55 protein-coding genes, 5 tRNA genes and 2 pseudogenes (1 of these 62 cut by a window edge) are annotated in these 52,268 nt (G+C 34.6%); 37 read left to right on the forward strand and 25 right to left on the reverse strand.

The window, feature by feature from the left end:
* Together lipB and LEM02_RS02260 are read left to right on the forward strand one after the other, a co-directional pair.
* Positions 1 to 305, forward strand: the end of a protein-coding gene (lipB, locus tag LEM02_RS02255) for a lipoyl(octanoyl) transferase LipB (protein ID WP_226079552.1). It extends 313 nt beyond the left edge of the window; the window shows 305 of its 618 coding nt (coding positions 314-618); the start codon falls outside the window, past its left edge; it ends in the stop codon at positions 303 to 305.
* Complete coding sequence (locus tag LEM02_RS02260) at positions 305 to 1,273, forward strand: LD-carboxypeptidase (RefSeq protein WP_226079553.1); 969 nt, start codon at positions 305 to 307, stop codon at positions 1,271 to 1,273. Before lipB ends, LEM02_RS02260 begins: the two co-directional genes overlap by 1 nt.
* Positions 1,274 to 1,336: 63 nt before the next feature.
* Here LEM02_RS02260 and LEM02_RS02265 read toward each other — a convergent pair whose 3' ends face one another.
* The 3 genes from LEM02_RS02265 to LEM02_RS02275 all read right to left on the reverse strand — a co-directional run bounded on the left by LEM02_RS02265 (position 1,337) and on the right by LEM02_RS02275 (position 2,499).
* Entirely contained in the window at positions 1,337 to 1,513 is a 177-nt protein-coding gene (locus LEM02_RS02265; RefSeq protein WP_226079554.1) for a hypothetical protein, read from the reverse strand.
* A 206-nt stretch (positions 1,514 to 1,719) separates the two neighbouring features.
* Positions 1,720 to 1,980, reverse strand: coding sequence for a hypothetical protein (locus tag LEM02_RS02270; protein WP_226079555.1), 261 nt, complete (start codon positions 1,978 to 1,980; stop codon positions 1,720 to 1,722).
* Between the two features lie 93 nt (positions 1,981 to 2,073).
* On the reverse strand, positions 2,074 to 2,499 hold the full coding sequence (locus LEM02_RS02275; RefSeq protein ID WP_226079556.1) for an ankyrin repeat domain-containing protein: 426 nt from the start codon (positions 2,497 to 2,499) through the stop codon (positions 2,074 to 2,076).
* Positions 2,500 to 2,699: 200 nt separating this feature from the next.
* Here LEM02_RS02275 and dnaE point away from each other — a divergent pair, with 200 nt between their 5' ends.
* The 6 genes from dnaE (at position 2,700) to LEM02_RS02305 (ending at position 9,276) form a co-directional block, all read left to right on the forward strand.
* Positions 2,700 to 6,020 (forward strand): DNA polymerase III subunit alpha, encoded by a 3,321-nt coding sequence (dnaE, locus tag LEM02_RS02280; protein WP_226079557.1) that lies wholly within the window; start codon positions 2,700 to 2,702, stop codon positions 6,018 to 6,020.
* Positions 6,021 to 6,068: 48 nt separating this feature from the next.
* Positions 6,069 to 6,842 carry a 30S ribosomal protein S6 gene (gene rpsF / locus LEM02_RS02285; protein ID WP_369409594.1) on the forward strand — a complete coding sequence of 258 codons (774 nt, stop codon included), beginning with the start codon at positions 6,069 to 6,071 and terminating at the stop codon, positions 6,840 to 6,842.
* Positions 6,842 to 7,120 carry a 30S ribosomal protein S18 gene (rpsR, locus tag LEM02_RS02290; protein WP_226079559.1) on the forward strand — a complete coding sequence of 93 codons (279 nt, stop codon included), beginning with the start codon at positions 6,842 to 6,844 and terminating at the stop codon, positions 7,118 to 7,120. Before rpsF ends, rpsR begins: the two co-directional genes overlap by 1 nt.
* A 3-nt stretch (positions 7,121 to 7,123) precedes the next feature.
* A complete protein-coding gene (rplI, locus tag LEM02_RS02295) occupies positions 7,124 to 7,678 on the forward strand; it encodes a 50S ribosomal protein L9 (RefSeq protein WP_226079560.1) in 555 nt (184 codons plus the stop codon).
* Positions 7,679 to 7,912: 234 nt separating this feature from the next.
* Positions 7,913 to 9,205 (forward strand): adenylosuccinate lyase, encoded by a 1,293-nt coding sequence (purB, locus tag LEM02_RS02300; protein ID WP_226079561.1) that lies wholly within the window; start codon positions 7,913 to 7,915, stop codon positions 9,203 to 9,205.
* Positions 9,205 to 9,276, forward strand: a tRNA-Met gene (locus tag LEM02_RS02305). The genes purB and LEM02_RS02305 overlap by 1 nt, the downstream gene beginning before the upstream one ends.
* Before the next feature lie 511 nt (positions 9,277 to 9,787).
* Here LEM02_RS02305 and LEM02_RS02310 read toward each other — a convergent pair.
* The gene (locus LEM02_RS02310; RefSeq protein ID WP_226079562.1) at positions 9,788 to 11,053 is read right to left on the reverse strand and encodes an iron-containing alcohol dehydrogenase; all 1,266 of its coding nucleotides are present in this window, start codon (positions 11,051 to 11,053) and stop codon (positions 9,788 to 9,790) included.
* 42 nt (positions 11,054 to 11,095) lie between these two features.
* On the opposite strand from LEM02_RS02310, the gene dapE reads away from it, so the two are divergent.
* Positions 11,096 to 12,292, forward strand: coding sequence for a succinyl-diaminopimelate desuccinylase (gene dapE / locus LEM02_RS02315; RefSeq protein ID WP_226079563.1), 1,197 nt, complete (start codon positions 11,096 to 11,098; stop codon positions 12,290 to 12,292).
* Between the two features lie 433 nt (positions 12,293 to 12,725).
* Positions 12,726 to 13,016, forward strand: a complete 291-nt coding sequence (locus tag LEM02_RS02320) for a hypothetical protein (protein WP_226079564.1) — start codon at positions 12,726 to 12,728, stop codon at positions 13,014 to 13,016.
* On the opposite strand, the gene LEM02_RS02325 is transcribed toward LEM02_RS02320, so the two are convergent.
* From LEM02_RS02325 to LEM02_RS02355, 7 genes and pseudogenes are all read right to left on the reverse strand, one after another.
* Positions 13,013 to 13,441: a hypothetical protein gene (locus LEM02_RS02325; protein ID WP_226079565.1), complete on the reverse strand. Its 429-nt coding sequence runs from the start codon at positions 13,439 to 13,441 to the stop codon at positions 13,013 to 13,015. The genes LEM02_RS02320 and LEM02_RS02325 overlap by 4 nt on opposite strands.
* Before the next feature lie 138 nt (positions 13,442 to 13,579).
* Positions 13,580 to 13,651 (reverse strand) — tRNA-Gln (locus LEM02_RS02330).
* Entirely contained in the window at positions 13,642 to 13,977 is a 336-nt protein-coding gene (gene cutA / locus LEM02_RS02335; RefSeq protein ID WP_226079566.1) for a divalent-cation tolerance protein CutA, read from the reverse strand. The genes LEM02_RS02330 and cutA overlap by 10 nt, the downstream gene beginning before the upstream one ends.
* Before the next feature lie 323 nt (positions 13,978 to 14,300).
* Positions 14,301 to 14,780, reverse strand: a complete 480-nt coding sequence (locus LEM02_RS02340; protein WP_052264777.1) for a dihydrofolate reductase — start codon at positions 14,778 to 14,780, stop codon at positions 14,301 to 14,303.
* Positions 14,777 to 16,028 (reverse strand): annotated as a pseudogene (gene folP / locus LEM02_RS02345) (dihydropteroate synthase). The gene LEM02_RS02340 and the pseudogene folP overlap by 4 nt, the downstream one beginning before the upstream one ends.
* Positions 16,025 to 16,411, reverse strand: coding sequence for a dihydroneopterin aldolase (locus tag LEM02_RS02350; RefSeq protein ID WP_226079567.1), 387 nt, complete (start codon positions 16,409 to 16,411; stop codon positions 16,025 to 16,027). Before LEM02_RS02350 ends, folP begins: the two are co-directional and overlap by 4 nt.
* Positions 16,412 to 16,433: 22 nt before the next feature.
* Entirely contained in the window at positions 16,434 to 17,093 is a 660-nt protein-coding gene (locus tag LEM02_RS02355) for a CADD family putative folate metabolism protein (protein WP_226079568.1), read from the reverse strand.
* 98 nt (positions 17,094 to 17,191) lie between these two features.
* Between LEM02_RS02355 and LEM02_RS02360 the strand changes: the two genes are divergently transcribed.
* Complete coding sequence (locus tag LEM02_RS02360) at positions 17,192 to 17,413, forward strand: hypothetical protein (protein ID WP_226079569.1); 222 nt, start codon at positions 17,192 to 17,194, stop codon at positions 17,411 to 17,413.
* A 507-nt stretch (positions 17,414 to 17,920) separates the two neighbouring features.
* On the opposite strand, the gene LEM02_RS02365 is transcribed toward LEM02_RS02360, so the two are convergent.
* The 4 genes from LEM02_RS02365 to LEM02_RS02380 form a co-directional block, all read right to left on the reverse strand.
* Positions 17,921 to 18,175 carry a hypothetical protein gene (locus tag LEM02_RS02365; protein WP_226079570.1) on the reverse strand — a complete coding sequence of 85 codons (255 nt, stop codon included), beginning with the start codon at positions 18,173 to 18,175 and terminating at the stop codon, positions 17,921 to 17,923.
* Between the two features lie 516 nt (positions 18,176 to 18,691).
* Positions 18,692 to 18,768, reverse strand: a tRNA-Ile gene (locus tag LEM02_RS02370).
* A 39-nt stretch (positions 18,769 to 18,807) separates the two neighbouring features.
* Positions 18,808 to 19,134, reverse strand: a complete 327-nt coding sequence (trxA, locus tag LEM02_RS02375; protein ID WP_226079571.1) for a thioredoxin — start codon at positions 19,132 to 19,134, stop codon at positions 18,808 to 18,810.
* Between the two features lie 79 nt (positions 19,135 to 19,213).
* A complete protein-coding gene (locus tag LEM02_RS02380; protein WP_226079572.1) occupies positions 19,214 to 19,834 on the reverse strand; it encodes a ribonuclease D in 621 nt (206 codons plus the stop codon).
* 151 nt (positions 19,835 to 19,985) lie between these two features.
* Here LEM02_RS02380 and LEM02_RS02385 point away from each other — a divergent pair.
* From LEM02_RS02385 to LEM02_RS02405, 5 genes are all read left to right on the forward strand, one after another.
* Positions 19,986 to 20,058, forward strand: a tRNA-Gly gene (locus LEM02_RS02385).
* 99 nt (positions 20,059 to 20,157) lie between these two features.
* Positions 20,158 to 20,502 carry a hypothetical protein gene (locus tag LEM02_RS02390; RefSeq protein WP_226079573.1) on the forward strand — a complete coding sequence of 115 codons (345 nt, stop codon included), beginning with the start codon at positions 20,158 to 20,160 and terminating at the stop codon, positions 20,500 to 20,502.
* A 217-nt stretch (positions 20,503 to 20,719) separates the two neighbouring features.
* Positions 20,720 to 21,181 (forward strand): hypothetical protein, encoded by a 462-nt coding sequence (locus LEM02_RS02395; protein ID WP_226079574.1) that lies wholly within the window; start codon positions 20,720 to 20,722, stop codon positions 21,179 to 21,181.
* Positions 21,182 to 21,222: 41 nt separating this feature from the next.
* Positions 21,223 to 22,107, forward strand: coding sequence for a GTPase Era (era, locus tag LEM02_RS02400; RefSeq protein WP_226079575.1), 885 nt, complete (start codon positions 21,223 to 21,225; stop codon positions 22,105 to 22,107).
* A complete protein-coding gene (locus LEM02_RS02405) occupies positions 22,100 to 22,927 on the forward strand; it encodes a 3'-5' exonuclease (RefSeq protein WP_226079576.1) in 828 nt (275 codons plus the stop codon). The genes era and LEM02_RS02405 overlap by 8 nt, the downstream gene beginning before the upstream one ends.
* A 29-nt stretch (positions 22,928 to 22,956) precedes the next feature.
* Here the strand turns inward: LEM02_RS02405 and LEM02_RS02410 are convergent, their stop codons facing one another.
* On the reverse strand, positions 22,957 to 24,270 hold the full coding sequence (locus tag LEM02_RS02410) for a lipase family protein (protein WP_226079577.1): 1,314 nt from the start codon (positions 24,268 to 24,270) through the stop codon (positions 22,957 to 22,959).
* Between the two features lie 331 nt (positions 24,271 to 24,601).
* On the opposite strand from LEM02_RS02410, the gene LEM02_RS02415 reads away from it, so the two are divergent.
* The 5 genes and pseudogenes from LEM02_RS02415 (at position 24,602) to LEM02_RS02435 (ending at position 28,213) form a co-directional block, all read left to right on the forward strand.
* Entirely contained in the window at positions 24,602 to 26,641 is a 2,040-nt protein-coding gene (locus LEM02_RS02415) for a WD0745 family porin (protein ID WP_226079578.1), read from the forward strand.
* Between the two features lie 119 nt (positions 26,642 to 26,760).
* The gene (locus tag LEM02_RS02420) at positions 26,761 to 26,985 is read left to right on the forward strand and encodes a ParD-like family protein (protein WP_226079579.1); all 225 of its coding nucleotides are present in this window, start codon (positions 26,761 to 26,763) and stop codon (positions 26,983 to 26,985) included.
* Positions 26,982 to 27,260 (forward strand): annotated as a pseudogene (locus LEM02_RS02425) (type II toxin-antitoxin system RelE/ParE family toxin). Before LEM02_RS02420 ends, LEM02_RS02425 begins: the two are co-directional and overlap by 4 nt.
* 37 nt (positions 27,261 to 27,297) lie before the next feature.
* Positions 27,298 to 28,095, forward strand: a complete 798-nt coding sequence (locus LEM02_RS02430; protein WP_226079580.1) for a DUF2163 domain-containing protein — start codon at positions 27,298 to 27,300, stop codon at positions 28,093 to 28,095.
* A 31-nt stretch (positions 28,096 to 28,126) separates the two neighbouring features.
* Positions 28,127 to 28,213: transfer RNA gene (locus tag LEM02_RS02435), tRNA-Ser, on the forward strand.
* Positions 28,214 to 28,636: 423 nt separating this feature from the next.
* On the opposite strand, the gene LEM02_RS02440 is transcribed toward LEM02_RS02435, so the two are convergent.
* Positions 28,637 to 28,864 carry a hypothetical protein gene (locus LEM02_RS02440; protein ID WP_226079581.1) on the reverse strand — a complete coding sequence of 76 codons (228 nt, stop codon included), beginning with the start codon at positions 28,862 to 28,864 and terminating at the stop codon, positions 28,637 to 28,639.
* A 147-nt stretch (positions 28,865 to 29,011) separates the two neighbouring features.
* On the opposite strand from LEM02_RS02440, the gene LEM02_RS02445 reads away from it, so the two are divergent.
* Entirely contained in the window at positions 29,012 to 29,227 is a 216-nt protein-coding gene (locus tag LEM02_RS02445) for a hypothetical protein (protein ID WP_226079582.1), read from the forward strand.
* A complete protein-coding gene (locus LEM02_RS02450) occupies positions 29,218 to 29,493 on the forward strand; it encodes a type II toxin-antitoxin system RelE family toxin (RefSeq protein WP_064085396.1) in 276 nt (91 codons plus the stop codon). Before LEM02_RS02445 ends, LEM02_RS02450 begins: the two co-directional genes overlap by 10 nt.
* A 294-nt stretch (positions 29,494 to 29,787) precedes the next feature.
* On the opposite strand, the gene LEM02_RS02455 is transcribed toward LEM02_RS02450, so the two are convergent.
* Positions 29,788 to 29,946: a type II toxin-antitoxin system RelE family toxin gene (locus LEM02_RS02455; protein WP_019236727.1), complete on the reverse strand. Its 159-nt coding sequence runs from the start codon at positions 29,944 to 29,946 to the stop codon at positions 29,788 to 29,790.
* Positions 29,947 to 30,084: 138 nt separating this feature from the next.
* Between LEM02_RS02455 and LEM02_RS02460 the strand changes: the two genes are divergently transcribed.
* On the forward strand, positions 30,085 to 30,486 hold the full coding sequence (locus tag LEM02_RS02460; RefSeq protein ID WP_127463814.1) for a hypothetical protein: 402 nt from the start codon (positions 30,085 to 30,087) through the stop codon (positions 30,484 to 30,486).
* Here the strand turns inward: LEM02_RS02460 and trhO are convergent.
* Entirely contained in the window at positions 30,483 to 31,328 is an 846-nt protein-coding gene (gene trhO, locus LEM02_RS02465) for an oxygen-dependent tRNA uridine(34) hydroxylase TrhO (protein WP_226079583.1), read from the reverse strand. The two genes, LEM02_RS02460 and trhO, sit on opposite strands and share 4 nt — an antisense overlap.
* A gap of 130 nt (positions 31,329 to 31,458) precedes the next feature.
* Here trhO and LEM02_RS02470 point away from each other — a divergent pair, with 130 nt between their 5' ends.
* Positions 31,459 to 33,057, forward strand: coding sequence for an ABC transporter permease (locus LEM02_RS02470; protein WP_226079584.1), 1,599 nt, complete (start codon positions 31,459 to 31,461; stop codon positions 33,055 to 33,057).
* A gap of 200 nt (positions 33,058 to 33,257) precedes the next feature.
* On the opposite strand, the gene apaG is transcribed toward LEM02_RS02470, so the two are convergent.
* Positions 33,258 to 33,662 carry a Co2+/Mg2+ efflux protein ApaG gene (apaG, locus tag LEM02_RS02475; RefSeq protein WP_226079585.1) on the reverse strand — a complete coding sequence of 135 codons (405 nt, stop codon included), beginning with the start codon at positions 33,660 to 33,662 and terminating at the stop codon, positions 33,258 to 33,260.
* Positions 33,663 to 33,768: 106 nt separating this feature from the next.
* Between apaG and LEM02_RS02480 the strand changes: the two genes are divergently transcribed.
* Positions 33,769 to 34,845 carry a 5-(carboxyamino)imidazole ribonucleotide synthase gene (locus tag LEM02_RS02480; protein WP_226079603.1) on the forward strand — a complete coding sequence of 359 codons (1,077 nt, stop codon included), beginning with the start codon at positions 33,769 to 33,771 and terminating at the stop codon, positions 34,843 to 34,845.
* A 1-nt stretch (position 34,846) separates the two neighbouring features.
* Here the strand turns inward: LEM02_RS02480 and LEM02_RS02485 are convergent, their stop codons facing one another.
* Positions 34,847 to 35,869: an aspartate-semialdehyde dehydrogenase gene (locus LEM02_RS02485; RefSeq protein ID WP_226079586.1), complete on the reverse strand. Its 1,023-nt coding sequence runs from the start codon at positions 35,867 to 35,869 to the stop codon at positions 34,847 to 34,849.
* A gap of 138 nt (positions 35,870 to 36,007) precedes the next feature.
* Here LEM02_RS02485 and LEM02_RS02490 point away from each other — a divergent pair, with 138 nt between their 5' ends.
* Positions 36,008 to 36,433 carry a hypothetical protein gene (locus LEM02_RS02490; protein ID WP_226079587.1) on the forward strand — a complete coding sequence of 142 codons (426 nt, stop codon included), beginning with the start codon at positions 36,008 to 36,010 and terminating at the stop codon, positions 36,431 to 36,433.
* 28 nt (positions 36,434 to 36,461) lie between these two features.
* Here LEM02_RS02490 and LEM02_RS02495 read toward each other — a convergent pair whose 3' ends face one another.
* Together LEM02_RS02495 and LEM02_RS02500 are read right to left on the reverse strand one after the other, a co-directional pair.
* The gene (locus LEM02_RS02495; RefSeq protein ID WP_226079588.1) at positions 36,462 to 37,748 is read right to left on the reverse strand and encodes an APC family permease; all 1,287 of its coding nucleotides are present in this window, start codon (positions 37,746 to 37,748) and stop codon (positions 36,462 to 36,464) included.
* Positions 37,749 to 37,818: 70 nt separating this feature from the next.
* Positions 37,819 to 39,093: an APC family permease gene (locus LEM02_RS02500; protein WP_226079589.1), complete on the reverse strand. Its 1,275-nt coding sequence runs from the start codon at positions 39,091 to 39,093 to the stop codon at positions 37,819 to 37,821.
* Between the two features lie 136 nt (positions 39,094 to 39,229).
* Here LEM02_RS02500 and LEM02_RS02505 point away from each other — a divergent pair, with 136 nt between their 5' ends.
* The 3 genes from LEM02_RS02505 (at position 39,230) to surE (ending at position 41,641) form a co-directional block, all read left to right on the forward strand.
* Positions 39,230 to 40,039 carry a hypothetical protein gene (locus LEM02_RS02505; protein ID WP_226079590.1) on the forward strand — a complete coding sequence of 270 codons (810 nt, stop codon included), beginning with the start codon at positions 39,230 to 39,232 and terminating at the stop codon, positions 40,037 to 40,039.
* Positions 40,033 to 40,668: a hypothetical protein gene (locus LEM02_RS02510; RefSeq protein ID WP_226079591.1), complete on the forward strand. Its 636-nt coding sequence runs from the start codon at positions 40,033 to 40,035 to the stop codon at positions 40,666 to 40,668. The genes LEM02_RS02505 and LEM02_RS02510 overlap by 7 nt, the downstream gene beginning before the upstream one ends.
* A 202-nt stretch (positions 40,669 to 40,870) precedes the next feature.
* Positions 40,871 to 41,641: a 5'/3'-nucleotidase SurE gene (surE, locus tag LEM02_RS02515; protein ID WP_226079592.1), complete on the forward strand. Its 771-nt coding sequence runs from the start codon at positions 40,871 to 40,873 to the stop codon at positions 41,639 to 41,641.
* Here surE and hisS read toward each other — a convergent pair.
* Positions 41,638 to 42,861, reverse strand: coding sequence for a histidine--tRNA ligase (hisS, locus tag LEM02_RS02520; RefSeq protein WP_226079593.1), 1,224 nt, complete (start codon positions 42,859 to 42,861; stop codon positions 41,638 to 41,640). The two genes, surE and hisS, sit on opposite strands and share 4 nt — an antisense overlap.
* Positions 42,858 to 43,430, reverse strand: coding sequence for a NifU family protein (locus LEM02_RS02525; RefSeq protein WP_226079594.1), 573 nt, complete (start codon positions 43,428 to 43,430; stop codon positions 42,858 to 42,860). The genes hisS and LEM02_RS02525 overlap by 4 nt, the downstream gene beginning before the upstream one ends.
* A gap of 169 nt (positions 43,431 to 43,599) precedes the next feature.
* Here LEM02_RS02525 and LEM02_RS02530 point away from each other — a divergent pair, with 169 nt between their 5' ends.
* The 7 genes from LEM02_RS02530 to uvrB form a co-directional block, all read left to right on the forward strand.
* Entirely contained in the window at positions 43,600 to 43,851 is a 252-nt protein-coding gene (locus LEM02_RS02530) for a DnaJ domain-containing protein (protein WP_226079595.1), read from the forward strand.
* Between the two features lie 96 nt (positions 43,852 to 43,947).
* Positions 43,948 to 45,036, forward strand: a complete 1,089-nt coding sequence (locus LEM02_RS02535) for an ankyrin repeat domain-containing protein (protein WP_226079596.1) — start codon at positions 43,948 to 43,950, stop codon at positions 45,034 to 45,036.
* A gap of 258 nt (positions 45,037 to 45,294) precedes the next feature.
* Positions 45,295 to 46,389 carry an ankyrin repeat domain-containing protein gene (locus tag LEM02_RS02540; RefSeq protein WP_226079597.1) on the forward strand — a complete coding sequence of 365 codons (1,095 nt, stop codon included), beginning with the start codon at positions 45,295 to 45,297 and terminating at the stop codon, positions 46,387 to 46,389.
* A 310-nt stretch (positions 46,390 to 46,699) separates the two neighbouring features.
* A complete protein-coding gene (locus LEM02_RS02545; protein ID WP_226079598.1) occupies positions 46,700 to 47,881 on the forward strand; it encodes an ankyrin repeat domain-containing protein in 1,182 nt (393 codons plus the stop codon).
* Between the two features lie 128 nt (positions 47,882 to 48,009).
* Positions 48,010 to 49,236, forward strand: coding sequence for a cytochrome b (locus tag LEM02_RS02550; RefSeq protein WP_226079599.1), 1,227 nt, complete (start codon positions 48,010 to 48,012; stop codon positions 49,234 to 49,236).
* Positions 49,237 to 49,514: 278 nt separating this feature from the next.
* Positions 49,515 to 50,276: a cytochrome c1 gene (locus LEM02_RS02555; RefSeq protein ID WP_226079604.1), complete on the forward strand. Its 762-nt coding sequence runs from the start codon at positions 49,515 to 49,517 to the stop codon at positions 50,274 to 50,276.
* A gap of 86 nt (positions 50,277 to 50,362) precedes the next feature.
* Positions 50,363 to 52,268 (forward strand): excinuclease ABC subunit UvrB (gene uvrB, locus LEM02_RS02560; protein WP_226079600.1); only part of this gene is annotated, 1,906 nt, incomplete at its 3' end.

Here is a 52,268-nt window from a genome sequence, read left to right on the forward strand (position 1 = left end):
ATTGGATCATAAATGTTTTAAAACACTTTAATATACTTGGGGAATTTAAGGAAGATAGAATAGGCATTTGGGTGAACAACAACGGAGTAGAAGAAAAAATAGCAGCTTTTGGCATTCGCTTGAGAAAATGGGTAACTTATCATGGCATAGCACTTAATGTCTCTCCAAACCTTTCCCACTATAAGGGTATTATTCCCTGTGGAATAAAAGATTATGGCGTTACATCAATGGAAAAACTAGGAGTAAGAGTTTCTCTTTGCGAATTAGATGATATATTAAAGCAAGAGTTTCATAAGATATTTTAATGTATTTCTTTATTCTTTATTTTCTATGCCTTTTACTCACTAATCCTGCACACACAATCAATCAAGTTGATATTATTGCTCCTTCTTCGAAAGGAAAAGAATCAGATCTGCCTACTATAAGAGAATACGTAAAAACTTTGGGTTTTAATCCCCATATTTCGGAGAAAATATACAGTAATGATAACCCATTTTATTCTAACTCTGATGAGTTTAGAGCGAATGATTTGGTTAATGCGCTCACTGATGATAGCAAAATAATTTGGTGTATCAGAGGGGGAGAAGGGGCTTCTCGGCTAATTCCTTACCTAGAAAAGCTGCCCAATGATAAAAAAGAAAGAATTGCTCAAAACAAAAAAATTCTTATAGGCTATAGTGATATCACTGCTTTACATATTTATCTGCAAGTTAAATATGACTGGCAAACTCTTCACGGTACCATGTTGGAAATGATAGTAAATAACTCTGTTGCTGAAAGCTCTGTTGAAAAATTAAAAGAATTAATTCTTAACCAATGCAACTCTATCAGATTTGACAACTTAAAGATGATAAATAATGGAGTTAGACTAAAAAATGGCAGATTAGAGTCTAAAATCATCGGTGGTAATATGACTTTGGTTGAAAATAGCATAGGAACTGCTTGGCAAATAAACGCAAAAAACAAAATTCTATTTTTAGAAGACATAAGAGTTTATCCATATTCAATTGAACGCAGTTTAGATCACCTAAAACAAGCTCATATTTTTGATGGAGTACATGCAGTAATCTTTGGAGACTTTATTAACTGTTATAATGATAATCTTGTTGAAATTGTAAAAGAAAGGTTTGCAAAAAGTGTTAACTTTCCAGTATTTACAATAAAAGGAGTAGGACATGGACATACAAATGACCCTTTACCTCTTAACACTCACGCTACCATTAGCGTTCAAGACGAGAAGGAGTTTATGGATGTGCAACAGTTATACAAGTAGCTTTATCTCACACTCCTGTCATTCTAGCACCTTTTCTTGTCATACCGAGTAGTCTCTTTGGTGTCATTCCAGTGCTTGACACTGGGATCTAGACTTTCTTACCAATAAGAACTTAGCATAACTTTTGTGCTCAAAAAATTTCTGGATTCCAGCATCAAGTGCTGGAATGACACCGTTTACTATACTCCATATTGTAATGTTCGTACAATTGTGCGTCACGCACTGGAATATGAGTGTCATTCAAGTAGCTTTATCTCATACTCCTGTCATCCCAGCACCTCCGTTGTCATCCGAGTATCCCCCCTTCTTGTCATCCCAGTGCCTAGACACTGGGATCCAGAAAACTTCACTTTAAATGAGTAAACTAGATTGCCTTTATATAGATTCCAGTGTCAGCTACTTGCATGACATCTTCAACTCTGTACAGATGCGCGTAACGCGCTCTACTATATAGCAGCTTCTTGCTGTTCATTTGTTGTTAAGACGGCAGATGGTTTTTCTGCTCCATCAAATTTAGTACTAGGCTTTAACAATGCATATGTAGCACAACCAACTACCAGTGCTGCTGCTGCAATTGCAACCACTGATATAACTATAGGTACCAACTGAGCTGTAATTATTCCAGTTGTAAAAAGTGCCACTGCTATGGCAGTACCTAATAATGTAGTTACCCCACCTGCAATCATTGCTTTATTACGTGCTTTCAAAAAAGAGCCTCCTCCTGCCTCTAATATAGCTTTTATTACGTTTTTACTATTAGCATAACCTTCAGCATAAACTTCACCATACTCTTTAGCACACTACTTGGCATGCTTTTCAGCATAATCTAAAGGAGTCCATTCATCTCTATCTACTGCGTTAACATCTGCTCCTGCTGCAATTAAAGCATTTACTACACTTTCGTGACCACTAAAAACAGTTAAATGCAAAGGAGTCCTATCGAAGTAATCTTTCTCATTAACATTTGCTCCTTTTTTTAGTAAAACCTCTACTGTCTTTTCGTGACCATACTCAGCAGCTATCATTAATAACGTCAATTTTCCATAGGGGGGAATATTAAATCCATGATTTACATCAAATTCACCTTTCTCCCACTCTTGATATAGACCTTGATCCTGTTTCTTTAGTTCTTCTTGTATTTCCTCAATTATATTATCTTTATTTAAGCCTTCCTTAACCTCAATCGTACTCAGTACTTTTTTCAGTGATTCATATTCTCCTGTCATAATTCTACCTTCAATATCAAACAATATGTTTAATTATTACATGATTATGATAAAAAGTCAATTAAAACAAGCTAATAACCGGGATTGTGAATAGTAAATTAGATTCAAATAGCCTCTTTGGTGTTATTTCAGTGTTAGACCTTTTCATATCCCTACGAGCAAATTAATGTTATCCTTTTATTGCTAATCTAAAGTTTTTTATGTTCATACACTTGCGTGTTCATAGCGTTTATTCTCTGCTTGAGAGTTCGGTTAAAATTGAGGAGCTGATTGGTCTTTGTTTGCAGAACAAAATGCCGGCAGTTGCAGTTACTGACTCAGGTAACTTATTTGGCTCACTTGAATTTGCAGAATATGCAGCTAATAGGGGAATACAGCTAATAATAGGATGCAATATTATTGTTCGACACTTAGAACAAAATTTATCAATACTGCTACTTGCAAAAAATGAACAAGGGTACACTAATTTAGTCACCTTGGTGAGTGAGTCTTTTAAAAAGCGCAAGAATAACAGCGATATTCCTTACGTTGATTTTGATGAGCTATTAAATTTAAGTTCAGGCCTAATCGCCTTAACTGGTGGATATGACGGCATATTGGCTCAACTGTTATTGAAGCAAGATAAAGAAACGATAAAAAGACTGCTCTCAGCATTCGATGGTCATTTATATATTGAATTGCAGCGTCATGGGCTGAATAAAGAGCTAGAGCTTGAAGAAGCTTTAATAGATTTTGCTTATCAGCGCAATATACCACTAGTTGCAACGAATGATGTGTTTTTTTCAAATAGATCTGATTATGAAGCTTATGATATATTAACGTGCATATCGGAGGGCAGTTATGCTCTCGAGAATAACAGAAAGAAGCTAACTACCGAGCATTACTTCAAATCTGTGGCAGAAATGGAGGAACTGTTCAGCGACATTCCCGAAGCAATTCATAACACTTTAGTGATAGCTAAGCGGTGCTCTTACATGCCAAGAAGCAGGCAGCCTATCTTGCCTAAATTTCCTTGTCGAGAAAATAAAACTGAGAATGAAGAACTGAGGGAGCAGGCAGTTTCAGGGTTGAAGCTGCGTATTGCAAATGAAACGGACATAAATCTTAAGCAATACCACGATCGGCTGAATTACGAGCTAGGCGTAATAACTTCGATGAACTACGCTGGCTACTTTTTGATAGTTTCTGATTTCATTCGTTGGAGCAAAGCAAATGGCATTCCAGTTGGACCGGGAAGAGGTTCTGGTGCTGGGTCGATTGTTGCTTGGAGCTTACAAATTACAGATCTTGATCCAATAAAATTTGGTCTGATCTTTGAAAGATTTTTAAATCCTGATCGTATATCGATGCCCGATTTTGACATTGATTTCTGCCAGGAAAAGAGGGATTTAGTTATTGACTATGTTCAAAAGAAATACGGTTATGTTGCTCAAATAATCACTTTCGGAAAATTACAGGCAAGGGCTGTGCTGCGTGACGTTGGTAGAGTATTGCAGATGCCCTACGCTCAGGTGGATAAAATATCCAAAATGGTTCCATTTAATCCAGTAAATCCTGTAACTTTATCGCAAGCGATAGAGCTTGATCAAAACCTGCAGAAAGAACGAGATAGTGATGAGGTAATTGCAAAGCTTCTTGATATATCATTAAAGCTCGAAGGAATATATCGTCACGTTTCAACTCATGCTGCTGGAATTGTAATATGCGATCAAAAATTAGAAAATTTTGTTCCCGTCTATTATGATCCAAATTCGGCTCTGCCAATCACTCAATACAGCATGAAATATGTAGAGAAAGCTGGGTTAATAAAATTTGATTTTCTTGGACTTGGTACGCTAACACTAATAGATCATGTATGTCGTTTAATTAATCGTGATGAAAAAAAATTTGATATTTCCTCTGTTCCTTTGAATGATCAAAGAACCTATGAAATGCTCTCAAGAGGTGATTCAATCGGAGTGTTTCAGCTTGAAAGTTCGGGAATGAGAGAAGCTTTAATCAAACTAAAGCCAGACTGCATTGAAGATATCATCGCTTTAATTTCTCTTTATCGCCCAGGGCCTATGGATAACATTCCAACTTATGTTGCAAGAAAGCATGGACTTGAAAAGCCAGATTACATTCATCCATTGCTTGAGGAGGTGTTAAAAGAAACATTCGGAGTAATAATCTACCAAGAACAGGTAATGGAAATAGCACGTATTCTCTCTGGATATAGCTTAGCAGAGGCGGATTTACTCAGACGTGCCATGGGTAAGAAAATTAAGGAAGAGATGGATAAACAACGTGAACTTTTTGTTCAAGGAGCAACAAAAAACGGTGTTGATTACGACAGGGCAAGTTATATTTTTGATCTTGTTGCAAAATTTGCTGGTTATGGATTTAATAAATCCCACGCTGCAGCATATGCGATTATATCTTACCAAACAGCTTACCTTAAGGCTAACTACCCGCTAGAATTTTTTACGGCCTTGATGAATCTCAACATTGATGATAGAGACAAACTGAATTTGTTTTATCATGCTGCAAAATTCAGTGGAGTTGCTGTTCTTTCGCCTGATATCAGCAAATCTAAGGCTGAATTTTCAATAGAGAGTGAGCACATACGCTACGGAATTGCTGCTTTGCGTAATGTTGGTTTTGCTATAGCAGAAGGAATAGTAAATGCACCTTATAAGGACATATGGGAATTCGTTCAAAATTCAGGTCATATAATAAATAAAAGGGCACTAGAAAGCTTAATTAAATCTGGAGCATTCGATAGTGTACATCAAAATAGAAAGCAACTATATGAATCAATAGATACGCTGATTTACTTTGCAAATAAAAATAGGCAGTCAAATCAAGCTGCTTTATTTGGTAATCTTGATATTCTGAAGCCAAAACTTGAGAACGTGGAAGATTTTAATGAAGAGGAAAAATTAGAGCATGAGTTATTTTCACTGGGATTTTACTTAACTAATCATCCGCTTGAAAAATTTAGAACTCTTTTGAAAAAATTAAATATTGGTTTTATCGGAGAGAGTAAGACAACAAAAACTGCTGGTGTAATATTAAATGTGCGTATGAGAACTTCAGAGCGTGGAAGATTTGTTATCCTCACGCTTTCTGATCCCCACAATGTTTCTGAAATAGCATTCTACAATAATGAAATAATAGAAGAAAAAAGGAATCTATTTTCGCCTGGGACATTTGTGGTAATTGATCTTGAAATTTCGGAGAGTACGACGAGGCTATCAGGAAAGAATATATCTGAATTTACAGAAAAGGTCACTTCTCTAATGAGAGGATTAGTTTTAACTGCTGTATGTGCAGACTCGAAGAAAGTTGCTGAGGAGTTGAATTTAGTGTTGAAAAATGTAGGCAAAACCAAGATAATGCTGGAGCTTCTTCTTGAAAAACATAAAGTAAGCATCTTGTTGCCAGGTGCATATTTAATCACCCCCCAAGTTATTTATGAAATATCTCACTTAAGTTGGATTAAAGGCGTAGAAATTAATACAAATAACTTGCTTATATAAAAAAGTTTTATATAATAAAGTGTTTAATTGATATTAAAGGAAGATATAGTGAATCTCTATGAATTTACTTTTATAGCACAACCGAACTTATTGCAGCAAGAAGTAGAAGAAATGGTCCAAGAATTGGCTATTTTGTTGAAAAATATTAAAGCAGATGTTATTTCTCAGGAAGTTAAAGGTCTCATAGAAAGAGAACATAGCACAGTTACAAAACAAGAGCTAGAGGCAAGTACTGAAAGCATTAAAAAAAGTCTGATTGTTTACTCTGGTTTTTTGGAAACTCTGACAAAAATTTTATGGGTTGAATTGGAAGAAGATTTTTCAAATTTAAAAGAAATAAAGTCAAGAATCGATAAAGAATTGAAAAATGAACTAAGTGATACGGGAATAAAACAAAATTTTATGGACCTTCCAGGAGCTAACACTAAAAGTGCATTTATCTATAATGTAGTAAATGCTTTTAAGGAAAATATTTCACAACATCTAATAAAGCCCCTTCAAGAGGTTTTAAAAAGTTTTAAAATAGTAGACTCAAGTCAATTGAGTAAAACGCTGGAAGTGCTTTTGAAAAATATTGAAGCTTCAGGATTGATAAAATATGAATATTGGGGTCTATTGGATTTTGCATACCCAATAAATAAGATGAAAAGTGGTCATTACTGTATGATGTGTATAAGTTCTACTTCAAGCATTATGGATGAATTTGAGCGTAGGGTAAAACTGAATGAAGGTATTATTCGCCACTTTCCTGTGCGGGTTAATAAGTTTTTTAAAGATAAATCTTACATGATGAATAAACAAATTGAGGAGCAAACTGCATAATGACAAAAAGAAGAAATAGTTTCAATAATTCTTACGTATCTGTAAATAATAGGACTGGCTTTAAGCGTTCTAAAGTCTGTCCTCTTGCTGCGTCTAAAGATGAAGACATAGATTATAAGAATATAGATTTACTATCCAAATTTACCTCTGACTATGGTAGAATATTACCTAGAAGATTAACAGGTGTGTGTGCAAAAAAACAAAGGAAGTTACGCTTAGCGATTATTAGAGCACGCTTTTTAGCTCTTGTTCCTTACTGTACTAAAAAGATTAGGTAGTTTATGTTAATAATTTTAAAGGAAAATATAAGAACTTTAGGTAAGCTTGGTGAAGTTGTCAAAGTTAAACCAGGTTATGCACGTAATTTTCTTTTTCCACAAAAAAAGGCGATGAAAGCTACTAAGGAAAATTTAATAAAGTTAGAGGGACAGCGTTTATTATTGGAAGAAGAAAATATCAAAAAATTAAATGCAGCAAAAGTGTTTGCATCGTCATTGCATGACAAATTTATAATATTAATAAAGCAGGCTTCAGAGGATGGAAAGATTTTTGGCTCTGTAACCACACGTGAAATTGCAAAAGTTTTATTACAAGAAGGATATGAGATAAGTCATCATAGTTTATCTTTTGGTGGAATAAGTATCAAAAATTTGGGCGAGTATCAAGTGAATATAGAATTACATAGTAAAGTGATAGTGCCAATTACTATATACGTTGTCAGATCTGAGAAAGATGCACATGAATTAAGGCAAGTAAAGTTGCAAAATCAGAAATCTGAGCAACAAGAGGCAGAGCAAGATACGAATAAAGAAGCTACTGATGGTGATGATAGCTGATCAAAGATGATCCCTTGTTATAGTCGTAAAGAAATGTCTTCCATGTCTAAGCTGGTGTCATCCCAGTGCTCTCCTCATGTCATCCCAGTGCGTGACACTGAGATCCAGTTTATTTCATCATGGACATTATTTTATGCTTCTAGAGTCCGTTGTCCATTGAATAATTTGCAAATACTTTTATCTGGATTCCAGTGTCACGCACTGGAATGACACCATTATTAGAATAAATCAAAAATGATTCCCCGCTATAGCCGCAAAGAAATGTCTTCCATTTGGGAAGAAAAAAATAAGTTAAATATATGGCTCAAAATAGAAAAATTAGCATGTGAAGCTCAAGCAAAATTAAAAGTCATTCCAAATGATGTTGCTGAAAAGCTCTCTGGTTCTATTGAATTTGATATTGAGCGTATTAACGAAATTGAATCCATTGTAAAACATGATGTTATAGCTTTTTTGACATATATTGCTGAAAAAGCGGGAGTTGATGTTCGTTATCTTCATTATGGAATGACAAGTTCTGATGTTTTGGATACATGCTTTGCGGTGCAGTTGAAAGAGTCATGTGATATTTTACTCGAGAATCTAAAAAATTTACTTATAGTATTGAAAAAAAAAGCTGAGGACTATAAAGATATTGTTTGTGTTGGGCGCAGTCATGGAATGCATGCAGAACCAATAACTCTTGGATTAAAATTTGCTAGATTTTATGCTGAATTTAAACGCAATTATCAGAGATTAATTAGCGCGCAAAAAGAGATCTCAATTTGTAAAATATCAGGTGCAGTAGGTAATTTTGCAAATATTAATCCATTTGTTGAAGAGTATGTAGCGAAAGAAATGGGACTCATACCTGAAACCATATCGTCTCAAGTCATCCCTCGTGATAGACATGCCATGTTCTTTTCAATTTTGGGAGTAATTGCAAGCTCAATAGAAAATATTGCAATTGAGATTCGTCATTTGCAAAGAACTGAAGTCGGCGAAATCTCTGAATATTTTTCCACTGGGCAGAAGGGAAGTTCTGCTATGCCGCATAAGTGTAATCCTATTTTAAGTGAGAATTTGACTGGGCTCTCACGCTTAATACGCAGCTATGTGTTTCCTGCGTTAGAAAATGTTGCATTATGGCACGAACGAGATATATCGCATTCATCTGTAGAAAGATGCATTGCTCCTGATGCTTGTATAACAATGGATTTTGCTTTAGTGCGATTAACAGATTTGATAGGTAAATTGGCGATCAATAAGGAAAACATTGAAAAGAACTTAAACTCTTCAAAGGGTTTAATTTTCTCACAACGTGTATTGCTTGAGTTGGTGAGTAGTGGCTTAACTAGGGAAGAGGCATATAAAATTGTTCAGAATAATGCAATGAAAGTAAAGCAAGGTAACAGTGATTTTCTGTTCGAATTGAAACAAGATAAATCCTTGCATGGAATTATTGACTCTGAAAAACTTGAGTCTTTGTTTGATTTGAAGTATTATATGAAACATATAGATTACATATATAGCAAGGTTTTTAATTAGGCTGAGTAGCTCAGTGGTAGAGCAGGAGGATCATAATCTCTTGGTCGGGGGTTCAAATCCCTCCTCAGCCACTCAAGCTAAACTATGGTTCGGCAAGAGCAGCGCACTTGGCAAAACAGTATGTCAGCTCATTCAAATTCAGTTGTGCTAGGTAATGATGAGTATGAAGTTATAAAAACTTGACCTTTGGTCTCTTTCAGATGACAGAATTTCACTACAAAACCTAACTTTTTGTATCTGTTCAGAAGTGCGGTTAATGTGCAAATATTGAAGTAAAAGTGGTATTATTCAAAGTTTTTTTCTTCTCCATCTAATGCTTAACCTTGGATATTTTTATATAATACAATGGTGTCATCCCAGTGCTTGACACTGGGATCCAGCTTTTACACGATCTCGTCAAAGATGTTTTTTTAGCATTACTTTTATGCTCATCAACTCAGCTGACAATTTTTATCTTCACCCCTACTATCCACTGAGTCTATGCTCTTTTTTTCCTGGATCTCAGTGTCAAGCACTGGGATGACACCATTTGTTACTGTGTTTTTGTCTATCTTATTTTGCTACTCTGCTGAACAGATACACTTAACTTTCTTCTATGCAATTAGCCAGGTCAAGAAAGGTAAACCTATCCCTTGTTGCAAACGCAAGATTGACTACCTTGCAGTATTGCTCTTTGTTCCAATTAAGATGCTCCGGTAAGTATGGAATTGATAGATCTTCAAATACTTTCTGCAGGTGTTTTGCAGATAGTAAATTTTGCTTAATTAAACTAGAAATATTACTCCATTCTTTGCGAATAATCTCTTGGATTTTTTGCTGCATCATTTGCTTCTGCTTTAGAATTTTTATAAATTCGGTATTACCAAAGCACTGAGTTATATGTTTTACATCTAAAGTGATCGGTTTGGTAATTGGGTTTTGTATTGACAATATCTCCTCTTGCAAGTTAGCCATGGTAATCGTTGTCACAGCAATTTTTTCCCCATGTAACGAGGAGGAATAGTCTTTTGTTACCATCTCCATTGCATGAGCTATCATATGTTCTCCTTGGCTTGCAGAGTAACTGCCTTTTGACATCACCATTCCAAGTCCTGAAATCAATAAGGCTTCCATAAGTAATAAAACTACTCTTTTATCTTTTTTAGCAAGTGCCAAGTGTTCTCTGAGCAAAATTTCCTCCAGATCGCGAACAAGTTTAAAGGGGAGTTCATTATATTCTGTGCCAAGTAATAGATGAGATAATAGCCAATCGGCTTGTACTGTTGAACGGCAGATGAAATCTGCAAATCCACTTAATGTGAGGCGTGGTGGTGCGTTGGCAATTATATCGGTATCAATGTATATTGCCTTTGGAAGATGTGCTCCGAACGATTTTTTATATCCATCAACTAATATTGAAGCGTTTGCAGAGCTATATCCATTCATGGAAGCAGCTGTTGGAAAGGATATGTAGTCTTTGCCTTCTAAATAGCTTGCATACTTACAGATATCATTAACAGTACCACTGCCAAATGCGACTATTAGATCGCTACCTTTTGCTTTACTTCTAACTAGGTTTACAGTTTTGAGAGAAGCAGCTCCGTCTGGTGTCATTCCAGTACTTGATACTGGAATCCAGGAAAAAGATGTATAGATCCCAGCATCACACTCTGGAATGACAGGTGTGGCTGGAATAATTAAATGAGAAACTTTATTAAGTATGTTTTTGTTTAAAAGTTTTGCTGTATTTTCATCTGCAATCAGAAAAATGTCATTTCCGTATTGTCTACATATTTCATAGATATTATCAGCAACTTCCCTAATAAGAACTTGTTCTGTGTGCTGTAATATTTGTTTTAAATATCGCATAGAATGTTTACAATACGGTAATGTTAGTATTTCAAGATTGATATGAAGATTGACCCTGTAGAACTAACTAAGAAATTAATTTCTTTTAAAAGTATAACACCAAAAGACGATGGGGCAATAGAGCATATAGCAGCCATTCTCAAGAAAAGTGGTTTTGAATGTGAGATTTTAGAGTTTGGTGATAAAGTTAAAAATCTTTATGCGAAATACATAAATGGAGTACCAAATTTGTGTTTTGCTGGACATGTTGATGTTGTACCACCAGGTGAGTTAAAAGATTGGATATCTGATCCATTTAAGCCAGAAGTGAGAGAGGGAATGTTATATGGAAGTGGTGCAGCTGATATGAAAGGCGGAGTAGCTGCATTTATTGCTGCTATCGTAGATTCAGTTGCAGGTAAGTTTCGATTCAGCGGTTCAATCAGTGCATTGATTACCAGCGCTGAAGAAAGCACGGAAGAACATGGAACAAAGGCCGTTTTGGAATGGATGAAAAGCAAGCAAAAAAAGATAGATTTTTGTATAGTTGGAGAACCAACGAGTAGTGAGAAATTAGGCGATACCATAAAAATAGGTAGAAGAGGTTCTGTAACATTTGAATTAATTTGCTATGGAAAACAAGGGCACGTTGCCTACCCAGATCTAGCAGATAATCCAATATATAAAATGATATCGATATTAAGTAGAATAAAAGATACCACTTTTGATACTGGTAATAAATACTTTCAGCCTTCACATTGCGAAATTACTACTATCGACGTTGGAAATAATACTAATAATCTAATACCTAGTTCAATAGCAGCAGGTTTTAATGTTCGATATAACAATACACAAACACCAGACGTTTTATATAAGATGATTGATGCAATATGCACCAATGTGACTAACGATTATAAACTTTCTATGCAAAGCAGCAGGAACGTTTTTCTCTCTACTCCTGATAGAAATACTGATATTATGCTTGATGCAATAAATAAAATGACCGGTATTGATGCTGTGCTGAGTACAAATGGTGGCACATCTGATGCTGCGTTTATTAAGGATATTTGTCCAGTAATTGAATTTGGTATGATCAACAAAACCGCACATCAGGTAAATGAATGCGTATCAATAGACGATATACATAAATTAACAGCTATATATAAGGAGTTTATAAAAAATTATTTTTACCCCACTAATAAAATATTAAACCAGATCAATGTAATTGGTAATACGCCTGATGGTCCATTATTGGCTTGAGGTCTATAGAAAAGAAAACCTACTTGACACATTTTGCCAGCCCTTTATGATGACATTAGGGGTATTTTTCACTCAAAACTTGTCTTTGATCTGTGCGAGCTCAATAACAAAAATTCAGTAGAAAGCTTATTGGCGAAAATTATCTGTTCAGCAGAGTGACAAAATAAGATAGATAAAAAGGATATAAGAACAAATAGTGTCATGCAACACTGGCTTTTGTACACAAAACGTTGTAAAGCGCTTTTGTCAACCTGGATCCCAGCTCGGATAACAAGAAAAGAAGCACTGGTTTCACATAGATCTGAACAGATATAATTTCTTAAACATTTATAGCTCACATAAAACCCGGTCTGACTGTCATAAAGGCTACTCATTGCAGCAGACAACGTTCGCACTACTTTAAATCCTAATTTTCAACTTAAAGAGGTACATCATGTCAAATAACTTCAATTTTAAAGAATTTTTTCACCATTACGAAAGAAATAGTACTTTAGATGATATACAACGGTACTGTATGCTGTGGCAATCAGTGATAGGACAAGCAATGATTGATGCAGCAAGTAACTGTAAAAAAACAGAAAGCTTGGTAGAGAAACGTAAAGCAATTTCCTGGCTATCAGACTTTAGTCAAGATTTTGTTGAAACATGTATACTGGCTGACTGTGATCCGTTATACATAAAAAATAAAATACAGCCAATTTTAAAAAAGATAAAGCCCTTTTAATGAGGTTTACCCCTCTCACCAAGAAAAATATCATTTAATCTTTTTTCTATAGCTTCATCTATATCTTGGATTAATAGCTGCTTTATCATATTCACTTTCCATTCTACATCTTGAAGATTACTGTTACCGTAATTGTTCTTATTACTATAACCATAACTACTGCCATTTGGTTTATTATTCATTTTTCTTCTTGTGCTGAGTATCTGAACTATCTTCTCCTTGAAAAAAGACTTCCAGCCTGTGCCAGAAAATAATTTGTAGAGAAAATGCGGAGTAAGAAACGCTACTAATATTCTAATAGAAACTCCATAACCCAAATCATCTCTATTTTCATAATACCATTTTAAATATTGATACAAATGGTAAAATGCGTTTTTGAAAGAGCTAAATTCTACAGTATACCAAAAGCCATTGGTGAGAAACATGAGCATAATGCTCGATGTATAAAGATACAGAGTGAAAAGAAATAGCTTGACAACTATATCTTTCAAGCTGCCCAGTATATAATTAAATAACCTTAATTTATAAAAAAGTGATATCATTTCACGCACACTTTAATAAAGCTGGGGTGGAAGGATTCGAACCTTCGCGTGGCGGTATCAAAAACCGCTGCCTTACCACTTGGCTACACCCCAATATTGTTTATATCAATAACATTATTAACCCAATTAGTAAAAGATTTATTCGCTTTTCCTATGGGTATTACCACAACAGCTGGTTGATCATAAGAATGCATTGCCTCGATTTTTTCTACAATCTTATCAGCCTGATCATTCCTACTCTTCATAATTGTCACCACTTCACAATTACTATTAATTTTACCTTCCCATAGATACAGAGAATTTACCTCAGGAAATATATTTACACACACAATTAACTTCTCGTTTAACAATTCTTCAGAAATAGCCTTAGCCTCTTTCAAGTTTGAAAAAGTTATATAGACTAAAACTAAATTGCTCATTAATCGCTACATAAATGCATTTTTACTATACTCTACTTAGATTTATTCATCAAGAGAAAATAGGAAAGACCTCTTCAGTGCTTGACACACAGAAATTGAAGATGTCATTTAGTAGCTCTCCCCTTATCATCCCAGTAGTTCTCCTCCTGTCATCCAAGTAGCTATCCAGCCTTTTTTACCAACAAAAACTTAGCATAAACTTTCGTGCTCAAAAAATTTCTGGATTCCAGCATCAAGTGCTGGAGTGGAATGTTATCCAAGTAGCTGACACTGGAATCCAGCTTTCATTAGAAACGTTGATTACTTTTATGCTAATAATTTTACTACTCTGCCGAACGGATACAATTGAATATAGTATAGTCTTCTGTTCTGACGAGAATAGTTTTATTCCATCCATCAAAAAATGCTAAATTGAGGTATGTATCACCCTTATAGGGCTTGTGAATTTCAGTTATAATAAATTCTGAGATTAGGTTATGCTCTAAAAAAAGGTGTGCTATTTGTGCCCCACCAATCACAAAGACTTGAGAACTACTTTGAATTGACAGAAATTCTTGCATGGAAGAGACAACAGTACATTTTGGGCCTCTATTAAAACACTTGTTACGGGAGAAAACAATAGGTGTACGATTCTTTAGTATGCTCTGAGGCACGGTTTCAAATGTCTTTCTTCCCATCACAATAACTTGCTTGTCGGTTACTTGACAAAAATGTTTGAATTCACTTGGATAACGCCAGGGCAAATCATTATTTATTCCAATTACCCCATTAGGGTCAACAGCCATAATTCCAATAATCTTCATCCCTCTAAGACAGCTTGGGCTACAAAAAATCGCATATGATCACGCACATTATGCACTCTAAGGAAATCAACCTTATTTTGTAGTATAGCTGAGATAGCAACCGTTTCTAAATCTCTATTAGAGGCAGGTTCTATGGAAAAAGAAGAAATAAATGATTTTCTGGAATGGCCAACTAAAACCTTGCAGCCAAAATTTTGTAAAGTTTCTATACTGCGTAAAATCTGAATATTCTGATACATAGATTTGCCAAAACCAATACCAGGATCAATAATTATTGTTTTCATCAAAACCAAGGTCAAGTAACCTATTAATGCTCTCCTCTGCCCAATTATTTATGATATCAATTGGGTCAATATCATGTGGAATAATATTGTCCTTATGTGGTGGTATCGAAAGTGAATGCATAATAACGACACTACACCCACTGCTAGCAACTTCTTTTAAGGTATTACTACTCAGATCTCCCTTCTGATCATTTACCCAGGCAATATTGTAGTGCTTCAAAACGTTTAAAATAACATTCGGCCAAAAACTATCAATGCTGACCTTAATATCACCAGTTTTCATATAGTCGCTAAGATTATCAAGTACTGGCTTTAGACGTTCATACTCTTCCTCTGGCGTCTTTATTGAAGCTCCAGGCCTTGTTGATTGAGCTCCAAGATCAACTATGCTTGCACCATCTGACACCAGCTGCAATGCCTGCTTGGTTGCTCGATTCGCATCATAATAAAGACCACCATCTGAAAATGAATCAGGGGTAATATTGACGATACCCATAAGCTTTGGTGAAAGCGTAAAACTCTTTGAAAAACAGTCTTGAACATTGAAAGCAAAGGTTTTGTTAACCATTGCCATCAAGTGGAGCAAAAATGGCCTATTTACCAATTCTGGGTGAGGAATTTTAAGGTCAGGTGTATCAAGCGTTAGATCATCCCATAACAAAATATCTAAATCAATAACACGAGGTGCCCATTTTTCATGAGCCTGTGAACGACCAATTTCACATTCGATTTGTTTTAAGCCTTTTAGTAGCTCCTTAGGAGAAGAAGAACAACTTCCATAGACAATCATGTTGAGAAATGGCTTGTTCCAATCAGGTGGAGCACCATTTGGTAAAATAGCCGTAGTTTCTAGAATGATTGAAGACTTTAAGTCTTTTAAATAGCGCTTCTTTAGTAACTCAGTAGCCTTTTGTAAATGGGAAAGGCGATTCCCTACATTTGAACCAATAGAAATATAGATCATTCTTGCAATTCATTACAGTAAGTAAAAAAAACGCCCCCATGCACACCAGGAACTGGTGGTGCAGTTTTGTGAGTAGTCACTTTGACAGAAGAAATAATATGCTTCTTTCGCAGCAAAATGTTATTAATGGCTCTGTATATCTCATGAGTTAAATGCTCGATTAAATTAAATTGCTTGCCCTGAACAAGAGATTGAATATTTTGCACTACTTCCAAATAGCAGATAGTATCTTTAAGTTGATCAGTTGTAAGCCCTGAAGGAGGAGATTTAAAAGTGAAATCAACATCAATACTCACCAATTGGGAAGAAAACTTCTCTTCTGCACTACATCCCAAATGAACCCAAAGCCGTAAATCAGATATAAGAAGATTACATGCTACCACTGAATTTAGTATCTACTTATAATTAATGACAAACATCAACATTCATCATGCCATCAAGAAAACCCCATAAGAGTTTTGCTCCTTTTTTAGCGCCTTGCATGACTTTCTCTTGCTCTTCTTCGCTTAAATCTGCAATAAGGTTTGCACATTCTTCAGAATGCCACTCATCAGCCTCCATATGAACGGTAAAAAATTTGAGAGGACGTTCGTCGTTTATTGAATAGTGTTTTTTCAGACCCTCAATTTTAGATTTAGAAACCTCTGGAGTTTGACGTTCATAAGCGTACAGAGCTCCAAGACCTGCTGCAAAATCTGATTTTACAATGTCAAAATAACCATCAACTAATTCTCGTGTCTCCTTAACCTGTGCATCCTCAAGAAGATCAGACCTTGCCACTCCCAGTCCTTCAGCAAAACGCTGCCATAATTCTGGGTGATTCCCATCACCTTGCTCTTCCTCTATTAAATTACCAAGTAAAACTTGCCGCATTTTCAAATTCGGACACAAGGAATGTATACCGCTGATATAACGGGGAAAAGCAGCAACATGGTGATAATATTCCTTAGCATAGGTTTGCAGAGCCTGCAGGCTTAAGCTACCTTCATTCCATGACTCGTAAAACGGGTGTTTTAATAAGTGCAAACTATCTAATTGATTATTAAGTGATTGAATAAATGTCATAAATAAACACTAAATTGTCTTAGGCTACGTTTAGGTTTATCAAATGTCAAGAGACATTTCTCATTACCTTTCTCCGATTACAGAGTTGTGCTCATCAAGTGAACATAATTCCTAAGCTAATTTCACTCTTTTTAGAATTCACAGATGATTATTTCAAAAAGAAGGGCTCGCTCAATCAAGAGATAAAAACAGAAGTGATATTTGAAAAGAATAGTGAAAAAGAAATAGAGGAAAAGAAACAGTATTTTACCAATTTAAAGAATTATTCAATAAGTCAAAGTATATCTAAAAAGCTAACATCTTTGCAAATATTGAAATAAGTGCTTCCTTCCTTTTCATCCCAGCTTTCGTAATGTCATTCGAGTAGCTAACACTGGTATCCAGTTTTTTATTGAAGCTCATAAAATTAGCTGCTCAGTTTGCTTATAAATTTTTCTGGATTCCAGTGTCAAGCACTGGAATGACATCACTCTCGTTCATCTAAGTAGCTCCTTCGGTGTCACCCTAGTAGCTGACACTGGGATCTAGATTTTTTAGACTTGATCCTATAGTCAAGTCCACAACTACAAACGTTGTAATATAAGAGTAATATTCACCAAAAAGAATGTCATCCCAGTGCTCAGACACTGGGATCCAGTTTTTCATTCAAGCTCATAAGATTAGCTGCTCAGTTTGCTTATAAACTTTTCTGGATTCCAGTGTTAGCTACTCGAATGACACTATCTGCTATTTTCCTTCCCTGAACAAATACAAAAACTTAATTTCAAGTATAGAAATAATCGCATAAAAAAAAGAAGATATTGGTTCACCAATATCTTCTATTGTGATTAAAAATACATTGGATCTTGATTGTGTATTCCATCTGCTATAATCAATAATTTTTCGCTTTCATCATAGAGATTGTTTTCACTAGCTAATAATTTCTCACTAATTTGTGGATAAAGTTTAGAAACGTACTTCTCAAGGCATTTGTTTAGGCAGTCAGGATCTGTCCATTTTTTTGTGTGGATATAGCATTTCTGCTTACATTGATTCTGTCTAAATTTAATCCCTATATCTTTGTTTGATGCTTGTTGTTCCATAATACTCTTCAATTTAAATGCTATTAATATTAGCATACAAATATGAACATTATGCTAATATAATTACTTTTTAGGTATACATGGCAAATTTATGCCTGGAAACAGTTTTTCCTACACTTTCTTTATAAAAATCACAGGCGCCTGTTATTAGCTAAAGTAAAGGTCAAGTATCTGGAATTCTGGACATAAAATCCTCCTGTATAAAAAGATTAGAAAAAAATGCAGCGCACATATGACAGACCGCTGAAAAAGATACGCTACGTTTTTTATTGAAAAGTTAATTGAAAGTCTGCAGACAAAGATAAATTTTTGAGCTCTTAAAATATCTCTAATCGCAATTATAATTAGATTGAAAATACGCGGAAGTAATTTTTTTTGACAATAGATTTCTTTCATAATCAGACAGCTGGGATCCAATAAGAAAATCTGATCACACGCTGGAATGACACCCATTTAGTTTTCTTACCTGTCTACCTTATCTTGCTACTTTGCTGAACGGATACATTTTATTAATAGTGGTGGGATTGGTAGGACTCGAACCTACGACCAATTCGTTATGAGCGAACTGCTCTAACCGACTGAGCTACAATCCCTTTTATTAACACTTATAATACACGCAAAAGGAAATTTGTCTACTCGCTTATTTCACTATCAATCCAACTGTGTAAATCATTTATTGCGCCAATTTTACGTGCAATTTCCTTACCATCTTGAAATATGATTAGGGTAGGTATAGATTGAACTCCATACTTACTTGGCACTTCAGTTTCCCCATCTATGTCAAACTTGCAGATCTTGATCTTGCCTTTTCTATCCTTGGCTAATTGCTCGATACGTGGCATCAGACTTTTGCATGGTCCACACCATTCTGCCCAAAAATCTACCAGCACAAATCCTTTGTGGTTAGCAACTTCAGATTCAAAATTTTGATCACTTACCGCTTTAATATCATCACTCATAAAATACCTAAATTTTTATAAATATAGCGTATCAATTAACAGCTGATCAACTAAATTTTTCTGGATTCAAGTGAGGTGATTACATCTGATGGTTAAAGATATCTATATTTCCCCAACCCATTAAGTCTAGCTCAATACGAGTAGGAAGAAATTCAAAGCACTTTTCGGCCAACTCTTTTCTGTTTTCACGTTCTAGCATTAAATCTAGCTTTTCCTTTATTCTATGAAGATATAAAACATCAGATGCAGCATAACTTTTTTGCTTGTCTGTTAAATTTTCATTTCCCCAATCAGAAGATTGCTGCTGCTTGTTTAGTTTGGTATCAAGCAGTTCTAAGCACAATTCTTTTAAGCTATGACTATCTGTATAAGTGCGAACTAAACGTGAGGCTATTTTCGTGCAATAGCACGGCAGTGCCCAAGTTTTTAAGTAATAATGTATTATGCTTACATCAAACCGCGCAAAGTGAAATATTTTTGTTATATTTTTATCCTCTAATATTTTTCTTAAATTTGGAGCTGTATAATCGTTTTTGAATTGAATCAAATGAGCGTTACCATCATCAAAAGAGAGTTGTACAAGGCATAATCTATCTCTACTATGCAGTAGCCCCATTGCCTCTGTATCAACAGCTATAGATTTTATATCATTCGGTATTACACTGGCTGGCAGGTCGTCTTTATATACAAATATTCTCATAAATTCAATATGTTTTATGACACATATAATAATCAAAAATGAGTTTTAAGTATACAAAAAGATCATAGAAAACGTGCTCTCATGATTTTCATGTATGTAGGGTTTACAAATTATGATATGCACCTATAATAAGAATAAGTAAATTTTCATTGCGGGAGTGGCTCAGTTGGTAGAGCGCAACCTTGCCAAGGTTGAGGTCGAGGGTTCGAACCCCTTCTCCCGCTCTCTTTTCAACGTAAAAAATTATTTTGCTTATCTAATTAATCTAGCTATACTAAAAGTAGCTAAAAGCTTTTTAGAAATTTATTATTTAAGTGGGTTATATGAATACAACTAGCATAGGAATAACAATAGGAATATTAACAGGTTTTATAGCTTTATCACCTCTGGTAATGTGTGGAATTGCTGCTGCTATTTTTACTTCTGAATTCCTATATGCATATCATAAAGGATATCTTAAATCTAACGCATATCTTCCTAACCTTGAAGCTGATCTTCTTGCTTTAGGTGCTGGCTTTGCAGTTGGAATTGTTTCGGCTGCAGTTGCAATCGCTATTTTCCCTAGTGAATTCCTTGCTGGAGCTTTAATAGTTGGAGCTCTAGTACCCTTGTCGCTAATTGCAATTGATGCAGTTGAACACTTTTCTTCAAAAAGGCAGGAAATTTAAGCAAGATTCTTGCTTTTTCTTCTGCTTATAAGTAAGTTGGTATCTATAAAAGTAGCTTGCAAGAGTTAATAAAGTGCGGGCTTGCCAAGGTTGCAGTCGAACCCCTTCTCCCGCTCTTTAATTTTAACATAAAAAATTTCCTTCCCCTATTCAACTAGTTCAGCTATACTCAAAGTAGCTAAAAGTTTTTTAGAAATTTATTATTTAGGAGAGTTATATGGACAACGATACTAAAGGAATGTTATTTACCTTAGGTATAGCTACAACAATAGGAGCACTTACAGGCTTAGCGCTCAGTTTTACAACTCTATCACCATTGGTAATGGGTGGAATTGTTGCTTCTGTTCTGCCAGCCTTATTTACATGCATAATGATTTATAATAAAAATTTTTCCAAAAAAAGTTTTTTTATTGGTGCTTGTTTTTGTGCTGCAAGCTTTGCAATTGGAGTCGGTCTTGCCGCAGCTGCAACTGCTATTTCTCCAAGTATAATGCTTGGAATGGGATCGGCAGCTTTAGCAGGTGCGTTGATAGCACCCATATCATTAATCGCAGGGGTAATTGCAACAATTTGTATTATTGAACCAATAGCTGAGAAAGTGAATGAATATATCATATCACCTATAGTTGAAAAATGTTTTTCTTCAAAAGAAGAAGAGTGCGATCTACCTGCAAAATAATCAATTGACGTTAGCATTTAGTTTTCTTTATAATTTCCTTCGTGAAAGAAGAAAAATGCTTATTTGTAACGATAGCGGGTTTGCCAAATGCTGGAAAGTCAACACTAATTAACAGCATCGTAGGCAAGAAAATTGCAATTGTCACCCCTAAAGTGCAGACAACAAGGACACAGATAAGGGGTGTTGCAATATACAACAATGCGCAAATTGTTTTTACTGACTCTCCAGGAGTGTTTTCAGCAGAAACAAAGCTTGAAAAAGCTCTAGTTAAATCTGCATGGGGAGCAGTTAAGGATAGTGACATTACTTTGTTGCTTGTTGATGTAAACAATTACCTAAAAAATATAGAAAGAATAAAAACGATATTTGCACGACTGGATCGCACAAAAGGCAGATGCATTTTGGTTATCAATAAAACTGATTTAGTAAAGAAATCAGAGCTCAAGATGGCACATGAGCACCTAAATTTACTTTATAAGTTTGAAAAAATTTTTACGATCTCGGCACTGAAGAATGATGGACTTTCTGATCTGACTAGTTACTTGTCTGAAATTGCACCGATAGGCCCTTGGTTTTATGAAAAAGATCAAATAACTGATTCCTCAGCTGATTTTTTATCAGCGGAAATTACGAGAGAAAAGTTATTCTTGAACCTACGTGAAGAATTGCCATACTCTACAGCTGTTATAACTGAACAATTTGAGGAAAAAAAAGATAAGAGTTTAGTCATAAAACAGATCATATTTGTATTGAAAGATAATCATAAGAAAATAGTGCTAGGAAAAAACGGCAGTAGCATAAAAAAAATTAATATCGAGGCGCGTACAGAATTGGAAAAGTTATTTGAGTGTAAAGTTCATCTCTTTTTGTTCGTAAAAGTGCGACCTTGGACTGATCGCCCTGAGGAATATATAAGTAATGCTTAATTCTTTGTTGGTATTTGATATTGAAACTATACCAGATGTAAATTCCTGCAAGAATTTGCTGGATATTGATAACAATAGCAGTGTGGAAGAGAAAAGGGATGCATTAACAAAATATCATCTTGAAATAACAAACGGGCAAAACTCTTTTCTGCGTCAGCCCTTCCACCTTGTTGTAGTTATTAGTTTTTTACTTTGTAATATAACACGCCAGAGCGATTATGAAATGTTCACACTACAAGAAATAAGATCTGGAGGCACAGTAAACTCCAATGAAAAAGAGCTAGTAAAGGGATTTTTTAACTACATATCAGAGAAAAAGCCAAGACTAGTTTCGTTCAATGGACGCACTTTTGATATACCGGTACTGAAGTACCGTGCTATGGTTCATGGCATTCAAGCAGAATATTTTCACAAAGCTGGCGATAAGTGGAATAGTTACAATCAGAGGTACAGTAGTGATTGGCATTGTGATTTGCTTGAATCTCTCTCTGATTTTGGAGCTTCTGCAAGAATGAAGATGAACGAAGTTTGCGCAGCATTTAATCTTCCCGGTAAGATTGGAGTTGATGGTTCACAAGTTATGGACTTATATGATAGTGGCAAAATACAAGAGATTCGCGATTATTGTGAAACAGATGTGATTAACACTTATTTAATTTACTTGAGATTCATGCATTATCAAGGAAGAATTACTACAGAAAGCTATAATAAGAGCATAGAAGAACTGCTTTTGGAATGCGAAAAAAAAGAACACCTAAAGAAATTTAAAGAAGAATGGAAAATAACTTCTGGTGAAAATTTTTATATTGAATTTAAATAGAGCAATCTAATAACTGCTTCATATAGTAGTTATAAACTCCTTGTAGTAGAAAAGACATTTTGATATGCCATCTGCTTAACTTCTGCTTGTTCAAGCTTAGAAAAATTTTCTAAGTTTTTATCTTGGTATTCCTTTTTTACTTTCTCGAAAAAATTTTGCCTACCAAGAATATAATCACCTAAATTAGCAGCACAATATTGAGCATTACCTAGAACTGCACAGTTAATTCGACTTAATATTCTCGAAGGGTAGTAAAAGAGAGAAACATTATTGTTTGACCGGAAGTCATTCTCATCCATTATTTTAATGGCTTCATGATAACCATCCATTTGATGAACAAAATATCCTTCTGGTACTGATATTCTTAATTGTGCACCTACATGAGCATAACCACAAATACCAGGTGATACCGCTGGTACTGGGTCTTGTCTATGTTGAGTTACTCTAATGGTTTTTTCTTGAAGAACATCATTATAAAATTCACTAGCAGTAAGATCAAAAACTCGTGGATCACCAAAAGTTGCAACATGAACATCTTCAGCTCCTTCTGTTTTATTGAGGCATAAAGCAGCTATCTTAGCAATAGCTCCTCCCATACTGTGACCTGTGAGATTAATTTTAAAATCCTTGATTTCTGATCCCTGTTTTTCAGCATGAGATTTCAAAATGCCATACAGATTAGGCCATGAATCCATAAATGAATTATAGAAACCACAATGAATTCTTCCACCTTCAGGTAAAAATTCCGAAGTAGCAAAAAGTACATTTATATCAGTAATTCCATCATTAAAACTCTGGCTCAGACGAGTACCATGGTAAGCTATTGTTATTTCTTTGCCTTTTATAAAAACGTGACCAGCATCTTTTTCAAAGCTATTACCAAATGGAATAATTTCATAACCTTCGCTGATGAGTTCAGCTCTAGTTTTATACATTTTTTCAGTAGATGGAACAATTTCAAAATCTTCTACAATTTCAAATTCAGTTTTGTACGCTCTTTGAGCTAGGTTGTTACATCTTTTTTTACTTAATTTACCATCATCATCGCCATAGCTTATCTTGCAGAAATTACCCATTTCTAATAATTTCTCTCTATCAAATCCTGCAATTTTTACAATACTTTCATCTATTTTATAGTCAGAAGGTAAAGAACATGGCTCATTTGGATCAGCACGATTTATAAATTCATAATCTTCAATGATCTCAAATTCATCGTCATATTCTTTCATCTCGTATTTGCCATCATCTACTGAGATAGAGTCTGGCTGTTCAGTATTACCTGGCTCTGAGCCTGTAGCAGCACCTGTAGTGCTAAACCAATTGCGTAAAAAACTAAAATCCATAAGTACCCCAATCTGTCAAAAATAAAACAATAATCTACCAACTGTAATACAAATTAATATTATTGTCAACAATTTATATTAATAATTTAATCTTTTTATGCTTTTACTTTGAGTAAATTTTACTTCCATAGAATAAGTATAGAGTTATAATACACTAACAAGCAAACCTCTGTACTAAATTTTGGTTAATATACACGTTGAGCGTATTAAGAAAGTTGCTTTTAAAGTATTGCATTTTACTTTTATTTTCGCTATAAGGTTGCTTTAAGTTGGATTTTCAACACCTTTATACTATTTATGTTATGATTTTAAAATTTTTTGGGGGCACTTCATGAAAAAATCTATTTATACTAGAACTGCTCTAGCTTCTCTATTGACTTTATGTTCTTTCAGTGGCTTTGCTGCTGACTTTTCTGACGAGAGTATGAAGGAAGTAAAAAAGCAAGAGAGTAACGAGTCAATCAAAACTTCTGGAAAGATGGAAGTGATGAAGACGTCAAATAAGAAACTAAAAGAAAAAATGGACAGGATATGTAATGCTGATCCAAGAAAAAAAGCCGAGGAGCTTAAGAAAAAAGAAGAACTAAGATTAGCAGCTGAGCAGAAGAAAAAAGAGGAGTTAAAATTAGCAGCTGAACAAAAGAAGAAAAAAGAAGAGTTAAAATTAGTAGCAAAACAAAAGAAAAAAGATGAAATTAGGCTAGCAAAAGAGAAAAAAGCAAAGCTTATAGAGGATTCAAAGGCGAAAGCTCTAAGCGCTAAAAATTCTAATGTAGAAAAGTCAAAAATTAAGGGTTCTAAAACTAAGAATGCTAAAATTGAAGCTAAAGATATAAAAAAGGATGTAAAAGTTGTTAACAGCAATACAGAGGAAAAAGGTAAGGCAAGTCCTGTTGTTTCAGTTGGTGGGGTTGATATTATCAATACCAATCAAGGGGATGGTTTAAGAATAACTTTCGGTGGCGTTGTTGATTCTCAAGGCTATGGTAACCATGGGCTAAGTGGCTATAACCATTATAATGTTATGCCAGGTAAATCTACAGATTATTTTAACAATACTCCAGATAGTATAAAAGGAGCAAATCCAATATTTCCTAAAGGGATAGGGAATATTGGTGATTACAGTGAAAACATGGGCATGATTTCAGATGCAATATTGCACTTAAGAGCTGAAAATAAAAATGAGGATATTGGTCTTCGTTATGGTGCCGATGTACAATTCCATGTTCCAGTTACTGAAGGTAAAGGAGCATCACAAGGCGTGAATGCTGCAAGAGGTAGAAGTGCACATGTGTTTTTGAATTCAAAATATGGTGATCTGAAACTTGGCTATCAGTTTGGTCCTGAGTCTCTGATGAGACTTGATGCAACAAGAATTGCAACTGTTGATGGAGCTGCAGATAGTGATTGGTTCAGAAAAGTAAACTTAGAAGGAAGTGCTGCAAACTTCCCATTTTACGTAACACCACGTCTTTACACTGAAAGCTTCTCGAGCGAGAGCGAAAAACTCTCCTTCCGTATGGCAGGAAAATACAACAAAGACGTTATGACCACATTGCCGTTTAGAGCTGCTTACTACTCACCAAATTATATGGGTGCAAGATTTGGTCTTAGCTACTCACCTCGCTATGATAGTGGTTTATCCGTTGTAAAAGAAATAGATTCAGTTCTTTCTAAAAATGCTCAAAAGCAAGATGAGGTAAAGCATAAGGAAACGTTAAGACATGTTGGACCAGATTACGAGCATATAATAAGTGCTGGTGCATCATATGAATATGACTTTAGTAAACATAATGTAAAAGTTAAAACTTCCGTAGTTGGTGAATATGGGTTTTCAAAGCAACCGAGTAAAGATAAGCACCTTTATAATGAGTTCATAGAATACAATAATCTGGCAGGCATTAATTTGGGTGCAAGCGCTGATTATAAGATTGATGAAGATCAAAGTGTAAAATTCGCTGCTTCTTTTGCATGTTTAGGCAAATCTGGTCAACCTAAGAGTATCAAGGAACTCGACCTTGCTTCAAAAGAATATAAAGAGACTACTGATATTGCTAGAAAAAATGGCTTAAAGCAATTTAATGATAACAATACCATGTATTGGACTGCAGGTGCTGGTTATCAATATGATAATATCTATACAAGCTTGACATACTTTGGCAGTACAATGAATGATAAAGATATGCTTCATGATATTGCACTTGGTGTTCAGTATGATCTATCTTCTTGCAATAAGAGCAAATTTGTTCCTTATGCAGCCTTACATTATTTTATGACTGATGAAAAAAGTGCGCTGAAAGATCAAAAAGATGCTGAGGTACCTTCTAATACAGGAATTCTTCTACTCACTGGTGTGAAGTTTTCTTTCTAGTTATTTAACAATACACACCACAGCTTGAATGTGGTGTGTGTTTTCACTATGCACTTTCAAAATGTTGAAAAAATTTCCAATATATGATATAATAGCTAAAACTAGGAAGTAATAATCTAATGAGTATAACAGTAAATCTTGATGGGGAGTTCGAGAAAATAGTGCAGTCTCATTCCATATTGCAAAATCGTTCTGTACCGCAACAAATCGAGCATTGGGCTAAGATTGGTCAGATTGTTGAAGATAACCCTGAGCTCAGCTATAACATCATCAAAGAAATCCTTTCAGGCATTGAGGATATCAAGTCAGGTAATGTTGAGGAGTATAAGTCCACAAAATTTTGAAGATTCTTCTCACCAACACTTTTAAGCGGTCAATGAAGAAGCTGCACAATAATCAACTACCCAAACTTGAAGAAGCCATCAAACAAATTCAAGGTAACCCATATATTGGAGAGCTAAAGTAAGGCGATCTTGCAGGTGTTCGCGTGTATAAATTCTCTATTTTTAATCAACTGACATTATTAGCCTATATTCACAACGAACAAAATAACATATTAACACTTCTTGCATTTGCTCCACACGAAAATTTTTATAGAGATTTGAAAAAACAAGTGTAGCTAAATGCAGGTATGCCATTATTTATAAGAGGCAACTATGCAAACCAAATTAAAAAACCATTTAGCTGGAGAATTACTTACCATCGCTACTTGCTGGAAATTAACACTTGTAGGTGGGAAAGTAATGGGATTTACCGACTATGACGAAGATTTAAATGTCAATAATATACTCTATAAATCTTCAAGTGGGTTTACAGCTAGTAGCATAATATTAAATAGCGATTTGAGAACTGATAATCTAGAAATTGAAGGAATATTAAATAGTGCCGATATTAAAGAAAAAGATGTTTTATCAGGAAGGTATGACTTTGCAAATATTGAAATATTTCTTGTGAATTATAAAGATTTGAGTCAGGGAATTATGAATTTGCATGCAGGAACTTTTGGTAAAGTAACATTAAATAGTGGGAGGTTTATCGCTGAAATTAGAGGTATTACGACAAAGCTTGAGAGAAGCATAACAGAGCTATATTCTCCTGTATGCAGGGCACAATTTTGCGATGATAGATGTAAAGCTGATGCTAAAAAGTTTAGTAGAATGAGCACAATTACTAAAGTGATAGATGAAAGAAGATTTGAAGACACTAATTTAATCGAAAGTGATGGATATTATAAGCACGGAGTGGTAAAATTCTTTAGTTCAGCAACATTTGAAGTTGTAGTTAAAGAGTACAAAAATAAAGTAGTTACATTATTTGCTTCTCCTCCATATCAAATTTCTGCTGGGGATAAATATTCAATAATTGCAGGTTGTGATAAAGCGTTTTTAACGTGCAAAAACAAGTTTAACAATACTGTGAATTTCCGTGGCGAACCATATATACCAGTTGTTTAGCAGCATAATTTTTAATATTATGAATAAGTATGGAAAGGTGGCTGAGCGGTCTAAAGCACACGCTTGGAAAGCGTGCACATATGAAAATATGTCGGGGGTTCGAATCCCCCCTTTTCCGCACATTATTTCTAGTATAACATAGGATTTTCCGTTTTGTTCTTGAACGTAATAACCATATAGCATTAGCACTTCAGCTCCGCAATTTTTCAGAGTCATCTACGTCAATAAAAGAATAGAGTTATCAAGTTGCAGAGCCTTCTTGATTTTTGATGACGAAGAGTAGTTGTTATCATAGAAATACAATCCAGTAGCCAGCATACCTTCCCTATTCCTAACAATATCTTGCAATACTATACTTAGTCTGTGTCATTTCTCACGAGCATCAGCAAAAGCCAATGCCCCTACATACCCGACCTACCATAATCTGTCAATATAATTCTTTATTGAAAATTTCGGAAGACAAAAAAGCCTCACACTTTTTTATTAAATAGACATGTAATCTTATTCATCCAAAGATGATTCCATTATTGTCTTTTGTGGATCAAATGGTTCTAGAACTTAGATCATATATATTATTACATCTTGCCTTGCATATAGATCGCCCGGCAGGATTATACCAATCATGTATCTCTTCACATTTTCTGTGGCAAAGATTATGGTCACGTGCTTTTTGCTCGTCTACCCAAGAAAATAATTTTTGTGTAGATTCTTGCATCTTACTTTCACTCGTAAAAGGATAAGTATGGTAGTTTTGTGTATTTTTTGACATAATATTCTTCTTAATTAAAAAACTAACATAATATTATTATATCAGTATTAATATAATGTTAATCTTAGTATAACTATTTCGCTTTCTTTATTGAAAATTTCATGGAAATGTTGTATAATTGTGCAATAGTAGAACTTGGTAAAACTTATGGCAAACGCTAATTTAGCTTTCAGTAAAGAAACTTTACAGCATCTTGCTGAATTATCTGAACTTACTAAGCAACCTGCTCAAGCATTAGCAGAAAAACTACTTAAAGAAGCAATCAAGCTTGAAATTGAAGACTTTTTAGTGTCTAAAATTTCTGATGAGCGTGATGTTGAAGGTGCAGAAACAGTCGATTTTGAAGATATTAAGTGGGATTAGAGCATTATAAAGTTAAGTCTCTCAAAAGTGTTGTTGAAAGAGATTTACCAAACCTTCAAAAAACAATAAGGCTAAGAATCCAAAAGGCTATAAAAGAACGTCTTACAGTTGACCCAATAAACCTCGGTGAACCATTACATCACAACCTAAAAGGACATAGAAGACTAAGAGTTGGTGAATACCGTATAATTTATAGAGTAAATCAATTAGAACAAATAGTGACTATCACAGAGATAGGACATAGATGTGATATTTATAAAAAATAAATATAAACATTAAATATACATTATACAGCCCTTCTTCCTGATCCATTCTTCACCTTAGGTGGCTTTGCTCAGCTCAAAAATAACTCATTTTTTGACTATACCCCTATAATTTTACTACTCTACAGACTATAAAATCGATGCTAATAACGGATTAGAGATAACCGTTTCAAAGAATCGCAGTGGCTCAACCGGAAAGGTTACAGTAAGTTAATACTGGAAGGATATTAGTATGGAGCCTCAGACTCGTAAATGTCTTTTCTGTGTTTTATTGAAACACTTCATACTTTGCAGCATTTACATGATACGATAATCGCCAGTTCTCAGTCTTCTGTATCCTTTGAGTTTGTAACAAAACGATTCACCAAAATCAATTGGATTAACTGTAAGTCGCTCTTTTACTATCTCTTCAACTCTTAACTTTATTGTTTTTGGAAAAGCTCTTCTTACCAACATTTTTCAGGAATTTAATCTTATCGCGCTTTAGTCCCACCTATAGTGGTAAGATTATCTACTTATTCTTATATGGGAATTTACCAACTATTAAGACATTAAGTGTAATAAAAATATATTCTAATAGTATGGAAAAATAAAATGACATTTGAACAATCTATAAAAAATGGCGTTATAAATTTACATAATTTGCGTAGCAAAACAATAGGTGAGCTTATCGATTGTTTAAAAACAAGAGACGATATCAAAGAATTTGCTTTTCAAGATGATGATACTGATCATAGTATACAATATAGGAAAGGTAGAAATATTAGTAATAATATGAAACTTAGGTGTATAGGTGCAGCAATTGGTTTAGTTGCTGGTCTAGTTGCAGCATGTTATTTAGGGCAAGAAACTTTAACTCTTATCGGTGTTTCTGGTGTAGTGTTGATTGCATTTGCTATAGTTGGTGCATTACTTGGAGCTGGAGCGGGCTATGTCGTAGGTAAATGCCTTGACAAAATTAAGGTTACAAATATGCAAGGAGAAAGAAGTTGTTAAAGGTTCGTGTTATATTCTGAATTTCTTTCAATACTTAAAGATTTACAATCAGAGCAAACCACTTGGCCACGTGGAACTGATTTCAGCTCATCAGTTGAAACTTTACTTGAGCAGAATATGCATTTTATTTTATCACTTGGGGCGAGTGAGTGATCAACAGCAATTCTATCATCAAAAACAAAACACTCGCCTTCCCAATTACCACTTTTATTACCAGTTTTTTCAAGATAGGAAAGAATACCGCCTTTAAGATGGTAAACATCTTTAAATCCAAGGCTTTTCATATATGCTGTAGATTTCTCACATCTGATTCCACCAGTACAGTACATAGCTACTTTCAGGTCTTTACTCTCAGAAAATGACTCTGCCCACTGAGGAAAATCGCGAAAACGCTGAGTGTGTGGATTGATTGCATTTTTAAACTTGCCTAGTTTTACTTCGTATTCATTTCGTGTGTCTATCACTAAAACATCAGATTGAGAGACAAAATCATCCCAATGCTCTGGATCAACGTACTGGCCTCTAACGGAAGTACCGAGATTACTTACACCAAGATTCACAATTTCTCTTTTTAATCTCACTTTCATCTTACTAAACGGTTGGTATCCTGCCACACTCTCTTTCCACGTAAGACCTTTTAGCCTGTCATCAGAACGTAGAAAATCGAATATTTTATCAATCGCGTTTCTTTCACCAGATACGGTTGCATTAATACCCTCTTCTGCAAGGAGTATAGTACCCTTTAATTCGACATTGTCGCATGCAACTTTTATTTCATCTTTCATGTCATAATAATTAGAGAGTTTTACAAAATGATAGAAAGTTGCAATGACAAAACTCATAATTAATTAGTTTATCGATTTAAAACATAATATATAAAATTATGAAGATATTCAATAGGACGGCTGTTAATTACTGGATATCTTTAGTTTTTGCATATAACATTTTAATATCAAATATAGATTCAAGTTAATGTTTCTGAGAGTATTTAAAAATATATTCTTGTTTTTAGTAAGTGTATTATTTGTCTGCCCTATACTATCGTTAATATCGATTCTATTTACAGAATCAGCAACCTCTGGATGGGTAATTAGTAGACTTTTTCCTGAATATATACTCAATACGTTGATTTTGATGGTAGGAGTAGGGTTAATATCCTTTATATTTGGAGTAATTCCAGCTTGGCTTACTACATTTTTTTCGTTTCCCGGAAGTAGAATTTTTGAGATTGCCTTATTCTTTCCGATATCAATTCCTGGATATATAGTATCGTTTGTTTATGTAAACACGTTAGAGTTTTCAGGTCCAATTCAGAGCTTGTTAAGAGATACTTTTCAATTGAGCAAAGGTAACTATTGGTTTCCCGAGATCAAATCCCTAGGTGGTGGAATATTAGTAATGGGATTTAGTCTATATCCATACGTTTATATGTTGGTCCGCTCAAGTCTAAAGAGCGTTAGTAACTCAGTCACTATTGCATCAACACTTGGGTTCTCCTCATTACAGAGTCTGTTTTCTGTCATCATACCCTCCATACGTCCATCAATTATAGCTGGGTTATCCTTGGTACTAATGGAAGTAATTACAGATTTCGGCACACCACAGTTTCTTGCTATCGATACTTTCACGACAGGAATATACCGTACTTGGTTTTTACTGCATGACAAATATTCAACTACTGTTTTGGCAGTTGCAGAGCTGATTTTCGTTGCAACACTAATAGTTATCGAGAAAAAACTACAAAAAAGAGAAATATCTTACTCTTCAATCAATACTAATGCAGATTATCACAATAAACGTAGTATAAACGGTTCTATATCGTTGATCTTTTCTTATCTTATGTGTTTATTGCCGATATTAATAGGCTTTATTTTACCAATGATTCCACTTATATATTGGAGCATAGAGAAAGGCTTTTTCATATACGAAGCAAGATTTTATAATATAATAACAAACAGTATTAGTTTATCATTTATTACCGCGCTAATCTCGATCAGCATTGCAATAATTATTGGATATACAGCACGTAAAAATAAGGTAATAAGCAATATAGCACGTCTCATTTCTCTTGGATATGCAATTCCAAATGCAATTATTGCAATTAGCATAATAATGTTTTTAAGCAGAATATCTTCTTTCATTACTCAATATATTGTAGAAATTAGCTTGGTAGGAACTATTGGCGCATTAGTTTACTCATATTTATTTCGTTTTTTTGCTATATCTTTCAAGGCGATAGAGTCGGGACTCAAAAAAACACCAAATGAAATTGAATGGACTGCATATACTATGGGTCATGGGCCTATTTCCACGTGCCTGAATATTCATATTCCCCTTATCAAGAAAAGCATACTATCGGGATTTCTGCTCGTGTTTATGGATACGGTAAAAGAACTCACGGCAACACTAATTATCAGACCATTTAATTTTGAAACTATATCAACTAGAATATATGAACTTGTCAGCGATGAGCGTTACAGAGAAGCTGCCCCATTTTCGTTAATGATAGTTATTATAGGTTTAACCTCTACAATAATCTTATTCACACTTGATGATAAGAATCAAAAATAAACTATTTTGCATCTGTTCAGCAGAGTAACAAAATAAGATAGACGAAAAAGACAACTATAGAAGCAAATGGTCAGTGCTTTCGTGTTTATCAACTTAGTTGGATCTCAGTATCAGCTACTCGGATGACACTATGGAAGCTCAAATGACAAAACAGAAGCATTGGTTTCAGATGCACTTAAACAAATACACTATCTTGATGATCAATGAGGTCTAGTGTTAACGTATGGACTGTCTAAGGAAAAGGGTGGTACCATAACATCAAAGGTTTTTATGCTCTCTTCGTTCAGAAATTCATATTTACCCTGCATTATTCCTGATGGTGTATTTAAGTATGTTCCACTTGTATATTTGAATACCTCTCCAGATTTTATTACAGGTTGTTCTCCAATAACACCGACTCCGGCAATTTCATTTACTTTGCCCTCATGATCTATTATTCGCCAATAGCGACTTAATAATTGAATGGTTGATGAGCTTTTGTTTTTTATCTTAACATTATACATCCATACGTAACAATTTTCATAAGGAATGGATTGCTCTTCAATGTAAATTGGCAAAACTGTAACTTCAATAGAATTAGTAATAAGTATGTATTTCATGGTCATCGTAAAGTGTTCATGATAAAAATTTAACACACTTCAATTATACACTTTTTTCATAGATTTTCCAAGCATATTATCGTACTCTAACTAGGAAATATTAATCTACATGATGAACAAAACAGATTCACTGGATAAAAAAGTGATAGGAATAATAGGAAGTGGGCAATTAGGTAAAATGACTGCTATCGCTGCAATAAAACTTGGGCACAAAACGCATATTTTTGCCAGTGCCAAAAACGATCCAGCTTGTTCTGTTGCTGATGATTTAACAATAGCAGACTTCTGTGATAAAAGGGCACTTGAATCTTTTGCACAGAGTGTGGATTTAGTCACTATTGAGTCTGAAAATATTCCATGTAGTGCAATTGATATTGTGTCGCAGCATACAGATTTTTATCCAGGCAAAAAGGCGTTACACATTTCGCAAAATAGGCTGAGAGAGAAAGATTTTATTAGAGATTTAAGCATAAAAACTGCTGATTACAAAAGTATACAAAATTATAATCAGCTACTAGAAAGCAGTGAAACTTTTGGCTATCCAATAAGGCTAAAAACAACAGAAATGGGTTATGATGGAAAAGGACAATATGTGATTGAAAATGATTCTGAACTGAAGCAATTTGCTTCCTTCGATTGGAATACACAATATATTCTGGAAGCAAGTGTCGACTTATTGAAAGAGATTTCGATAGTTATTGCAAGAGATCAAAATGGTAAGGTGGTCTTTTTTCCTATAGCAGAAAATTGTCATGTTGATGGCATACTTGATACTTCAACAGCACCAGCTAAAATAGATAATAAATTAACTCAAGAGGTACAAAAAACTGCAGAGAAAATAGCAACTGCGCTTGATGTAGTAGGAATTCTAGCTATTGAATTTTTCATCACTCAAAATCATGAATTACTAGTTAATGAACTGGCCCCAAGACCCCACAATTCTTGCCACTGGAGCTTGGATGCATGCAACGTTAGTCAATTTGAGCAGCTAGTTAGGATAATATGTGGGCTACCTATGCAGGAAGTAGTATTACGCTTTTCTTGCATGACAAAAAATATAATAGGTAATGATATATATGATTCTCACAAATATTTGAGCAACGAAAAAGCTAGTTTAACCATATATGGGAAAAAAGAGGTTAGGGACAAGCGTAAAATGGGTCATGTCAATATAGATTTAAGTTATTGAGCTATAAATGCTCTTTGATCAAGATCTCCAAGATCTGCACTATATTTAGTGCTGCACCTTTGCGTAGATTATCAGCTACTATCCACATATTTAATCCGTGTTTAACGGTATCGTCTTGTCTAATACGTGATATGTATACGGCATCCTCTTGCACAACATCAATCTGAGTCATATATCCACCATCTTCGCGCTTATCTTGCACTAAAACTCCATCGTCTTCACTGAGCATTTCACGAGCTTCTTCTTCAGTTATATGCTGATCAAATTCTACATTTACTGCTATAGCATGACCAACAAGAACAGGTACTCGGACACAAGTTGCAGTTACTTTTATATCCTCTTCTAAAATTTTTTTTGCCTCCTCTTGCATTTTCCACTCCTCTTTTGTAGAACCATCTTCCATGAACTCTCCTATATGAGGAATGCAATTAAATGCTATTTGCTTAGGAAATATTTCAGGTTTTTTAGCTTCATTCATAAAGATTTTTTTTGTCTGATTGTAAAGCTCATCCATTGCTGCTTTACCTACACCAGAAGTTGATTGATAAGTTGAAGCAACGATTCTCTTTATTTTTGCTTTTTGGTGTAATAAATGTAATGCCAGCAACATTTGTATTGTAGTACAGTTTGGATTAGATATTATATTATGGTTTTTATATTCCGTAATTTTATCTTTGTTGATCTCTGGAATAACTAGTGGCACGCCTTCTTTCATCCTAAAATAGGAAGTGTTATCTATCACAACGCACCCAGCCTCAGTTGCAATTGGTACGTATCTCTCAGAAACATGAGATTCTGCACAGAAAATGGCTATATTAGTTCCAACGAAGTCATAATCCTCAAGGCATAAAACTGTTAACTCTTTGTCACCAAAACTCACCTTTTTTCCCTTTGATTTTTTCGATGCAAAAGCAACAACAGAATCTATCGAAAATTTTCCCTCTTTTTGAAATTCAGCAAGCATGGTCAATACCTCATATCCTACTCTTCCTGTTGCTCCAATAACTGCAATCTTACATACCATATAAATAAACCTCTGATTTTAAAGCTATATTATATTTTTACTGATAAAATTTACAATTACTTTAATATTTTTACCTTGCAATTAACCATAATTTAGTTATAATTATAAGATACTAGTAATATTGCATGGTAGAATGAAATGAGTAAAAAACATGATGACACTAAGGTCAAACCTGCAGTATCTGCATTTCAAAAGCCTGAAAAAGTCAATAGATTAGAGATTCAAAATGTTCTTTCGAAAAAAAGCAAGCCAGCAATAAATTTTGATGATAAAAAGTATGGTGTGAAAATTTCTAAGATAGACCAGCATCTTTCAAACAAGAAGCAAGTATCTTTTGGATTAAGAGATTTTTTAAGTTCAATACCAATAATAGGAAGATTTTTAGTGAAAATTTTCACGCCTGAAAAAGAAGAGTATAAAAAACTGCAATCGCAAATAGGTCTTTCTAATAAAGCAAAAAATGAGACCTACATAGATAATAAACGCACAGAAGAAGTAGGTAGCAAACTTGAGAATGGTAATGTTGAAAAAGTAGATAAAGAGAAAAAAAACCTTGGACCATAAGTACTGATCATTTAAAGCGTAGCTCTAGTTACTGAGCTTGTTGTACAGAGATTTTACGATACCAAAGTAAATAAATGGGTATGCCGCTTGCAGTAAATAAGCTTGCAATTAGCGAGGTATTTACAGGGGTTTCTAATATCACCCAACAACAAAAGGTTGTTGCTATGCTACCAATTAAAAGCTTATAACAACTCCTCTCCTTTATAATAACCTTTAGAAAGGCAAAACAGCATGTAAGATAAACGAACAAAAATGAAATTACAGAAAAGTCAATAATCGACGTAATCTGTTGAGCAAAATTATTGTTTGAAGTGAGAATTAGTAAAGTTGCAGTGCCAACTGAGCTAATTATTATTCCCCAAAAGGGAGCACCATGCTTGTTCCTTTTAGCAAAAAATTTTGGCATAAGTCTATCTTCTGCAAGACCAAAGGCAACCTGTCCGCTAGATAAAACCCAGGCATTTAGACTACCAACACAAAAAATGAATGCAATTATAGAAATAATTAAATGCCAATTACCAGAGAACATAATTTTTATTGCCTCAACATATGGTGCTCTTGAATTTGCTAGGTCATTTCCATTTATTAACCCCATAATCGCAAAATTATTGATAAAATATATAATAGCAACACAAATTGTGCCAAGCACTACAGCTTTTGGTATAGTTTTAGCTGGGTTATCAACTGACCCTGCAGGCGCTGTTGCCAATTCAAGTCCAATAAAACACCATAGAGTAAGGAGTGTAGAACGAGCAAGAATTTGCGATGTTGTAAGACTTAAGATTTCTTCACTTATAATAAAATTACCTCTATCGAAAAAAAACAACGCTGCTACAGGTATTGCAAGCAATACAGCAACCTTCATAACTGTGAGTAGAAACTCAACGCGCCCTGCAGTAGCTATTCCCCTTAAATTTATTAATGTAATGATTGCAAATAACAACAGCTCTAAAAACAAACGCATGCTTTTGACATCTTCATGGAAAAATGGTGTAAGATAGCCAACACCCACAACTATTAAAGCTGTTGTGCTGATCCATGAGATTACCCAATACGTCCAACCAACAAAGAAAGCTGCGGCAGAACCAAAGGTATGTTTCACATAAACGTGAGGACCTCCAGTTTCTGGAAACTTTGCACATAGTGTAGCAAAGACTAGTGCAAGAGATACAGCACCAGCTCCTGATATCATCCAGCTTATAAGGCTATAAGCACCATATGGAGCAAGGCTAACCGGAAGCATGAATACTCCAGAGCCGATCTGACTACTAATGACTAAAGCAAAAACAGCCCAAAAACCTATTTTATTTGACACAATACCTCTTAATTCTATTAATGTAAGCCAGTAGTATAGCTTAAGAATTTTAGCAAATAAAAAATTTAAGTTAAGTTTTTAGTTTATGATACCAAAGTAGATAAATAAGCGTGCCGCTTAAAGGGAATAGGCTTGATATTAACAATGTTTTTATAGAAGTCTCGTATACTATCCAGCAGCAAAAAAGTACAGCCACGCCTCCAATTAAAGATTTGCAGTATTTTTTTTCTTGAATGATAACCTTAAGAAAAGCAAGGCTACATGATAAATAGATAAACAAAAATGACACTACAGAGATATCAATTATTGAAGTTACTTGCTCAGCAAAACTTTTGTTTGACGTTAAGATAAGTAAAACTAACACTCCCAAAGTACTTAGTATTATTCCATAAACAGGAGCATCATGCTTATTTTTTTTGGCAAAAAATTGCGGCATTAACTCATCTTTTGCAAGGCCTAAGGTGACTTGCCCATCAGCTAAAAACCAAGCATTTAAATTACTTACAGAAACGATAAAGGCAACAACAGAAATAATTAAATGCCAATTACCTGGAAACATAATTTTTATCGCATCAACATATGGTGCTTTTGAACTAGCTAGTTCATTACCACTTATCAATCCCATAATTGAAAGACTATTGATGAAATATATCACAGCAACACAGACTGTTCCAAGCACTATAGCCCTTGGTATTGTTTTAGAGGGATTATTGACAGATCCTGCAGGTGCCGTTGCTGATTCAAGCCCAATAAAACACCATAAAGTAAGGAGTGTAGAACGAGCAAGAGTTTGCGATATTGTAAAGTTTGATACTTCCTCACTTACAATAAAATTATTTCTATCAAAGAAAAATAGCCCTGCTATGGGTATTGCAAGAAGTGCGATAATTTTAACAATGGTTAGCAGAAGCTCAACACAGCCAGCAGTAGTTACTCCCCTTAAGTTTATTAGCATAATAGCTAAAATTAATATTATTTCTAAAAGCAAACGTACATCTTGTATATCATTATGAAAAAGGGGAGCTAAATAACCGATACTTGCAATCGTTACAGCAGTTGAGCTAACCCACGAACTTACCCAATATGTCCAACCAACAAAAAAAGCTGCTGTAGAACCAAAAGCATGTTTCACATAAATGTGTGGTCCCCCCGTTTCTGGAAATTTTGCGCAAAGTGAAGCAAAAACCAAAGCAAGGGATATAGCGCCAAATCCTGATATCACCCAGCTTATGAGGCTATAAGCGCCATAAGGTGCAAGGCTAATTGGGAGCATAAAAATTCCAGAGCCGATTTGGCTACTAATCACCAAGGCAAGGACAGCTAAAAAGCCTATTTTATTTGACACGACAATTTTTAATTTTTATCTAAATATATTAACAATATATTTGAAGCTCAGAAATTTCAATTGGTCTTTTTAATTTGCATTTTTTAATCTAAGAATATAATGAGAAGTATATTAATAGATTATTAAGAGGTAGGGTGTGACTCCAAGATTAAGAGATTTTTTGATTATTTGTGGGGGTATTTTATTGTTTGTTTCCGCTATTGCAGCGATAATTTTACTTGACTGTTTGCTTGAGATCCTCTTTGGTGTGCTTTTTGAATTTCTTCTTGCTAAAACTTCAAGTGAAATATTAGCTTTTTTGGGAACACTTGCAATTTTTCTAGCTGTTGGCGTTTCGTGTTACGGATTGCATAAGCTCTGTTCTATTTTTACAGAAAGGATTACAAGCAGCTATCAGTCTTTCAAAAATGAAAATAGTGATGATAACATTTTTTCTGAAGTATATAATGACCCGACAATAGGGTTAAAAGATAAGATTCTGTTTTTTTCTATATACTCAATATATTGTATCCAATTACCATTTTTGTATTGTTCATCGAAGATATCAGAGCTTAGCAGAACATTATCAAATAGTAGAGCGTTGAGTCTTAGAATATGTTTAGTGCTTATTAATACTATATTATTGATCCCAGTAGCACTTCTTGAGTTAATAAAGTATCCATTGATAAAGCTCTTCTCGCCTCTGGGTTTAAGTGTAAAGCAAATGAGCTTTTTGTTTAATGTAAGTGATGTAAGCACCGGCAGTCAGAGTGTTCATACGAGTAGTTTTCAGCAAAGTATTATTGAGTGTGCCAAAAAATTAAAGGAAGAACATGGTACTCCATCAAGTGAGCTGGATGAAGAATTTAAAAGTTATATAAGAGGTTTGACAAATCCTCAGAAAGAACTGATAGCACCTTATTTGAAACTAGATGGTTATGAAGAAGGAGAATGGGTAAGATGGTAGATTCTAAAACCGGACTGACATTAACACAGGCCATAAATTTAGTTTTAATTGCAGCAAGAAAGCAAAATGCAGATGTAGAGCTATTGAAATCCATATTGCTGGTTCGTTTTGAGGAAAGTAATCGCCAGTGTGGCCCTGGAATGCTTAATCGTATCATTTATGCATTAAGTGGCCTTGAAGCAGAAAATAATTTTGCAGCTCAACTAGAACCTCAGATAATAGGAGAGTTGGCAGGTAATGCTACTAAAAAGTTTCTTGAGCAATCTGTAGATAAGCACTACTTTAAAATAAAGATTTTAAAAGAAAAGTTTGACGACTTATATTCGCTAGGTTCTGGAGTGGATTTGAGCAATGCAAATGATGAAGTAAAGGAAGGAATTTCTCATATGAGAGATGCTATAAAAGAATTTGTGTTTAAAGAATTATATGTGAAGTTTTATAATGACTATGGAGAACATATTCGAAGAGGGCAAATAAAACAAAGGCTGAGAGAATTAATAACAGATGAAGTCATAGATGCAGCAATATCTTATAAGATAGACGAGATAGAAGTTCCTGCAGAACCATCTACTTATCTTGAAAAGATGAAAGCATTTTTTGCAGGGCATACAAGATTCTCTGCTGCTTAAAGCTCTAAGACTTGTCTAAGCTTTGATTGTCAGTTAGGCGTGAAGCTAAAATTGGTATTTATAATTAACTCACAGCAAACTAAACGATGGCAATCTGGCCGTCTTCTAATTTTTCCTTATTGATTTGTAGCAGATTCTTTGTTATGGTTATGAAAAGAAACTTCAAACCTCATCAGTGTACTTTGATAGCTGAATATTGAATATGATAATATTGATAACAAACGATGATGGTTTTGAAAGTGAAGGAATAAGATTACTTAAAGAGATTGCACAGAATTTTGCATCAGAAATATGGATAGTGGCGCCAGATGCTGATAGGAGTGGAGCTGCAAGATCTCTTGATTATCCAGTGAAACAGTCTATTAAAATAAACCAACATAGTGAAAGGGAGTTTAGTGTATCTGGTACCCCTGCAGACTGTATCATTATTGCACTAAATAAGATTATGAATAAAAAACCAGACTTAATATTGTCTGGAGTAAATATTGGATCAAATGTCGGAGATGATATTTGCTACTCAGGAACAATTGGTGCTGCAATGGAAGGTGCTGCAAGATTTATACCTTCTATTGCACTAAGCCAAGCTTATCGTAACGAAATAAACTGGTACAATACAAGGATTTTTGCATCAAAGATTATCGACAAGCTAGTTAAAGTTGGTTGGCCTAAAAATATAGTGATGAGTGTAAATTTTCCTGCTACAGAAAAAGTGAAAGGAGTAGAATTTGCTGAGCAAGGTGAATACAACATTGATGGGGATTTAACTTTTACTGAAAATTCGAATGGTTCTTTAAGCTTAAATTGGTCTCGGGAACACTCAGGCAGTGGTAGTGTAGATAAAATAAAAGGAGGTTTTATTATTATTACACCGATAAAATTAGATTTTACAGATTATGATATATTAAATGCTATGAAAAATTCTTGTGCAGAGGAATTTTCTTCTATAGCTAACACTCCTATTGCTTCTGATTAGATATTTTCTACGATTTTATCGCGAGCAATCATTTTTTCTTCACCCGTGTCCATGTTTTTAATTTTTAAAGTTTTACTGCTTAGCTCTTCATCACCAAAGATTAATACAACTTTTGCATTTGCTTGATTTGCTTTTTTCATTCGGGTTTTTAGAGTTCCACTATATTCGTAAATCACATATAAACCATTTCTGCGTAATTCACTTGCAAGTGTTAGAGCATGTTCTTCAGCTTCTCCACCGATTGGAATTATATAAATAGGCCTCTCTTTTTTTTCAGCATAGTTGATTAATTCCATTATACGCTCAATCCCCCCTGCAAATCCTATTGCTGGAGTGTGTTTTCCACCTACTGAAGATACTAGATTATCGTATCTTCCACCGGCAAAAACTGCTCCTTGTGCACCTAAATCTTCTGTGACAAATTCAAATACTGTGTGACAATAATAGTCTAGACCTCGAACTAATTTGCTATTTACAGTGTAAGGTATGCCAAGAGCTTGCAGTCCATTTAACACCTGGTCAAAGAAATATGAAGATTCTTTTGTATAATAATCACTGATTTTTGGTGCGTCAGAGATTATTTCTTTATCTGTCTTATCCTTAGAGTCTAATATTCTGAGTGGGTTTTTAATCAATCTATTTTGACTATCTTCTGATAGGTCATTTTGAAACTTTTTTAAATACGATATCAAAGCTTCTCTATACTTACTTGTTGTTTCACTATCACCCAAAGAGTTGACTTCCAGTCTTACATTCTCATTGATGCCAAATTCAGTGAGTAAATGCTGAGCAAGTGATATCAATTCAATATCAGCTTTCGGATCTTCTATGCCAAAAATCTCAAAATTTATCTGATGAAATTGCCTTTGTCGTCCCTTTTGTGGTCTTTCGTAACGAAATGAAGGGCCTGTTGAGAATAACTTTACCGGTGTTTGCAGTTTTTTTTCAATGAGTAGCCTGACAATCGCTGCAGTGAATTCAGGACGCAGAGTTATGCTCTTTCCTCCTTTATCAATAAAAGTATACATCTCTTTATTTATGATATCTGAACTATCACCTAAAGTCTTTGTAAAGACTTCTGTGTATTCAAATATCGGAGTTTGAACAGGCAAAAAGCCGTATAAACTTGAGATTGTATTTGCTGTTTGCTCTATGTATTTAAATTTATACCATTCATCAAACAGAAGATCTTTCGTTCCTCTAACTGTTTGATTAGTCATAGCATAGTCTCTATACCTGAAACTTCTGGTATGTGATAGCTCAGCATATTCTGCACTCCTTGCCTCAAGGTAATTGCAGCACTTGGGCACCCAGAGCAAGCTCCTTGCAGTTCAACGTAAACTATTCCGTCTTTATAGCCACGGAACTTGATATCACCACCATCTTGAGCAACTGCAGGTTTAATATAACTTTCCATCAATTCTTTTATTCTATTTACAACTTCTATATCATTTTTATCAAAAAATTCTTCATTTGGCATGTCATTATCGTTTGCTCCTTCTTTATCCAGTGCTTTTCCACCAGAAGTAAAGTGATCCATAATTGTAGTTAAAATTTCTACTTTTAATACGTCCCAATTAATTCCATCTGATTTTGTTACTGAAATAAAATCATGACCAAAAAATACTCTTACAACATGTTCTATTTGAAAAAGATTTACTGCTAGTTTAGAGTTCTTTATTTCATCTGCATTTGAAAAATCAGCTGTTTCTCCTTCGCTCAGAATTTCAAAACCAGGAAGAAATTTCAGCGTGTTTGGGTTTGGTGTTTCTTCAATCTGGATAAACATGTTATTTACCATGACAATTATAATTGTTACTATTTAATCATAAAATGATAAAAAAATATACATGTCATTCATCTTCTTCCTTTTTTTGATATTCACAATAATCACGTTTGTTTTACCTAGCGTTGTTGTATTTTTTCTCTTTTTGGCAAAGAGAAATAACATAAGTTTTATGATGAACTCTATATTAAGTAAGTTTTTGAACGAATTTAACAGCAGTAAAAATTACACCAAAAATTACACTGGTGATAATATGTCCAAAGATGAAGCATTAAAAATACTGGGGCTGAATTCCGAGGCAAGCCAAAATGAAATCAATAAGGCATACCAAAATTTAATGAAACTGGTCCATCCAGACAAGGGAGGCTCAGAATATTTTGCACAAAAATTAAACGCAGCACGTGATAGGTTACTGAAGACCTAATTTTTAACTATTGAAATTTTTTCTCTGTAAATTTCACTTGTAAATACTAAATCGTGTGATACAAAGCCAAGAGCGTTGTCTTGTAGGAGGTATTTGATGCGAAAACACAGAATAGAAGAGTTAAGGAATAAATTGTTTATTGCTATAAACAAACTTGATTTTGAGGAAGTTAAAAGATGTGTTAGAAAGGCAAAGATTAAAGATGTACAAAACGATATTATTAATGGTAAGCAATATGGCATGGCACCTATACATTTTGCTACTTACAGAGCTAGCTCAAAGATATTGCAGTTTTTGCTTAACAATGGTGCTAATATTAATGCTGTGAGTGATGCGTGCCTTGTTCCTTCCACATTCATTGTTGTAACACATGGTATGTCAAAAATGGAGAAAGTTGTATTTAATTGTACTCACAGCAACACTAACTTTCAAGGAATGCAAAATTTTACAGCTTTACACTTAGCACTTTATCAGTGTCGATTAGATATAGCAAAAGTTCTGGTTGAGAATGGTATTGATACTAGTATTAGAAGTACAAATGGCAAAACGGCATTTGAGGTTATCCCAGGTTATGAAAGTCTTTGCAGTGATGGCTGTAAGCCGAGCAAAATACGCTTAGGTTTATTAAAATTTCATAAAAATAATTGTACAGAACTATTACTTTCTGCTAGAAGAAATACTAAGTTAAAACTAGAAGCTGGTGATACTCCAGATGCAGCAAGTAGTACAGCGAAACCTTTCTCAGCCTCCACCAGGGCAAATACTAAGACAGGATTGGAAGCTGGTGATACTCCAGATCCTGCACCAAGCAGTGCAGTAAAACCTTTTTCTTTTATTAATAGTATATTTAGTTGGGTAACCACTGCCACACTCAATGGCTTATTCAGCAGTGCTCCTACTTTACTTCCTGCACAGCAATCTGTTGATCACTTGGCTGGTAGCCCAATTGGTTCTTCACAAGTTGATTTTAATGCAACAGCTCTACTAGTTGATGTAGTGGTCAAAAAGTTCACAGGGAAAAAGTATTCAAGGCTACTGGACAATCCACCTCTGACAAGACTTGATATTATAGAAAAAAAACTCGAGACGGCAATTAGTAGTTGTGAAAAACTTTATCAATGTCCTCGAAGTTCATTAAGCAATTCAATAATATCTAAAGGTGTATATCATCAAAAATCCCTCTAAATCAGTTAAAATAAGCACTCAAATTTGAGTGCTTATTTACAAAACTTATCCCTTATTTCCTCTTCTAAAGCAGATTGCTTCTTATTAAGAGCAAAAAAATTTGAATAAGGAAGCTCAGCATGTCTTGTACGAAAGTTAAAGTGATAGATTGCTGAAGACCTAATTTTTAACTATTGAAATTTTTCTCTGTAAATTTTGCTTGTACATATTAAGTTGCATGATATAAAGCCGAGAGCATTCTCTTTTAGGAGGTATTTAATGGAAAAACAAAAAATAATTGAGATTTTAGGAAGAAAATTAGTTTCTGCTATAAGCAGAGGTGATTTTCAGAAAGTTAAAGAATGTATTAAAGAGATAGAGTATAAACAAATAAAAAATGAAGTTTTGAATTATGAAAGATACTATATGAAACCTATACATCATGCTACTCTCTTGGGTAATTTAAAGATATTAGAGTTTTTATGTAACAGCGGTGCTGATGTTAATACTACTATTAGTAATCGATATTTGAGTACTCCCTTGCATATTGCTGCTAGACATGACAAACTAGAAATAGCAAAGTTTTTACTTGATCGTGATGCTAACATCAATGCTACAAATTATAAAGACCTTACACCTTTGTACTTAGCATCTAACGATTGTCATTTAGATATGGTAAAACTCCTACTCTGTAGAGGTGCTGATGCTAGTATTAAAAGTCGTTACGGCAAAACAGCATTAGATGTTGTTGGAAATGCTAGAAAAGATGAATGTAGTAGTAGTGAAATTCAAAAAATAGAATCTGTATTGAGCAGTGCTACTGAAGCTGACTGTGAAGCAAAATTAACTTCTATAAAAGCAGGTATTAAAGACGCTAACGACAGTACAGATTTTGTAAGTAGTGCAGCGAGTCTTTCGTTATCCACTACCAAAGCAATTAAGATGGAATTGGAAGTTAGTAATACCAAAGACTTGGCAAGTAGCACAGTGAATTCTTTCTCCACTCCTACCAGAGCAGATTTTAAAGAAGCTAGCAGCATCACAAGCAGTGCAGTAAAACCTTTTTCTTTTATTAATAGTATATTTAGTTGGGTAACCACTGCCACACTCAATGGCTTATTCAGCAGTGCTCCTGCCTTACCTCCTGCACAGCAATCTGTTGACCACTTGGCTGTTAGCCATATTGGTTCTTCACAAATTGACTGTAATGGAATAGCTACGCTAATTGCTATGGCAGTAAGTTATATTAAAGGAAAACAATATTTAAGGCCACTGGACAATCCACCTCTGACAAGAATTGATATTATAGACAAAAAAGTCGAGACGGCAATTAGTAATTGTAAAAAACGTTATCAATGTCCTCGAAGTCATTAAGCAATTCAACAATATCTAAAGGCGTGCACCAAAAATCCCTTTCAATCAGTTAAAATAAGCACTCAAGCTTGAGTGCTTATTTTCGTATAATCCTCTTTAAGTTAAAGCTCTTATATGTTAGGAATAAGCTGCTACGCAATTTAAGTAAACTAAGGAGGTTTATGGTGTTTTGTACAAAAACTAAATGTAGCACGTGATGAAATAACAATCTCTTACGTTGTAAAATTTTTTTAATTTTACATATAAATTTCACTAGCATATGCCCGAATTATGTGGTATAAGGGCAAAGATTTTATCTTTTAGGAGGGTTATGGTTACAAAAACAGAAGTTGAAAAATGGAGAGATGGGCTACGTTCTGCAGTAAAGGAACGTGATTTTCAAAAAGCTGAGGAGTATATTAGCGAAGGAAAGACACATACTACTAATGTTATTAACTCTAAAGATAGAAATGGTAACTCACCTTTATCGATTGCTGTTAGTAAACAAGATTTAGAAATGATGAGTTTTTTAATTGAGAATGGCGCAGATGTTAATATTGAGGACTTTTTTTGTGTGCCTCCTATATACTATGCTGTTACAAAGGGCACCACAGAAATGATAGAGCTTCTAATCGATAAAGGAGCAAGCATTAGTGGTTATTTTTCATATGCTGATAAAAAACGCACTCTTGTAGGCTGGGCTATAGATAAAAATAGTTCGGAGAAAGTAGAGGTCCTACTTAGGCATGGTGCTAGTCCAGATGGCAAATTTGATCTTCTTGCTTATTCACAAAATTCATGTCTACATGCTGCTATTGAAAAAAACTACTCAAGAATAGTTGAGCTTCTTATTGAATATCGTGCTGATGTCAATGTTCAAAACGAACAGGGACAAACACCTATATATTTGGCTATTAGTTCAAAACGTCCAAAAATAATTAAGCTATTATACGATAATGGTGCTGATATTGATAATGTTAAGGATATAAGGAACGAGACACCATCAGATTATGTTAAGTTATTTTATTCCGGCAAAACGATAAAAGAAATTGCTGCAGAAGCAGAGAGTGCCAATGTAAACTCAGAAGATATTACTCCTGCACCAAGTAGTGCAGTAAGACCTTCTTCTTTTATTAATAGTGTATTTAGTTGGATGGGAGCTTCAACAACTGCTGCACTCAGTAGCTTATTTCAGAGTGCCCCTGCTTTACCTCCTGCACAGCAATCTATTGCACATTCGACTGGAAGCTTAATTGGTTCTTCACAAGTTGATTGTAATGGAACAATTCTGCTAACTGCTGTAGCAATAAGTAAGTTCACGGGGAAAAGATACTCAATGCCACTGGATGATTCACTTTTAACATTGGAGCAAATTAGAGAAAGAAAGGTTAGTGCTATAGAAAGGGATATCAAGATGGCAATGAGTAAGTTTGAAGAACTTGATCAATGTCCTCGAAGTTCATTAAGCAATTCAACAATATCTAAAGGTGTATGTCATCAAAAATCCCTCTAAACCAGTTAAAATAAGCACTCAAGCTTGAGTGCTTATTCGTGAAATCTATTCTTAAATTTAAACTTTTTATTGTACGTTATAGGTAAGTTGTTACAATAAAATGAGTTAAGATGAAAAAACTTTAAGTTATGGAAGATGATAGCAAGAAAGAAATAACAGAAGAAAAAGGTATATTAGGTTGGATAGAGTATAGACTGCCTATATTTTCTTTTCTAAAACATACTGCTTCTTATCAAGTACCAAAAAATTTAAATTATGCTTGGAATTTTGGTTCTTTGGCTGGTATAGCACTAATTTTGCAGATAATAACAGGTATATTTCTTGCCATGCACTACACTCCGCATGTTGATCATGCATTCAATAGTGTGGAACGTATAATGCGTGACGTAAGTTATGGATGGCTGATACGTTATACTCATGCTGTTGGGGCGTCACTCTTCTTTATGGTGGTCTATGTTCATATCATGCGTGGATTATATTACGGATCTTATAAGAGGCCGCGAGAAATGGTGTGGTTTATTGGCATATTTATATTTTTTGCAATGATGGCAACTGCCTTTATGGGATATGTTCTTCCATGGGGACAAATGAGCTTTTGGGGTGCAACAGTTATAACTAACTTATTTTCAGCCATACCTTTAATTGGCAATAAAATAGTTATATGGTTGTGGGGTGGTTTTTCCGTTGATAACCCAACACTTAATCGTTTTTTTGCCCTTCATTATCTTCTGCCCTTCATTATTATTGCTTTAGCTATGTTACATGTTGTTGCTCTGCATAGATTTGGCTCTAATAACCCAAGTGGAATAGAAGTCAGGTCAGGTAAGGACACTATTCCTTTTTATCCTTATTATATAGCAAAGGACTGCATAACTTTTGGTTTATTTTTTATAATTTTGTTTGGATTTGTTTTTTATGCCCCTAATTATCTTGGGCATCCTGATAATTATATAGAAGCTGATCCTATGGTAACTCCAGTACACATAGTACCAGAGTGGTATTTCCTACCTTTTTATGCGATGTTGCGCTCAATTCCAAATAAGCTTATTGGTGTACTTACCATGTTTGGATCTATTTTAGTTTGGTTTCTTTTGCCTTGGCTTGATAAATCAAAGGTTAAAAGTGGTGCTTATCGCCCATTATTTAAGAAATTTTTTTGGGTTTTTGCAATAAATTTTGCATTTCTTGCTTGGCTTGGGGGGCAGGAAGTTAAAGAGCCTTACATTACCTTAAGTAGGCTCTCAACTCTTTATTATTTTTCATATTTTGTGATAATTTTACCTTTACTTAGTAAGTATGAGAAACCAAAAAAATTACCAAAAACAATAAGCGATTCCGTGCCGGAGATGAAGTGATGTCAACTCAAAGCAAATTCCTTACAAAATTCTCTGTCATCCCAGCTTCACAACTTTATGAATATTATATACAACACACAGCGTCATTTCGCTATCTTCTGTTGTCATCCCAGTGCTTGACACTGGGATCCAGATATAAAAATACTTATAAATCATGCAATGAACAACAAATTCTGGGAGTGCACGATAACCATAATGTCAGTGATGAAATAAACTGGATTCCAGTGTCAGCTACTTACATAACATCAATTCGAAATTTACTAAAACAGTGGTTACGCATGGGATCTAATGTATTTGCAGTCTTTTGCATGTTATTCCTGTCTAGTTTTATATCTGCAGAAGAATTCACACCATCACCAAATAAGAAAATCGACTGGAGTTTTGATGGAATTACTGGATCTTTCGATAGAGAGTCAATTCAGCGTGGCTATAAAGTATACAAGGAAGTCTGTGCTGCTTGCCATTCAATGAATAGAATAGCGTTTCGTAATTTGCAAGATGTTGGTTTTTCTGAAGAGGATGTAAAACAAATTGCAGCCTCTTACCAAGTTAAAGATGGTCCGAATGATTTGGGTGAAATGTTTGATAGGCCGGGAGTGTCTTCGGATTATTTTATTGCACCTTTTGATACAAAAGAAGCAGCTGCAGCAAGCAACAATGGCGCAGTTCCACCAGACTTATCACTCATTGTTAAAGCAAGGCATGATGGTGCAAATTACATCTATTCACTGCTTATTGGTTATCAAAATGGTGAACACGATGAGAACGGTTTATATTTTAATCCATATTTTTCAACAGGCAGGTTAGCTATGGCACCACCATTATCTGAAGGAATGGTAGAATATGATGGTGCAAGGCAAGCCACAGTTGAAAATATGTCATATGACGTAGTAAATTTCTTACAATGGGCAGCCGAGCCAGAACTGGAACGTCGACATAAACTTGGGTTAAAAATAGTGACATACTTTATAATTTTGACGGTATTTTTTGTCCTCACTAACAATAGAGTTTGGAGTAAACTCTATAAAAAGAAAAAATAGAGTTTTTTTATGTTTATTCTTTCATACCTTATTTACACTAGCAAATGTATTCTATACTAATAAATACATTATAAAAATATAAAGGCATGGCATTTCAAATAGTTACAAATTTTCAGCCAGCTGGGGATCAACCACAAGCAATAGATAGTTTAGTTGAAGGACTAAATAACAAAAAAAGAGATCAGGTTTTACTTGGAGTAACTGGCTCTGGAAAAACTTTTACTATGGCAAATGTTATTGCAAAAACAAATAGGCCTGCGTTAATTATGGCACATAATAAAACTTTAGCAGCGCAGCTTTACGAGGAGATGAGAGGATTTTTCCCCCATAATGCTGTTGGATACTTCATTTCTTATTATGATTATTATCAGCCTGAGGCTTACTCGCCACAAACTGACACTTATATTGAAAAAGACTCTTTAATAAATGAAAGAATTGATATGCTACGTTATTCTGCTGTATGCTCTCTTTTGGAGCGTAGGGACACAATTGTAGTTGCCAGTGTTTCTTGTATATATGGTCTTGGTTCGCCTGAGAGCTATCTCAGCATGACCTTAACTTTAAATGCTGGAGATAAGATTAATATTAATGATTTCCTGAATAATTTGGCTAATCTTCAATATAAGCGTTCTGATGTCAGATTTGAGCGAGGATATTTCAGAGTGCGCGGCGATATTATTGATATATTTCCTGCCTATTATGAAAATAAAGCTTGGCGTTTATCATTGTTTGGTGATGAAATAGAGGAAATTTCTGAGATCGATGCCATGAACGGCAATATTATCAGACGCATAGATAAAGTCAACATTTTTCCAAATAGCTATTACACTACATCACGTGAGACTCTTTTGCAAGCAGTTCAATTGATTAAAAAAGAACTACATGAACGCCTGGATTATTACTATTCACAGAACAAAATTGTTGAAGCAAAACGCCTTGAGCAGCGTACTAATTTTGATATTGAAATGATGATGGCAACGGGAGTGTGTAAAGGTATTGAAAATTATTCTCGTTATCTTTATGAAATGAAAGCCGGGGATCCACCGCCTACGTTGTTTGAGTATTTACCTAAAGATGTAATTTTATTTGTTGATGAAAGCCATGTAACCGTTCCCCAGATAGGTGCAATGTATAGTGGCAATGAAGCACGTAAAAAGAAGTTGATAGATTATGGTTTTAGGCTCCCTTCTGCTTTCAATAACCGTCCATTAAAGTTTGAAGAATGGGAGGCAATACGGCCCCAGACCATTTACATTTCGGCTACTCCAGGAAAATATGAATTAGAAAAGACTAATCACGCATTTATAGAGCAAGTTATCCGCCCAACAGGACTGACAGATCCCATCTGTACCATAAAACCAACAGAGAATCAGGTTGATGATGTAATTCACGAGGCGCAAGTAACAATAAAAAAGGGATTTTGTATTCTAATTACTACATTGACAAAAAAAATGGCTGAAAAGCTAGCTGAGCATATGAGTGAGCTCAGTATGAAAGTAACTTATCTGCATTCAGATATTGGTGCACTGGAAAGAATTGAAATTATATGCAAATTAAGATCGAAAGAAATAGATGTTCTTGTTGGCGTTAACTTGTTGCGGGAAGGTCTTGATATTCCCGAGTGTGGGTTAGTTGCAATTTTGGATGCTGACAAAGAAGGGTTTTTACGATCAGAGACTTCGCTCATTCAAACGATAGGTCGTGCTGCACGCAATGTTGAAGGCAGAGTAATTTTATATGCAGACAAAATTACTAATTCTATGGATCGTGCACTGAAAGAAACTGAAAGGAGAAGAAAGAAACAGACAGAGCATAATACACTGCACAATACTGTACCAAAAACTATAATAAAGCCTATATCAAATACTTTACAGGAAAAAGTGGTAGTTGAGAATTTTAGTCAGGATGATCTAAATAGTCTGAAAAAGCAAATGTTGAAGCATGCTGAAAATTTAGAGTTTGAAGAGGCGGCAAAAATAAAAGGTATTATTG

The organism is Wolbachia endosymbiont of Tribolium confusum, from assembly GCF_020405475.1.
Classification (GTDB): Bacteria; Pseudomonadota; Alphaproteobacteria; order Rickettsiales; family Anaplasmataceae; genus Wolbachia.

Excerpts from the sequence above, each read along its gene's own strand:
- LEM02_RS02260 (WP_226079553.1), top strand. The coding sequence starts at position 305 with ATGTATTTCTTTATTCTTTATTTTCTATGCCTTTTACTCACTAATCCT.
- LEM02_RS02265 (WP_226079554.1), bottom strand. The coding sequence starts at position 1,513 with ATGACACTCATATTCCAGTGCGTGACGCACAATTGTACGAACATTACA.
- LEM02_RS02275 (WP_226079556.1), bottom strand. The coding sequence starts at position 2,499 with ATGACAGGAGAATATGAATCACTGAAAAAAGTACTGAGTACGATTGAG.
- dnaE (WP_226079557.1), top strand. The coding sequence starts at position 2,700 with ATGTTCATACACTTGCGTGTTCATAGCGTTTATTCTCTGCTTGAGAGT.
- rpsR (WP_226079559.1), top strand. The coding sequence starts at position 6,842 with ATGACAAAAAGAAGAAATAGTTTCAATAATTCTTACGTATCTGTAAAT.
- rplI (WP_226079560.1), top strand. The coding sequence starts at position 7,124 with ATGTTAATAATTTTAAAGGAAAATATAAGAACTTTAGGTAAGCTTGGT.
- purB (WP_226079561.1), top strand. The coding sequence starts at position 7,913 with ATGATTCCCCGCTATAGCCGCAAAGAAATGTCTTCCATTTGGGAAGAA.
- LEM02_RS02310 (WP_226079562.1), bottom strand. The coding sequence starts at position 11,053 with ATGCGATATTTAAAACAAATATTACAGCACACAGAACAAGTTCTTATT.
- dapE (WP_226079563.1), top strand. The coding sequence starts at position 11,096 with ATGAAGATTGACCCTGTAGAACTAACTAAGAAATTAATTTCTTTTAAA.
- LEM02_RS02320 (WP_226079564.1), top strand. The coding sequence starts at position 12,726 with ATGTCAAATAACTTCAATTTTAAAGAATTTTTTCACCATTACGAAAGA.
- LEM02_RS02325 (WP_226079565.1), bottom strand. The coding sequence starts at position 13,441 with ATGTTTCTCACCAATGGCTTTTGGTATACTGTAGAATTTAGCTCTTTC.
- cutA (WP_226079566.1), bottom strand. The coding sequence starts at position 13,977 with ATGAGCAATTTAGTTTTAGTCTATATAACTTTTTCAAACTTGAAAGAG.
- LEM02_RS02340 (WP_052264777.1), bottom strand. The coding sequence starts at position 14,780 with ATGAAGATTATTGGAATTATGGCTGTTGACCCTAATGGGGTAATTGGA.
- LEM02_RS02355 (WP_226079568.1), bottom strand. The coding sequence starts at position 17,093 with ATGACATTTATTCAATCACTTAATAATCAATTAGATAGTTTGCACTTA.
- LEM02_RS02365 (WP_226079570.1), bottom strand. The coding sequence starts at position 18,175 with ATGGAACAACAAGCATCAAACAAAGATATAGGGATTAAATTTAGACAG.
- trxA (WP_226079571.1), bottom strand. The coding sequence starts at position 19,134 with ATGAGTGATGATATTAAAGCGGTAAGTGATCAAAATTTTGAATCTGAA.
- LEM02_RS02380 (WP_226079572.1), bottom strand. The coding sequence starts at position 19,834 with ATGAGAATATTTGTATATAAAGACGACCTGCCAGCCAGTGTAATACCG.
- LEM02_RS02390 (WP_226079573.1), top strand. The coding sequence starts at position 20,158 with ATGAATACAACTAGCATAGGAATAACAATAGGAATATTAACAGGTTTT.
- LEM02_RS02395 (WP_226079574.1), top strand. The coding sequence starts at position 20,720 with ATGGACAACGATACTAAAGGAATGTTATTTACCTTAGGTATAGCTACA.
- LEM02_RS02405 (WP_226079576.1), top strand. The coding sequence starts at position 22,100 with ATGCTTAATTCTTTGTTGGTATTTGATATTGAAACTATACCAGATGTA.
- LEM02_RS02410 (WP_226079577.1), bottom strand. The coding sequence starts at position 24,270 with ATGGATTTTAGTTTTTTACGCAATTGGTTTAGCACTACAGGTGCTGCT.
- LEM02_RS02415 (WP_226079578.1), top strand. The coding sequence starts at position 24,602 with ATGAAAAAATCTATTTATACTAGAACTGCTCTAGCTTCTCTATTGACT.
- LEM02_RS02420 (WP_226079579.1), top strand. The coding sequence starts at position 26,761 with ATGAGTATAACAGTAAATCTTGATGGGGAGTTCGAGAAAATAGTGCAG.
- LEM02_RS02430 (WP_226079580.1), top strand. The coding sequence starts at position 27,298 with ATGCAAACCAAATTAAAAAACCATTTAGCTGGAGAATTACTTACCATC.
- LEM02_RS02440 (WP_226079581.1), bottom strand. The coding sequence starts at position 28,864 with ATGTCAAAAAATACACAAAACTACCATACTTATCCTTTTACGAGTGAA.
- LEM02_RS02445 (WP_226079582.1), top strand. The coding sequence starts at position 29,012 with ATGGCAAACGCTAATTTAGCTTTCAGTAAAGAAACTTTACAGCATCTT.
- LEM02_RS02455 (WP_019236727.1), bottom strand. The coding sequence starts at position 29,946 with ATGTTGGTAAGAAGAGCTTTTCCAAAAACAATAAAGTTAAGAGTTGAA.
- LEM02_RS02460 (WP_127463814.1), top strand. The coding sequence starts at position 30,085 with ATGACATTTGAACAATCTATAAAAAATGGCGTTATAAATTTACATAAT.
- trhO (WP_226079583.1), bottom strand. The coding sequence starts at position 31,328 with ATGAGTTTTGTCATTGCAACTTTCTATCATTTTGTAAAACTCTCTAAT.
- LEM02_RS02470 (WP_226079584.1), top strand. The coding sequence starts at position 31,459 with ATGTTTCTGAGAGTATTTAAAAATATATTCTTGTTTTTAGTAAGTGTA.
- apaG (WP_226079585.1), bottom strand. The coding sequence starts at position 33,662 with ATGACCATGAAATACATACTTATTACTAATTCTATTGAAGTTACAGTT.
- LEM02_RS02480 (WP_226079603.1), top strand. The coding sequence starts at position 33,769 with ATGAACAAAACAGATTCACTGGATAAAAAAGTGATAGGAATAATAGGA.
- LEM02_RS02485 (WP_226079586.1), bottom strand. The coding sequence starts at position 35,869 with ATGGTATGTAAGATTGCAGTTATTGGAGCAACAGGAAGAGTAGGATAT.
- LEM02_RS02490 (WP_226079587.1), top strand. The coding sequence starts at position 36,008 with ATGAGTAAAAAACATGATGACACTAAGGTCAAACCTGCAGTATCTGCA.
- LEM02_RS02510 (WP_226079591.1), top strand. The coding sequence starts at position 40,033 with ATGGTAGATTCTAAAACCGGACTGACATTAACACAGGCCATAAATTTA.
- surE (WP_226079592.1), top strand. The coding sequence starts at position 40,871 with ATGATAATATTGATAACAAACGATGATGGTTTTGAAAGTGAAGGAATA.
- hisS (WP_226079593.1), bottom strand. The coding sequence starts at position 42,861 with ATGACTAATCAAACAGTTAGAGGAACGAAAGATCTTCTGTTTGATGAA.
- LEM02_RS02525 (WP_226079594.1), bottom strand. The coding sequence starts at position 43,430 with ATGTTTATCCAGATTGAAGAAACACCAAACCCAAACACGCTGAAATTT.
- LEM02_RS02530 (WP_226079595.1), top strand. The coding sequence starts at position 43,600 with ATGATGAACTCTATATTAAGTAAGTTTTTGAACGAATTTAACAGCAGT.
- LEM02_RS02535 (WP_226079596.1), top strand. The coding sequence starts at position 43,948 with ATGCGAAAACACAGAATAGAAGAGTTAAGGAATAAATTGTTTATTGCT.
- LEM02_RS02540 (WP_226079597.1), top strand. The coding sequence starts at position 45,295 with ATGGAAAAACAAAAAATAATTGAGATTTTAGGAAGAAAATTAGTTTCT.
- LEM02_RS02545 (WP_226079598.1), top strand. The coding sequence starts at position 46,700 with ATGGTTACAAAAACAGAAGTTGAAAAATGGAGAGATGGGCTACGTTCT.
- LEM02_RS02550 (WP_226079599.1), top strand. The coding sequence starts at position 48,010 with ATGGAAGATGATAGCAAGAAAGAAATAACAGAAGAAAAAGGTATATTA.
- LEM02_RS02555 (WP_226079604.1), top strand. The coding sequence starts at position 49,515 with ATGGGATCTAATGTATTTGCAGTCTTTTGCATGTTATTCCTGTCTAGT.